Here is a 41,602-nt window from a genome sequence, read left to right as displayed (position 1 = left end):
CCCCACTCCGATCCATCTCGAACTCGGTTGTGAAACGCAGTAGCGGCGAAGATAGTTGGAGGGTAGCTTCCTGCAAAAATAGCTCAATGCCAGGATAAAACTTTTCATTCCTACCAAGTTTTGCTTTCATCGAGCTTGTCATCTGATGATGATGAATCGAGAGAAGCGAAACACTGAAAGCCACCCGAAAGGGTGGCTTTTTTGTTGGTTGCGTGTTGGCTGGAGGATGGATTGCTGGTGGGGCAGATTCAAGACACATGCTGGGCATCACTATGAATCGCTCGTGAAGGAGCAGGGCGCGCGGTTTGTGCGGCAGCTGTGCCCCTCCCGCGGTGGAGGCACTGCCCTGCCTGGTGCAAGAGGCGTACCCCCGCTTGTCCTAGGCACGGAGCCTTTCGTACCCGTTCTGCTCGGCCATCGTCAGCACCGGCTTGGTGCGTTGGTATCTTGAGCGGCTTGACGCCAGCGGCTCACCTGCTCAGGTGAGAGCCCCCGCGGTCGGGTCAGCAGGTACTGGGCTCAGTGGCGCTCAACCCGGCCGTCTCATAACCCACCGTGAAGCTATCTGCAGGGCTCAAACTACTGAGGCTGGTGGATGTTTCGTCGATCCGAGCCGGTTTGCAGGCGGTGGGTGATGCATGGCATCAAGGCCCTGCTGGCGATGGCGCGGCACCAGCCAGCACCCCTGCTTTAACTTTTCGTCAGCCTTGGGGCAATCGGCTGGAGTGTGGGAACGTTCCTGTTGGAGGATGGAATCACCCGGAATAGACGCCGGCGAAAGACTGAACAACGGGAAAAGTGCCTGCCTCGCGGGAGGGATTGCCGGGCCGGTCGCTGAGCAGGGGGTGCATGCCGGCGGTGTTGGCGGCGTCCAACTCCGCGATCGCATCGCTGATGAATAGAATGTGTTCGGGCTCTACCTTCAGTTGTGTGGCGATTCTGGTGTAGCTGGAGGATTCTTGTTTGGCGCCGATGCGGGTGTCGAACCAGGCGGCGAAGAGTGGTTGGAGATTGCCGGCAACGCTGTGTCCGTATAGCAACTGTTGCGCTTTTACCGATCCTGAGGAATACACCCCAAGCTCTATTCCCATCCGCTTCCAGCGTTGCAGCGCTGGTGGAACGTCTTCGAAGAGGGGGGCGCAAAGGTGGCCGGCCGCATAGCCACGTTCCCAGATGAGCCCCTGGAGATCCTTTAGCGGAGTCAGTTTCCTGTCGCACTGAATCAGCCACTTCAGATAGGGCAGCAGGCGTTGCGCCGTTGAGCTGTTGGCGCTCAATCGAGCCTTTGCCAGCAGCTCAAGCGCTTCGTTGTGATCCTCTTGCTCCCAGGCCTGCTCGACGGCCTGAAGCAGGACCTGTACTTGGGGAGTGCTGGCTTCTGCGGCAAGGAAGCCTTCCAGCTGATCTGCGGCATAGGGGAAGAGCGTGTCTTTCACAAAATCGAAAGGACAGGTGGTGCCTTCGATATCAAGAAGGATGTGGCTGATGGCTTTGCGAGCCGGGAGAGTGGACGTCATGGCTATGGCGCCGGTGTTGAGTGGGCAGGTGCTGTCGGGTGCAGGGACTTGACCACCAATTCTCTCCATGTCTGATCAAGGAGGAACTCAAGAATTTCCACGTGCCGTTGGGCTGTGAACAGATTGCTGCCCCAGGCATAGAGCCCATGGCCGCCGACCAGCAGGCCATGGGGGGCGTCGTTGAGCAAAGGGGAGGCAAGGTCACTCAGCCGACGCAGATCCTGGTCGTTCGATACCACCGGCAGCACCACGCGGCTGTGATGGGTGGTGATGCCTTCAAGTCCCTTCATCATCTCCAGCCCTTCAAACACAACCCCCGCAGGGCCATGTTCGTTTTGCTGTTGGCTTTGGAGAGCCAGGCGCGAAAGCAGGGTTGCCGCCGGTGAATGGGTGTGGAGCACAGCCCCGGCACCGCAGGTGTGCACGATCTCCAGGTGCAAGAGCGTCTCTGCGCTGGCCCGTCCGTTGCCCTCCACCACAGCGCCCGCTTCGTTCACCTGCACAAGGTCGGCGCCACGAACAGAACCTTTGTGGATCCCGCTGGGCGCCATGAGTAGCCGCAGAGGATCCCTGCTCAGCACGCAACTGAAATTGCCACCGGTGCCATCACACCAGCCGCGGCGATGAAGGTCCCGGATCATGCTGGCTAGGGCCTCAGCGGTTGTGGGTGGATCGAAAGGCATCGGCAGATCGCAGCCCTTCAATGCTGGCAGGACGGGCACCAGTGGGTTCCTCGCCCAGCCAGCCGCTCCCGTTGGATTGGTGTTCCGCACGTCCGGCAGGGCTGGCCGCCGCGTCGGTACACCCAGGCCATGCCGCCGTAGTTGCCGTTGGTGCCGCTGAGATCTCTGAAATCGCTGAAGGTGGTGCCTCCCGCTCCGATGCTCGTTTGCAGCACCCGCACCACGGCCTGGTGGAGCCGGTGAAGCTGCGCCACCCCAAGCCTGCCGCTGGGGGTGTGCGGATCGATGCCCGCGGTGAACAGAGATTCATCGGCATAGATGTTGCCGATGCCGGCCACCAGCGCCTGATCCAGCAGGGCGTTCTTGATCGGTCGCTGCGACCCCTTCAGGCGTTGCCGCAGGTAGGCGGCGTTGAACGCCGGACTGAACGGTTCAGGACCGAGACGGCTGAGGCCGTGCATCACCTGGCTGGGCTCGCTGCCCGCAGGAATCCACCACATCTGGCCGAAGCTGCGCGTGTCCACGAAGCGCAGTTCGTGACCCTGGAAGTCGTGGAACCGCACGCGCGTGTGGCTGCATGGTTCGCGATCGTGATCAAGCCACTGAAACTGGCCTGTCATGCGCAGGTGCACACCCCACCGGCCGGCGGGCTCGCCATCGCGGCTGAGGCTGGCCAACAGATACTTGCCACGGCGCTGCCACAGACCCACCTGGGTGCCTTCAAGGGCACGACAGAACGCTTCGGGGTCGGCGGGATGGGCCACAGCCCTTGCTCTCAGCACACTGACGCGCTCCACCGTGAAGCCCGCCAACTGTCGCTCGAGGCCGAGACGCACGGTTTCGACTTCAGGCAGCTCCGGCAAGACGGTTTCTGGCGCGTTGCTTCAGGCTCCCATGCCGACCTGCCGAGCCCACAGGTGCGGGGCTGCCTCTGGGGTTGCCCGCGTCGAGGGGGAGTAGGCGGCCAGAGGAACGCGCACGCACAGAACAGCCCAAGGCTGTAGGGGGACTGATGGATCGAGCTGGAGAATCAAGCCCGAGATGGCAGTGACGTCTCTGATCTGCGGTTGTGCAGCTGGAGAATGGTGGCTAGACCACTCAAGCCAGCTGCTGGATAGGGGCGGCCCCAGCGGTGGGGCCCGGCGTGTTGGATTGGCCTGGGAAGCAATCGCCTTTAGATCAGACCGTGTGCGGGGGCAGCCCTGCAGATGCTGGATGTGCCCCCGGGATTGGGACTCAGGCCTTCTCGAGCTCGGCTTCGGAGAAGTTGTTGGTATTGATGCCGCCTTCCGAACCGCTGAATCCGGTGTAGTTCACTTTCTCGAAGCGCACCACCACGGGGTAGCGGATGCCGGAGGTGTCGATCGACGCCACGGTGCCGACGTCGTTGAACCAATAGGACTCGGGTCGCTTGATGCGCACTTTGTCGCCGCGGGAGATGGCCATCGCTGCGCTGGAGAAGGTTGATTGCCAGTCGGAAGATACCCGAGGCCGGCGGGCTCAAAGGTGCCCGTGTCATGAATCGTCGTCGCCGGAGCAGGGCCGCCATGGGGGCGGGCGGAGCGTGGCACGATCGGCTGCTGCCGCCCCGCCGTTGTTGGAGCCCCCCATCCTCGATCTCGAGCTCCCCGATCCCCAGCGCGACGAGATCAGCACGATGGAGTTCCTGGCGCGGCTGGAGGAGGCATGGGGGGTGTGCGACCGCTTCGACCTGCAGACGGAGATCTGGCGGGGACGCATCCTGCGCGCTGTGCGCGACCGCGAGGTTCGCGGCGGTGAGGGTCGGGGTACCGGCTTCCTGCAGTGGCTCAGGGAGCGGGAGATCAGCAAGACCCGGGCCTATGGCCTGATCCAGCTGGCGGAGTCTGCCGAAAGCCTGGTGGGTGATGGGCCGTTGGAGCAAAGCAGCGTCAACAACTTCTCGAAGCGCGCCTTCCTCGAAACGGCCCAGGCCGACCCCGAGGTGCAGCTGATGATCAGCGAAGCGGCCAATGAGGGGCAGCAGATCACCCGCAAGCAGGTGCGGCGCCTCTCTGATGAATTCACAGCGGCCACCAGCCCGCTGCTGCCCGAGGAAATTCGCCAGCGCACCCAGGAGAACCTGCTGCCCCCGCGGGCCGTTGCACCACTGGTGAAGGAGCTGGCCAAGTTGCCCGAGGCCCAGCAGGACGATCTGCGCCAGGCGCTGCGCGATGAGCCCGAGCTCGACAGGGTCAGGGACGTGACCAGCACGGCCCGCTGGCTGAGCAAGGCGGCCGAGGCCGGGGCTGCGGTGCGCGCCTTTCAGCAAGGGGAGCTGCAACTGGAGAAAGCCCTGCAGGAGGCTCAGCGGCTCGACGCTCTTGGTTTGCTGGCCGATGCGGTGGGGCAGGCGCAACAGCTCGAAAGTGCCGTGCTGAAGCTGCACACCAGCTGGCGACGGCTGGGGGGATTGCAGGAGCGCCTCTGGGTGGAAAGCGGCAGCAGCACGCCCCACCTGCGGGCCATGCTGACCGTGCTCCAGAGCCTGAGCGGAAGCACCCTGCGGGTGTCGTTGGGGGAGCTGGCCGGCGGCAAACGGGTGCGGCTGCAGCTGGTGGAGGAGAGCCCCGACCAGCTAGACGCACCGCCGTTGCCATGAGCCTGCCTGGCCACCAGATCTGGGGCCGCTAAGGTCGGGCCGCACCAGGGCTGTGGTCGGTTTGGCGATGGAAGCGCTCGAGGATTCCCTGGAGCGTCATTTCGGCTGGTCGCGCTTCCGGCCCGGTCAGCGCCCGGTGGTGGAGGCCCTCCTGGCGGGGCGCGACTGTCTGGCGGTGCTGCCCACCGGTGGCGGGAAGTCGCTCTGTTTTCAGCTGCCCGCCCTGGTGCGGCAGGGCCTGGTGCTGGTGGTGTCGCCGCTGGTGGCCCTGATGCAGGACCAGGTGGCGCAGCTGCAGCGCCGCGGCATCCCGGCCGCCTGCCTGCACCAGGGGCTCGATGCCGGGTCGCGGCGGCAGCTTCTGCATCGCCTCGCCGACAATCGCCTGCGCCTGCTCTACTTGGCACCGGAGCGGCTGCAGGCGGAAGCCACCCGCGCCCTGCTGGAGGACGTGCTGGAGCAGGGCCGGCTGGTGGCGCTGGCGGTGGACGAGGCCCACTGCATCAGCGCCTGGGGCCATGATTTCCGCCCGGATTACCGCCGCCTCGGGCAGCTGCGCAGCCTCTGTCCCGGTGTGCCCCTGGTGGCGCTGAGCGCCACGGCCGCGCCGCGGGTCCGCGCCGACATCATCCGGCTGCTGCAGCTGCGGCGCCCCCTTGTGCAGGTGCGCTCCGCCCGGCGCGCGAATCTCCTGTACGCCATGCAGCGGCGCCCCCCTGATCCGCTGCCACTGGTGCTCGACACGGTGGCGGCTGCGTCCGGGGCTGTGCTGATCTACGCCCGCACACGGCGGTCGGTGGAGCACTGGGCGGCGCGGCTCTCGGCTGCCGGAGTGGAGGCGATCGCATATCACGCCGGCATGGACCCCGAAAGCCGCCTGCTGGCGCTTGAGCACTTTCAGCACCATCCCCGGCCGGTGCTGGTGGCCACGGTGGCCTTCGGCATGGGTGTGGACCGCCCGGATGTGGGACTGGTGCTGCATCTGGATCTGCCTGCCAGCGCAGAGGGGTACCTGCAGGAGTCGGGGCGGGCGGGGCGTGATGGCCAGCCCGCCCGCTGCCTGGTGCTCTTTGATCCGATGGACCGGCGCTCGCTGGGCTGGGCGATGCGCGCCTCCGGCCGGCAGCTGACCCCGGAGCTGCAGGAGCAGGAGAGGTTGCGGCTGGAACTGGCCCAGCAACAGCTGCGGCGCATGGAGGCGGTGGCGGAGGGGACGGGCTGTCGCGAGCAGGCCTTGCTGGAGGCCGTGGGCGAGCTGGTGCCCCCCTGCGGTCGCTGCGACCGTTGCCACAGCCGTGGGGTGCCGATCGACTGGTCGGCGCAGGCGGCGCAGGTGCTGACCCTGCTGCAGGAGCGCCGGGGCCTGGATCTCCCCCGGCTGGCCGATGACCTGGCCGATCACTCCGGTGCGGAGGACACCGCCGCTGCGGAGGGAGAGCGCTGGGGCTGGCTGGCGCGCCGGCTGGTGCAGGAGGAGCTGATCAGCGAAAGCGACGACGGCAGCCAGCGTCTCTGGATCCGGGAGGCCGGACGCCGCTATCTGCAGGAGCCATGGCCGTTGCGCTGGGCGGCATGAGCGGCAGGCGGGCCGGCACGCGTGGGCTGGACGGGGCTCAGCCGCCGCCGACCCTGCAGAGGTCTCTCACCAATTGCTGTTCAAACTCGCTCTGCGGGGCATCCCAGCTCTTCCAGGCACCAGCTTCGCCGGTGGCATTGAGCTTGCCGGCCGTGCAGTTGACCGCCAGGAAAATCGATTGGCCGGCGCTGTTCAGGGCCGGGGCCACCATGCTGCCGCCCAGAGGCTGCCAGTTGGCGAAGTCAACCTGAATCGGGCCGTAGGTGCGCCATTCCGGCGGTTTGGGGCCGGCCGATCTGGCAGCGGTGGCCGCCGGTTTGGGACGGGGGGCGGGTGCTGCCGCAGCCGCTGGCCTGGGTTGGGGGGCTGCTGCTGCTGGGGCCGGGCGGGTGGCAGCGGGCGCGGGTTGGGTGGCGGCTGCCGGTGCCGGCCTGGGCTGGACTGCTGTAGCCGTGGCAGCAGGTGCGGGGCGCACGGGCGCCGGCTGGGCTGCAGGTGCCGGTTTGGGTTGGGCGGTCGCTGCCGGCGCCGGCCTGGCGGCCACTGGTGCCGGTTTGGGTTGGGGCGTTGCGGGTGCCGGGCGCGCAGGTGCGGGTTTGGCGGCTGCGGGCTTGGGCGGCGCGGGCTTTGCGGCGGCGCGGGCGGCTGCGGGTGTGCTGGCGCGCAGCACCAGGCGGCTGCCGGCCTGGATCTCGTCGGGTTCGGTGAGCTTGTTGAGCGCCATCAGCCGCGACATCGGCACCCCGTAGCGATCGGCGATGCCGGAGAGGGTTTCACCTGGTTGGACGGTGTGTTCGCGGGCGTTCCTGTTCACCGCTGCGGGACGGGCGGCGGCGGGGGCGCCGGGCACCACCAGGCGGGTGCCCTCGGCCACCATGTCCGGGTCGCGGATGCCGTTGAGCTCGATCAGGCGCTGCACCGTGGTGCCCAGCCGGTCGGCGATCTCGGAGAGGGTTTCGCCCGGCTTCACGGTGTAGCTGCCGCGCCCACCAGTGGAAGAGCCGGCGCCGGAGCTGGCTCCACCGGGCACGGTGAGGCGGGTGCCGGCCGTGACCAGATCCGGATCCTTGATGCCGTTCAGCTGCATCAGGCGGTTGAGGGACACGCCATAGCGCTCGGCGATCTCCGAGAGCGTCTCCCCGGGCTTCACCACGTGCTGGGCGGCCAGTCCCGGCAACGGGAGCAGCAGGGCGAGGGCCAGGGCGACGATGGCGCGGCGCATGGGCAACGATCAGCTGGTTGAACCTTAAGGAGAACCCTCTGGCGCGCCAGTCCCCCGGCGCCAAATCGTTGGTCCGGTTCAGCCCATCAGCCGCTTGATCAGGCCGAGACGGTCGCCGTAGGGGGGATAGCGCAGCGGCACATCGAAGCGGAATGGGCGCCGCAGCACGCTGCGCAGGTGCGAAAAGGTGTCGAAGCCCGACTGGCCGTGGTAGCGGCCCATGCCGCTGGGGCCGACGCCACCGAATGGAAGCTCGGGCACCCCCACCTGCATCACCACGTCGTTGAAGCAGACGCCCCCCGAACTGGTGCCTGCCAGCACCTGCTCCTGGGCGGCGGCACTGCTGCTGAACAGATAGAGCGCCAGCGGCTTGGCTCCACGCCGCACCCGGGTGATTGCCTCATCCAGCGAAGCCACAGGCAGCACCGGCAGCAGGGGACCGAACAGCTCCTCCTGCATCAGCGGATCGTCGGCCGCATCGACCGCCAGCAGGGTGGGGGCGATGCGCAGGCGCTCCGGATCGATCTGGCCGCCGGCCAGCAGCTGCCCCCGCTGCCGGGCGCCCTCCAGCAGGCCGCACAGCCGCTCGAACTGCGGGCGGTTGACGATGCGGGCCAGATCCGGCGACGCCAGCGGGTCCTCGCCGTAGCAGCGCGTGATCTCCCGCGTCAGCCGCTCCACCAGCGCCGGCCGCACTGAGTCTTCCACCAGCAGATGGTCGGGGGCGATGCAGGTCTGACCGGCGTTGAGCCCCTTGCCCCAGATCAGGCGACGGGCAGTGGTGTCGAGGTCGGCGTCGGCCAGCACGATGGCCGGGCTCTTGCCGCCCAGCTCCAGGGTGACCGGGGTGAGGTGACGCGCGGCCGCCTCCATCACCAGCCGGCCCACCCGGCCGCCGCCAGTGAAGAAAATGTGATCGAAGCGCAGCTGGAGCAGCGCGCTGGCCACAGCTCCGTCTCCTTCCACCACCTGCACCACATCGGGCTCCAGGTGGCGCGCCACCAGCTGGGCGATCAGGGCCGAGGTTTGCGGGGCCTGCTCCGATGGTTTCAGCACGGCGCTGTTGCCCGCCGCCAGCGCACTCACCAGCGGCTGGATGGTGAGTGAGAAGGGGTAATTCCAGGGGCCGATGATCAGCACGCAGCCGAGCGGCTCCGGCATCAGCCGGGCCTGGCCCGGCTTCTGGCTGAGCGGCACCGGCACCGGTCGGGGCGCCATCCAGCGCCGCAGCTGGCGCTGGCAGAGGCGCAGCTCCTGACGCACGGCCACCACTTCGAAGTAGGCCTCCACCGGAGGCTTGCCCAGGTCGGCGGCGAGTGCCGCAAGGATCGCCTCCTCCGCACCATCGAGCAGTGTCGTGAGCCGCGCGAGCTGCTCGCGACGCCAGGCCAGCGGGCGGGTGAGCCCCTGGCTGACCGGCTCACGCAGGCTGTCCACGGCGGGCATGGCCACGGCGGGCATGTCCGCCATGGGCATGGCGGTGGAGGCGGTCATGGGAACGGGCGAACGAGAATGGCTCCAGCATGGCGGCTGCTACCCGGCCACGGGGCCTGCTGGAGCGGGTGTGGGAGCGGCTGGCGGCCACAGCTCCAGCACGATGGTGAGGGCGAGAAGGATGGAACAGCAACTCGATCTCCTGCAGCCAACGCCGCCGGCCGGCACCCCTCAGACGGTGACGCGGGAAGGACTGGCGTTGCGCTACTGGCCCTTGTGGCTGGCGGATGCGGCGTCCTGGCTGGTTCAGCTGCGGACTGACGTGCCCTGGCGCCAGGAGCACATCACCCTGTTCGGCCGCACCCATCCGATTCCGCGGCTCACCTGCTGGATGGGCGATCCCGGTTGCCACTACGCCTACAGCGGTGTTCACCAGGCGATCGAGCCCTGGACCGCCTCGCTGCAGCAGCTGCGCCGGCAGGTGGAGGCCGCCGCCGGTTGCCGCTTCAACTCCCTGCTGCTCAATCACTACCGCGACGGCAACGACAAGCTGGATTGGCATGCGGACGACGAGCCCGAACTTGATCCCGAGCAACCGATTGCCTCCCTCAGCCTCGGGGCGGCGCGCAGTTTTCGGCTCAAGCCCCGGCAACCCTCCGCAGATGCAGAGTCACCGCTGAGCTTTGAACTGGGCGAAGGCGATCTGCTGGTGATGGATCCACCCACGCAACAGCACTGGTTGCATCAGGTGCCCCAGCGGCGGCGGGTCGAACGTGACCGTATCAATCTCACCTTCCGCGTGATTCGAAGGGGAGCGATTGCACAGCGGTGAACTCGATCGGGGCGTGTGGTTGCAAGGGTGTTGAGCTGAGTCTTTGGCAGGGACTTCGTGAGTGAGTGCGCCTAGACATTCGACAGCATTTCAATCAACGCCATTGCAGATCGATGGTCGCCCTCTGTGACAAGCAGGCAGGCACCACCACGGATACCTGGCGACGTGAGCAGTGGGCCATCCTCCCCAAGCGATCCGGCCCTAACTCCGCCCGTCGCCCCCACTGGGACGATCCTCCTGCTCCTCTGCGGTTGCAGTGCAAGCGTCGCCATCATGTTGGGGCAGTGGCCTGATGCTGTTCCGGGGTGTACTCAACGCGTGCAGAGATGCAGGGTGCGGTGGGCCGGTGTTGCGCAATCGGTTCTGGCTGAACGCAGCGTGCTGCAGTTGGGGGATCCGCGTCTTTGGCCGAGGCGGTCAGCCGCGCCGACGGCTACAGCCCCAGCTTGCGCCGCCCCTGCCACATGCCCACGCCGTAGCCGATCGCAGGTAGCAGCAGTGCAGGGCGCAAGGGCAACAGCAGCAGCAGGGCGATCCCCACCAGCCAGGGCAGCAGCAGCAGGCTGCCGAAGGCCAGCTGGCTCAGCCGCGAACGGCGAGCCAGGCTGCCCGAGCGCTGAACCAGCCGAGGCACGCCCTTGCCCAGGCCAAAGCCCAGCAGTGCGGTGAGAACGGTGAGCAGGATCGCGCCCATGGCGGGGTGGCAGCCGTTGGGAGTCTGCCGCCCGGTCGCTCCCGGCGATGGGGACCGCCTGGCCGCACCTTGCCAAGGGGATCGGCAGCCCGAAGGTCCAAGTGAATGGCCGGAAAGGGTTGGGAGGAAGCCCTTGACGAGACTTGAACTCGTGACCTCTCCCTTACCAAGGGAGTGCTCTACCGCTGAGCTACAAGGGCATGTGGAAGGTGGGCCGGGTTGGATTTGAACCAACGTAGGCAGAGCCAGCGGATTTACAGTCCGCCCCCATTAACCACTCGGGCACCGACCCGCTCCACCCGAGAAACTTACCAGTCGACCTTCCCCATGCAGCTCCTCGTGCTTCACGGCCCCAACCTCAACCTGCTGGGGCGCCGTGAGCCTGGGCTTTACGGGGTCAGCACCCTGGAAGCCATCAACGCGGCGCTGACGGCCCAGGCAGCGGCGCAGGGGGTGGACCTGGCCTGTTTTCATAGCAACCACGAGGGTGCCCTCGTGGACCGCATCCACGAGGCAGCCGGCGTCTGCGACGGCATCGTCATTAACGCCGGTGCCTACACCCACACGTCGATCGCCATCCGTGACGCGCTGCTGGGGGTGGCGTTGCCCTTTGTGGAGGTGCACCTCAGCAACGTCCACGCCCGCGAGCCGTTCCGGCACCACTCCACCCTGGCTGACCGGGCGGTGGGCGTGATCTGTGGCTTCGGGCCCGCCAGCTACAGCCTCGGCCTCGACGGCCTGGTGGCCCACCTGCGCGCCCAGGAGCCGGCATGAGCACCACCGCTTCCCTGCCGCTGGCGGCCGGCGTGGCCGTGGCCGCGCCGGCCCGGGTGAAATGGCTGACGGCGCCCAGCAGCGACGCCTGGTTGGAGCAGGCCCTGGCCCACCCCGAGCTGCTGTTGATCGACCATGCCCACTGCGAACGCAAGGCGGCGGGCGTGGCGCTGCAGCTGATGTTCCGCTACCCCTCCGACGGGGAGCTGGCCGCGGTGCTCAGCCCCCTGGCCCGTGAGGAGCTCGAACACTTCGAGCGAGTGCAGGCCCTGCTGGAGCGGCGAGGCCATGCCCTGCGCGCCCTGGCAGCCCCGCCCTACGGCGCCGCCCTGGCCGGCCAGGTGCGGCGGGGCGAGCCGCAGCGCATGCTCGACAGCTTCCTGGTGGCCGGCCTGATCGAGGCCCGCAGCCACGAACGCATGGCCCTGCTGGCTGCCCACAGCCCTGACCCGGAGCTGGCGGCCCTGTACGGCGATCTGCTGGCCAGTGAGGCGCGCCACTTCGGCGTCTACTGGGTGCTGGCTGAAGCGCGCTTCAGCCGCGAAGCCACGGTGGAGCGGCTGGAGCAGCTGGCGCTGGCGGAGGTTCAGGCCCTCACAGGAGTGTTGGCCGATCCAGGGCTGGTGCGGATGCACTCGGTGGGGGTGGGTTGAGCCTGCTGGGCTGCCGCTTCCGGCTCGCCTCGCCTCAGACCGCGGCCAGCAGTTCGTCGAGCAGGGGGAACCGTTCGGCGATGGCCTCACCGGTGAAGGTGGCCACCCACCCCTCCGGGTTGTCGAAGAAGCGCAGGGCGGCGAAGTGGGGCTCGGGCCCCATGTCAAACCAGTGGGGCGTGCCGGCCGGCACAGAGATCAGGTCGTTGCGCTCACACACCACCTGCAGCACCTCATCACCGAGGTGAAGGCAGAACAGGCCGCGCCCTTCCACGAAGAAGCGCACCTCGTCCTCGCTGTGGGTGTGCTCCGAGAGGAACTTCTGCCGCAGCGCCACCCGATCCGGATGGTCGGCCGTGAGGCGGATCGCATCGACGGTGGGATAGGCGCCGCTGCTCTGCAGTCGGGCGATCTCCTCGGCGTAGAGCGCCAGCAGCGCGTCGGCAGTGGTGGCCTCGCCAGTGGCGGCCCGGGCCGGCCAGCGCTCGAAGCGGATGCCGCGGGCCTCCAGCTCCTGGCGGATCCGGTCGCCGTCGCTGGTGCGCAACGTGGGCGGGCAGGGGGTGGCGGCAGGGGCGGCGCTGCCATCGCTGGGCAGTTGGTGAATGGCCAGCAGAGTCATCGGGGTGGGCACGGGCGATGGCTCCAGCCTATGGAAGCCTTGCGGGCCGGAGGTGCGGGTGTGTTGCGGCGCCGCCGCAAGGCCTGAGCACGCCACTGGCGCGTGGCCCATGGGCTGAGCCGCTGGCGCCACGGCGTGATGGGATGAACCCCACGGATCTGGTGGCAGCACCCAATGAGCGAGGCCCCCTCGGTGCCCCCAGGCTCCCCCGGTTTTCCCGGCCTGTCAGGCCTTCAAGGCCTGCCCGACCCCGCCGGCGCCGCTGCCTTGCCGGGGCTCACGCTGGTGGGTGTGGGTCCGGGCGATCCGGATCTGCTTACCGTGGCGGCGGTGCGGGCGATCGCCGCTGCCGACCTGGTGGCCTACCCGGTGGCCCAGGCGGGTGGGGAGGGAATGGCCGCGGCGATCGCGGCGCCGTGGCTGAAGCCGGAGCAGGCCACCTTGCCGCTGGTGTTTCCGATGGTGGCGGAGCCTGAGCCGCGCCGCCAGGCCTGGCGGGCTGCGGCTGAGGCGCTGGCGGCCGCGGTGGCCGCTGGCCGCCGGGTGGTGCTGCTCTGCGAGGGGGATGTGTCGCTCTATGCCAGCGCCTCGTACGTGCTGCTGGCTCTGCGCGATGCCCACCCCGCCTGCCCGGTGCGGCTCATCCCCGGCATCCCCGCCGTGGCCGCGGCGGCGGCCGCCGGCCACTGGCCTCTGGCCCTGCAGGGGCAGGGGCTGCTGGTGCGCCCCACGCCCGATGCGCCCGGGGTGCTCGATACCCTGCTCGACGCCATCGCCCTGGAGCCCCCGCCGGCGCGCACCGGCCTGGCCCTGCTCAAGCTGGGCCACCGCTGGAGCTGGGTGCGGCCCCTGCTGGAACGGCGCGGGCTCCTTGGGGACGCCCTGTTCGCCCAGCGGGTTGGCTGGCCCGATCAGGTGGTGGTGCCGGCCGATGCGGTGCCCTCCGAGCAGCGGCCCTACTTTTCGCTTCTGCTGATCCGATCCGGCTGGCCGTCGGTACTTCCATAGCGCCGGCGCCCCTCGGCTGTGACAGCCTTTGGCTGGCTTCCCCACCCCCCACCAACTGCTCCATGACCCCGATCGACTGGTTCTCGCTGCTGCATCCGGTGCTGGTCATCCTGTTTGTGTATCCCGTGGTGGGTGCCACGATCCGCCTCGGCCTGCTGGCCCGTGAGCGCCGGCTCAAGATCCACCCACAGCCGCCCACCGTGGGGGTGGAGCACGCCGACCATGGCCGCTGGCTCACAGCCGGCATCGTGGTGGCGGTGCTGATCGCCCTCCTCTATTCCTTCATCAGCAAGTTCGTGGTGCCGGAACCCCCCTTCACTGGCGGGGCCGGACGTCTGGCGCTGCTGCTGCTGGTGAGTGCCGGCACCTTCGCGAGTCTGCTGGGGCTCTGGCGGGCGAAGAAAGCGCCACTGCGGGCAAGCTTCGCCCTGCTCACATGGGTGGGCCTGCTGGGCCTCGGCAGCCAGCCGGAGATCTGGCGCCTCAGCGACAACCCGCTCAGCCCTGCCTTCTGGAGCTCCCACTACTGGGCCGGCGTGCTGCTCACGGGCCTGATGCTGTTCTCGCTGGCCTCCAAGGCGGAGATCTTCCGCTCCCTGCGGATGCGTCGCCTGCACATCACCGCCAACGTGCTCGCCTCCGTGCTCTTTGCCGTGATGGCGATCACCGGCACCCGCGACCTGCTGGAAATCCCACTCAGCTGGCAGAAACCGGCGATCTATTCCTGCAACTTCGAGCTGCGCACCTGCCCAGCACCGGCCCAGTCAAGTGTTGACGCTCCTGCCCCGTCAGCCAACACAGCGACGGTGTCAGCCGCTGCCGCTTCCAGCAGTGCCCTGGCCTCCGCAGGGGTGGGCGCGCGCATCAGCTGATGGCGCAGTTGGGCGGCGCCGGCGAAGCCCTGGCAGGTCCAGCCCATGTGCTTGCGGGCGATCTGCAGGCCTTTCGCCCCTCGGTAGGCCACCAGCGCCTGCAGGTGCTCGGCCGCCAGGGCCAGCCGCTCGGCCGGCGAGGGGTCCGGTGGCACCGGCCGGCCGCTCAGGGCCGCGTCGATGCGGCCCACCAGCCAGGGGGCTCCCAGGGTGGCTCGCCCCACCATGACCCCATCGGCGCCGGTGATGGCCAGGCAGCGCAGGGCTTCTTCGGGGGAGGTCACGTCGCCGTTGGCGATCACGGGAATGCGCAGGGCCTGCTTCACCCGGGCGATGGCGGCCCAGTCGGCGCTGCCGGAGAAGCCCTGCTCCCGTGTGCGGCCGTGCAGGGTGAGCGCCTCGGCACCGGCCTCCTGCAGACCGAGGGCGAAAGCCACCGGATCGGCGCTGCTGCCGCACCAGCCCAGCCGCGTCTTCACCGTGACCGGCACGCGCACCGCAGCCGCCACCGCCGCCACGATCTCCGCCGCCAGCGCGGGCTCGCGCAGCAGGCCGCTGCCGCCGCCTTTGCGCGCCACCTTGCGCACCGGGCAGCCCATGTTGATGTCGATCAGGAAGGCGCCCGCCGCCTCCGCCCGCCGGGCGGCCTCGGCCAGGGCCTGGGGACGGTGGTCGAACAGCTGCACCGCGATCGGCCCGCTCTCGCCGGCCAGAGCCTCGAACTTCTCACTGCCGTGGCCCCGCTCCAGGCAGGTGGCGTGCACCATCTCCGTATAGAGGAGGGCGTCGGGAGCCCAACGGCGCACGAAGCCCCGAAAGATCTGGTCGCTCACCCCCGCCAGGGGCGACTGGAACACCCGGCAGCGCAGCTGGCGCGGCTGGCCGCGGCCCTGAAGCTGAAGTGGAAGCGGTGGCAGGGTCATCAGAGGTTCATCTTCCCGCTGCTCAGCGCCGCGCTGACCCGCCGAACAACTGCCTCGTTGACCCGACCAACCACCGCCTCGCTGAACTGCTGACCCGCCGCTTCGCCATGACCGCCGCCTCCCCCCATCCGCTCAGTCGCCAGTTGCTGCAGCTGATCCTCGACGACCGCACCAGCGACCGCTTCGTCTGCGAACTGGTCTGGCAGCGGCTGGGCTACGCACCCGCTGACGGCCTGGTGGATGGGCCTGCTGCTGAGGCGGAACCCACGGCAGAGGCCACCACCGCTGCCGTGGGCGCCGCCGGCGCCGCACAGGGGCCAGCGCCGTGGCGCGCCACCACCGCCACACCGGACGACTGGGCCTTGGCCTACCCGCTGGCGCCGCCGCTGATCGCTGAGCGTCCGGCCAGCGTGCGGCTCACCCGCTCGATTGCCGCCGCCCACAAGCAACTGCTCAAACACCAGCTGGGCTTCGCCGGCTACCGCATCGGCGAGCTGTTTCCCCGCCGCACCCGCCGCGCCACGGCGGTGAACTGGCTGCTGGCTCACCTGGCCGAGCGGGGCGAACCGCTGCCGGACACAGGGCCGCTGCCACCGCTGCTGCCGGAGCCGGCCGATCCGGTGGCGGGGCACCCTGGAGATCTGCCGGTGCAGTAGCCGGTGGACCGCCCCCGAGCCACGTAGGCCCCCCGTTCAGATCCCCATGGCCACCCCATCGAGCCGGTGATCCACGCCGGCCTCCAGGCTGGTGCAGTGGCCGGAGTCGTCGCGATGGAGGCGCACCATCTGGGCACCCCCCTTGAAACCCACGAAGCCATAGGAATCGCCGAGCTGATGGCCGCGGGTTACCAGCTCGTGGCCCACGTCTGGATTGAACTGCGGATCGATGTGAACCGCACCGCTCTGCATGACCAGCTTGAAGCGCGGGGCATCCACGGCCTGCTGGGGATTCATGCTCAGATCGAGGGCGTTCACCAGGATCTGGGTGAGCCCCTGGGGGTGGGCGTTGCCGCCGATCACCCCCATCACGAATTCAGGCAGCCCATCGCGCAGCACCATCGCCGGCAGGATCGAATGACGCGGCCGGTGGCCGGGTGCCAGGGCATTGGGATGGCCCGGCTGGCTGGAGAACTGGGCCGCCCGGTTGTTGAGCAGCACGCCCGTGTCGCCCGCCACCAGCCCGGAGCCGAACAGTCCGCTGATGCTGGTCATCAACGACACGGCGTTGCCCTCACCGTCCACGGCGCACACGTAGCTGGTGTCGCCCGAATGGCCGCCCTGGGGCCGGGTGGCCGGCCGGGCCAGGGCCGTGATGCGGCTGCGGGCGGCGGCCAGTCCGTCCGGGCTGAGCTGCTGCCGCACCAGTTCGAGCATCGATGGGGTGGGCTCCCCCACCCCATCGATCGCCAGCTCAAAGCCGAGGCGGATCGCTTCGATCTCATGGTGCAGCCGCTCCGCCTCGCCCATTGCGGCGAGGGGCAGGCCGTCGAGGATGCCCAGAGCATGCAGAGCCACCACCCCCTGGGAATTGGGTGGCAGGCCCAGCACCTCCCGGCCGCGGTAGCCCACGCTCAGGGGCTCCACCCATGCGGCGCGGTGCTGCTGGGCGGCCACGTCGGCTGTGGTGGTGGGCACACCGCCCGCGCTGATCGTGGTGGCGATCGCCGCGGCCACGGGCCCTTCGTAGAAGCCCTGGCGGCCCTCCCGGGCCACGCGTTCCAGGGTGTCGGCCAGCTGCGGCAGGCGCATCAGCTGGCCCGGCTGCGGGGCGCTGCCATGGGGCAGAAACACCTCGCGAAGCTCTGATGAGGCGCTCTGCCCCAGCATCGCGGCGCCAACGGCCCAGAACCCCGCGATCGATTCGCCCACCGGGTAGCCCTGGCGCGCATAGGCGATCACCGGTTCCCACAGCTGCTGCAGCGACTGGGTGCCGAACCGCTCCAGCAAGGTGCACCAGCCATCCACGGCGCCGGGAATGGTGACCGAGGCCGCGCCGTGCTCCGGCATCAAGGGGCGTGCTCCGATGCGCTCGAGGCTGGCGCCGCTCGGGGCCATGCCGCTGCCATTGAGACCCAGCACCCGCTGGTCCTGCGCCGACCACACCAGCACCATGGTGTCGCCGCCGAGGCCGCTCATCATCGGCTCGGCCAGCGCCAGCATCCCGGCCATGGCTACCGCGGCATCGGCGGCGTTGCCGCCCTGCTCCAGCACCCGCAGGCCCACGCGGGTCACCAGCGGCGAGCTGGAGGTGACCATCGCACGCCCGGCAAAGACGGGTGAGCGGCGATGAAGAAAGGCAGGGTTGGCCATGGCAGCGCGCGGCTCTGGCGGTCAGGCCGCAGTCTGGTGTGGGTGGCGCCTCCGCCACAGCGGCTCAACGGTGTTGAAAGGTTCGAGCGTGCAAGGTTCCTGCTTCCAGGGCTCGGAGTTGCAGGGTGACGCCGCCAAGACTTCTCCAGGCCGGCCACAGCTGAGCCAGCCTGTAAGGTCGAAAAGAGATCGTTGATCGGGATATTACGTTTTGGCGCTACCAGTCGTCGCCGTCATCGGGCGCCCCAACGTGGGCAAATCCACTCTGGTGAACCGGCTGTGCCGCAGCCGGGAGGCAATCGTCCACGACGAGCCAGGTGTCACGCGTGACCGCACCTACCAGGAAGGGTTCTGGGGCGATCGGACCTTCAAGGTGGTCGACACCGGCGGCCTGGTGTTCGACGACGACAGTGAGTTTCTCCCGGAGATCCGCGAACAGGCCAACCTTGCTTTAGCCGAAGCGGTGGTGGCCGTGGTGATCGTCGATGGCCAGGCGGGGGTCACGGCGGCGGATGAATCGATCGCCGAATGGTTGCGCGGCCAGAACCGGCCGGTGCTGCTGGCGGTGAACAAGTGCGAGTCGCCCGATCAGGGCCTGGCGATGGCCGCCGACTTCTGGGGCCTCGGCCTGGGTGAGCCGTTTCCGATCTCGGCCATCCACGGTGCCGGCACCGGCGATCTGCTCGACAAGGTGATCGAATTCCTGCCTCCCGCCGACGCGGAGGAAACGGAGGAGCCGATCCAGCTGGCGATCATCGGCCGGCCGAATGTGGGCAAATCCAGCCTGCTCAATGCCATCTGCGGTGAGCCCCGGGCGATCGTCAGCCCGATCCGCGGCACCACCCGCGACACGATCGACACCACGATCGAGCGGGAGGGTCGTCTCTGGAAACTGCTCGACACCGCCGGCATCCGCCGCCGCCGCAGTGTCAGCTACGGGCCCGAATACTTCGGCATCACCCGCAGCTTCAAGGCGGTGGAACGCAGCGACGTCTGTGTGCTGGTGATCGACGCACTCGATGGGGTGACCGAACAGGATCAGCGCGTGGCGGGCCGCATCGAGGAAGACGGCCGCGCCTGCGTGATCGTGGTGAACAAGTGGGATGCGATCGAGAAGGATTCGCACACCATGACCGCGATGGAAAAGGATCTGCGGGCCAAGCTCTACTTCCTCGACTGGGCACCGATGCTGTTCACCTCCGCCCTCAGCGGCCAGCGGGTGGAGAGCATCTTCTCGCTGGCGCTCCTGGCGGTTGAGCAGCACCGGCGCCGCGTCACCACCTCGGTGGTGAATGAAGTGCTGCAGGAGGCTGTGAGCTGGCGCTCGCCGCCCACCAGCCGCGGTGGCCGCCAGGGCCGTATCTATTACGGCACCCAGGTGGCGGTGCGGCCGCCGAGTTTCACCCTGTTCGTGAACGATCCCAAGCTGTTCGGCGACACCTACCGCCGCTACGTGGAGCGGCAGATCCGGCAGGGCCTGGGCTTCGATGGCTCGCCGATCAAGCTGTTCTGGCGCGGTAAGCAGCAGCGCGACGCCGAGAAGGAACAGGCGCGTCAGCAGGCTCGTTCCGCCATCCCGTGAAGCGGCTCCACTTCCTGCAGCACTGAATGGACTGGCTGAAGCAGCTCCCGATCGGCCAGTACGTCGATGGTGACAGCGGCTGGCTGCGCCGCGTCGATGCGCGCCTCAAGCTCGCCTGGACCCTGGCGTTCCTGATCACACCGATCCTGGCCGGCCCCGTCTGGCGGCTGGCGCTGGTGGGGGCGTTGCTGCTGATCACGGCGCTCTGCGGGCTGCCGTGGCGGCTGTGGCGCCGCAACCTGCCTCTCCTGCTCGCCCTCAGCCTGCTGGTGGGGCTGCTCTCTGCCTTGCTGCCGGCCGGTGGCGCGGGCACTGCTCAGCTCTCTCGCGATCCGGCTGAGCTGCGCCTGGCGCCGGCGCCGCCGGGGGCACCGCCGGTCGAACGCAGCGGTGAGCCCTGGGAGGTGCTGCGCTGGGGGCCCGTGCAGCTGGGGCCGCTGCCGCTGGGCCCACTGGTGATCAACCGCCGCTCGGCGGAACTCGGCCTGAACAGCGCCACCCTGCTGTTCACCCTCATTCACAGCGCCAACCTGCTGCTGCTCACCACGCCGCCGGAAGAGCTGGTATGGGCACTCAGCTGGGGCCTCACCCCTTTGGGCCGGTTGGGGCTGCCGGTGGAGCGGCTCGGCTTCATCCTGCTGCTGGCGTTGCGCTTCCTGCCCCTGGTGCAAGAGGAACTGCAGAACCTGCTGCGCTCGATCGCCACCCGGGCACTCAACCTGCGGCGACTGGGCTGGAAGGGAGTGCTGGGGCTGGGGTTGGCGGTGGCGGAACGGCTGCTGGCCAACGTGTTGCTGCGTGCCGAGCAGGGGGCCGATGCGCTGGTGGCCAGGGGCGGCCGCTGGGTGCCGCCGCAGCAGCTGCGGCTGGGGGTGCCCGTGGCCCGACGTCTGAATCTCATGGCCTGCCTGCTGCTGCTCCTGCTGCTTGGGCTGCGGTGGCAGTACGGTGCGCTGTGATTGGTAGCCGAACAAACCATCAGTGAGCGCTGAGTCGAGTACCGAGCGATATCTCAACCATCCCACCTTCGGGCTCCTTTACTGGGTGGCACCGGCCGGAGAGGGCCGCGATCTGTTCGCCACCCTTTACGCCCAGCGGATGTTCTTCCTGGTCACGGCGCAGCCGCGCGGCGCCCATTTCGAGGTGATTCCGCTGATGGATGCCCGCCACTACGCCGAGCAGAACCTGGCGCGGGCCCGGCGTGACCGCAGCGAAAAACTCGGCCATTGGCGCCAGCTGTTCGACCAGACCTTCATCTGAAATGGGCGCTGACGCTCCAGCGGCCCTGGCGGTGCGGTGGCAGGCCCTGCAGGAGCAGTTGCCGTCCGGTTCCCGCCTGCTGGCGGTGAGCAAGGGGCAGACGGCCGAGCGCATCCGCGACCTGGCCGCGCTCGGGCAGCGCAGCTTCGGCGAAAGCCGCCTGCAGGAGGCCGAGGCCAAGCAGCTGGAGCTGGCGGATCTTCCCCCCCTGGATTGGCACTTCATCGGTCGCCTGCAGGCCAACAAAGCCCGGGGGGTGCTGCGCCACTTCGGCACCATCCACTCGCTCGACAACCTGCCGCTGGCGCTTCGCCTGCAGCGCATCGCCGCCGAGGAGGGCCTGCAGCCGCGGGTGTTCCTGCAGGTGAAGCTGCTGCCCGATCCAGCCAAGGCCGGGTTCGAGCCCGAGGAGCTCGACCAGCTCTGGCCCCAGCTGCAGGCGTTGGCGCCGTTGCAGGTGGTGGGCCTGATGACGATCGCGCCGCTGGGGCTGGATGCAGCCGGCAGCCGTGCCCTGTTCAGCTCCTGCGCCGCGCTGGCGGCCCGTCTGGGGTTGCCGGAGCTGTCGATGGGCATGAGCGGCGACTGGCGCGAGGCCGTGGCGGCCGGCAGCACCTGGGTGCGGCTCGGCTCGGTGTTGTTCGGCCCCCGCGGGGCCTGACCGGGGCCCCACGGGGACTTCGGGGCCGCCCCGGGCCTGCGCAACGCGCTTGCCCCGGCCAATCACGGCGGGGGCCTGAGGCCGCCTTCGCTAGGGGGTGGTGGGGGCGTTCGCCACCCGGCGGAAGCATGAATCCAGTGATTTCAAGGGTTGCGACCAGTTGCAACTGGGAGCGTGGGACGCTATTCAGGTACTGACCTCACGAAGGAACCAAAGGTGTCGTTGTTCTCCCGCCTCCGTGCCGTCGTCTACGGTGACGACTATCTCGATGGCGAGTACGACGAACTTGACTACGACCCCGGTGACGACCAGGCCCAGACCGCCCAGTCGCGCGCCACGCAGGTCGGCAGCGGCAGTGCCCTGGCCCTGTCCTCCCCCTTCGGCTCCGACGACCTCTTCCCCGGCAGCAATGTGATCGGCATGCCGGGCCTGTCGGCAACGGCCGCGGAGGTGACCCTGATGGAGCCCCGCAGCTTCGATGAGATGCCCCGTGCCATCCAGGCCCTGCGTGACCGCAAGACCGTGATCCTCAACCTCACGATGATGGAGCCGGATCAGGCCCAGCGGGCCGTGGATTTCGTGGCAGGCGGCACTTTCGCCATCGACGGCCACCAGGAGCGGGTGGGCGAAAGCATCTTCCTGTTCGCGCCCAGCTGCGTCACGGTCACCACCGCCTCGATGGAGGAGCCCTCCTCTCCCACCATCGTCTCCACCCGCGACACCGGCTCCGATGCCGATGCGGCCCCCAGTCCGGCCTGGGGCCGCTCCGACTTCGCCGTCGGCGGCTGAGCACGTCTTCTGAGCACGTTTCCCGCCACCGCCACCGGTCCATGACCGAGCACGCCGGGGCCTCTGAGCCCCTCCTGTCGGGCCTCGGGATCATTGGCCTGGGGCAGATGGCCCAGGCCTTGCTGCTGCCGCTGCTGGAGCAGGGGGATGTTCGCCCTGCTGCCGTGCGGGCGGTGGTGGCCAGCCCTGCCTCCGCCGAGCAGCTCCAGCAGCAGTTGCAGGTGGCTGTCTGTGCCGCCGCCGATGGGCAGGCGGCTGCGGCCTGGCAGGCGCCGGTGGTGCTGCTGGCCGTCAAGCCGCAACAGCTCGCGGCGGCGGTCACGGCGGCTGCAGATGCGGCGGCGGCAGTTCGAGCGGCACACAGCCGATCAGGGGCGTCCGCCGCGGCATCGGCCACACCCCCAGCTTCTGGTTCAGCAGCCTCCGCCTTCCCAGGAGCGCCCTCAGAGCACGGCGACGCCTCCCCAGCGGCGTCCTCAGCGCACGGCGACGAGTTCCCTCTGCTGATTTCCGTGCTGGCCGGGGTCAGCCTGGCTCGCCTGCAGGCGTCATTTCCCGGCTGGCGCGTGGTGCGGGCGGTGCCGAACACTCCCTGCCTGGTGCGGGCCGGCATCACTGGACTGGCCTGGGGAGAGCAGCTCAGCGATGGGCAACGTCACTGCGTGCGCCAGCTGTTCGGCCGGGTGGGGCAGGTGCTGGAGCTGCCGGAGCCCCAGCTTGATGGGCTGCTGGCGGTGGCCTCCTCCGGCCCGGCGCTGATGGCGGTGGTGATCGAAGCCCTCGCCGATGGCGGCGTGGCCGCCGGCCTGCCGCGGGCGCTGGCACAGGAGCTGGCGCTCGCCATGACCGGCGGCACCGTGGCGCTGCTGCAGCAGAAGGGCCTGCATCCCGGCCAGCTCAAGGACATGGTGAGCAGCCCGGCCGGCACCACGATCACGGCCCTGCGTCAGCTGGAGCGGGGCGCCGTGCGTTCGGCTCTGATCGAGGCGGTGCTGGCGGCTGCTGAACGCAGCCGGGCGCTGGGCTGAAGCGGCGCCCGGTTCTCGGCTCCAGGCTCTCAGCTCCCGCCTCAGGTCGGGGTGTTGGGTTTGTCTGCGCCGATGCGTGGCTCGGTGCCGTCCATGATCCGGGCCAGGTTGCTGCGATGGCGCCACAGCACCAGCACGGTGGTGAGCAGGGCAAGGGCCAGATAGGCGGGCCGCAGCCCGGTGCCGGCGCTCTGGAAGGAGCCCAGCATCAGCAGCGGCAGGCCCACCGCTGCCACCACGCTGGAGAGCGACACGATGCGGGTGAGGGTGAGGGTGACGAGGAACAGCCCGAAGCTGGCCAGCCCCACCGCGGGCACCAGACCGAGCAGCACGCCCAGCCCGGTGGCCACGGCCTTGCCCCCCCGCCAGCCCAGCCACACCGGCCAGATGTGGCCGGCAAGAGCCGCCAGCCCCGCCGCCACCACCCAGGCATCGCCAGCGGCGGAGCCGCCGAGTGGCTCCACCACCGCCTTGGCCAGCAGCACGGCGGCCGTTCCCTTCAGCACATCCACCAGGAACACCACCAGCGCCGGGCCCTTGCCCACCTGGCGCAGCACGTTGGTGGCGCCGGTGGAGCCGGAGCCCAGCTGGCGCAGATCGACGCCGGCGCACCATCGCCCCGCCAGCCAGCCGCTGGGGATCGAGCCGAGCAGGTAGCCCGCCAGCAGCACGGACAGGATCAGCAGGGGATTCACAGCAGCTCCTCGTCGATGGCCAGTTCCGCTGGAGTGGCGGCGAAGGCGAGCCAGAGCGGGAACTGCAGCACCGGGACGTCGACCACCTGTTCGGCCGCATCGATCACGATGAACGGCAGCTCGCCGCGCTCCTCGAGCCGGTCGGCGCGCTCGATCAGGGCATCAGGCCGCTCGAACAGCACCACGCCGCTGTTAGGCCCGAAATCTTCACGGCTGAGCCCGAGGCAATCCTGCAGGCCGCGGCGCCATTCCCCCAGCCGCTCCGGCTGGCCGGCCAGCACCAGGGTCTGGAAGCGCTCGCCGTAGAGCTCGCCGAGGATCGCCACCGCCGCCGCCACCGTGAGCGCATTGCGGCTGCGGCTGCCGGCGCTGGCGTGGGCGCCACGCCCGCCCTGATAGAGGAACCACTCCTCCAGCAGAGCCGCGGCAGGGGCTTCCAGGCTGCGGCGCAGCTTCCAGGGATCGGCGTAGAAATCGGGCTGGCCCTGGAACCGCTCCAGCTGGCTGCGGATCAGGTCTTCGTCCTCGCTGAACAGACCCGCCGCCGCCGGGGCGGCAGGGGCAGCCGCGGCGGCCACTTCCGCCGGCTGATCCAGTGGCGAGGGCTGCACCACCACCGGCTGCACCACCAGCTCCATCTGCTCGGCCTGGCCGGCCAGATCCTGCAGCGCCACCACCAGGTAGTCCTGGAAGCCCTTCAGGCGCCGGGCGATCGCATCGGCCTGACCATCAAAGCTGCTCACCAGGCTCTTCTGCAGCTGGTTGCGGCGGGTTTCCAGCTCCTGGATCTCCGCCTCCAGTGCCGCGCGCCGCTCCTGCAGCTCCTTGAGGGCGAGCGCCTGCCAGGGCTCGAATGGCTTGGCTACAGGGGCCGGGTCTGCCGCAGGCGAGGGCTCGGCCGCAGGCGGTTCAGGCACGCTCAGGGGCGGCGGGGATTGGTCCGGCGGCACGCTGGGATCGGTCATGGCGAGGTGCTGACGTGCAGCTCCAGTTGTTGGCGCAAGGTGGTGGCATCAAACAACACCGGCAGCAGGTGAATGCTGCGCTGTTCACGGAAATAGAACAGCACCGGCACCGGGTTCCAGAACACGGTCCAGGCGATCCATTCGTCGTAGGGGAAGCGGCGCAGCAGCGTCGACTGACGCCACACCAGCAGGGCATCGCCGCTGAACTGCAGGCGCAGCAGCACGGCCTGCAGCAGCAGGAACAGCCCGAACAGCACCACCACGCCGCTGAGCCACAGCGCCCCCGACCACAGCGGCAGCAGGGCCAGGCCGGCCAGCCCCAGCACCACCACCCCCAGCGGCACCCCGTAGCGGGGTGCGAGCACCGTTCCGGCGGCGGGATCGAGCGTGGCGGCGGGGGAGGTCATGGTGGCGGCGGAGAGAGGCGGAGGTTCCATGCTGGGCAGCTGGCGGCCTAAGCGCCGAACAGCAGCTGGGTCAGCAGCACATCCATCAGGCTGACCGTGACCAGAATCATCACCACGGCGCCGGTGGTGCTGGTGCCCACCTCCTTGGGGCCGCCGCGGGTGGTGAGGCCCCAGCCGCAGGCGATCACGGCGATCTGCAGGCCGAACACCACCGCCTTGACCAGCATCGAGGGCAGGTCACTGGCGGTCATCCAGCTGCGCACGGAATTCCAGAACACGGTGGGCGGGATCGAGAAGAGAAAGGTGCTGCTCACCTGGCCCGACCAGACCCCCACCACGAAGAACACCAGGCACTGCACCGGGGCCATCACCACCATCGCCAGCACCCGGGGCACCACCAGGTACTCCACCGGATCGGTCCGCAGCATGGTGATGGCGTCGATCTGCTCGGTCACCTTCATGGTGCCGATCTGGGCGGCGTAAGAGGTGGCCACCTTCCCGGTAAGCAGGGTGGCGGTGAGCAGCGGTGCGATCTCGCGCGCCAGCCCCACCGAAAGGATGCCTCCCACGGCCACGCTGGCCCCCTGCTTGGTGAGCTCTGCCGCCACCTGGATGTTGAACACGGTGCCTGCCGCCAGCGCCGTGATGAACACGATCAGAAAGCTGCCGGGCCCTGCCTCCAGCAGATGTTCGAACAGGTCGTTGACGTTGATGCGCCCCCTGCCGATCGCCGCCACGGTCTGGCCGCCGATCAGGCAACTGCTGCCGAGGCGGTTGAGCCAGCGCGGTGACTTCATGGCTGGGCCTGAAGCAGGTGGGCGCCACGCTCAGGCCAGCGCCGCATCACGATCAGCCCCAGCACCACCAGCGTGGCGGGGATCAGCCCCATGCACAGGCGGATCGCGATCAGGGCCGTGTCGGGTTGGACGATGCCCCTGGCCGCCACGTAGCCACTCAGGCTCATCAGGTTGCCGAAGAAGAACAACGCCAGGCTGATGCAGATCTTCTGGGTGAACACCATCCAGGCGCTGTAGAGGCCGGCGGGCTTTTCAGGATCGGCGTCGATGGCATCCGGCAGCAGCGCCCAGGGGATCAGGTAGGCCGTCGAGGCGCCCAGACCCACCACCAGGATGGCCACCAGCAGCGCCACCAGCCGCAGCCCGTTCATCCAGGAGCCCACGGGCGAGAGGTCGGGATCGAGGGGGATCAGCAACATGGCGAGCAGGCAGCCGCCGATCCAGAGCGCCGTGCCCCGGTGCAGCGCCTGGATGCGGCCGTAGCGGTGGGAGAAGCGGTTCCAGATCTGCAGCCCCACGAGGGTGCTGATCTGAAAGGGCAGCAGGATCCAGTTGCTCCAGCTCTCCGGCAGCCGCATCACCACCGGCAGGTAGATGAGGGCGGCGGTCTGCATGATCTGCAGCGCGCACCAGAGCATCAGGTAGAGGCCGAGCACCTTGATGAAGCGACCGTTCTCGCGCACCCGGCGCAGCATGCGGCGGGTGGAGCCTTGCTGGCTGTTGGGCCGCTGGCAGTTGCGGGCCGCCGGGGCGATGCCCCAGGCGCAGACCAGGGTGAACACCGCGATGATGCTGCCCGACAGCACGCCCACCTTGAAGTAACTGCCGGGGTCCTGGTGGTTCTGGAGCAGCAGCCCTCCCAGCACGATGCCCACCAGCCCGGCGATGATCGAGCCGGTGAACCGCGCCGTGTTCAGGCGGGTGCGCAGGCCGGTGTCGGTGGTGAGCTCGGCCGCCAGGGCGGAGTAGGGCAGGTTGACGCAGGTGTAAAGGCTGTTGGCCACCACCGAGATGGCCAGGAAGATGCCGAACTTCACCCAGAGGCTTCCGGGCGGAAGCCACCACATCATCGCCATGGCGATCCCGAGCGGAATGGCGCTCCAGAGGATCCAGGGCAGGCGCGGGCCCCAGGGGCTGCGGGTCTTATCGCTGAGCCAGCCCACCACCGGATCGTTGATGGCATCCCAGAGGCGGGCCAGCATCAGCACCAGCCCCGCCATCCAGGCGGGCAGCCCGGCGGCGGCGGTATAGAAGATGAACAGGTAGAAGCCGATCAGCGACGCCGCCATGCCGGTGCCCGCATCGCCAAGGCCATAGGCCACCAACATGCGGCGCTGGAACCCCCTGGGTGCATCGATGGCGTCACTGACGCCGGTGGTGGAGCTCATGGCCGCAGGGTTGGCGGAAGGGACGACCGGATCAGGAACAACGGTCAACGGCCGGTGGCTTCACGCAGGCCATAATGCTTCAGCCGCAAAGGCAGTGGCACCGCGGGCCACACCAGCACGGCAACCGAGTGATACACCTGTATCCCTGCGGGCGTAGTTTAGTGGTAAAACCTCAGCCTTCCAAGCTGATGATGCGGGTTCGATTCCCGCCGCCCGCTTTCTTTTCACCAGGCTTCTTCTCTGTTCAGCAGGCTCCCTGGCTGCTCACCAGAAGGCCGGGCTGTTTTCCCCATCCTCCGCCAGGCCCGGCGATGGGGAAAGGGACGGCGCGGGCGGAGGCAGGGCGGCCAGGGGCGGCGCGGAATTGTTGTCTTTGAAGGTGGCGGCGATGGTGGCGAAGCGATCGGCTACCTGGCGGAAGGCTTCCACGATCACAGGATCGAATTTTCGGCCGACCTGGCTTTCGATGAAGCGGGCGGCTTCCTCATGGGAGAAGGCCTGCTTGTAGAAGCGTTTGGAGATGAGGGCGTCATACACATCGGCCACGGCCATCAGACGGGCGGACAGGGGGATGGCTTCTCCTTGCAGCCCCTCGGGATAGCCGCTGCCGTCCCAGTTCTCGTGGTGGTAGTGGGCGATCTCGCGGGCAAATCGCAGAAAGCTGCTGGGGGCATCCAGCAGACCTTCTGCTTGCGCAATGATGTGGGAACCCAGTTCCGAATGCTTCTTCATCACCATGAACTCTTCAGGGGTGAGCTTGCCTGGCTTCAGCAGGATGTGATCAGGAATGCCCACTTTGCCGATGTCATGAAGCGGCGTGGATTTATAGAGCAGCTCGATTGCCTCTGCGTCGAGCTGGCTGGCGTAAGGGGAGTGCCGGTGTAAGTGCTCAGCCAGAAGCTTCATGTAGTTCTGGGTGCGGCGCAGGTGCATTCCGGTTTCGTTGTCGCGGGTTTCCGCCAGTGATGCCATCGCCAGGATCGTGACGTCCTGAACCTTCTGGACCTCGCGGGTCTGGCGCTCCACTTCCTCGCGCAGGTAACGGTTGTGATCAGAGAGGAGGTCGCTGGCGCGCTTCAGGGCCACATGGGTGGCCACTCTGGCCAGCACGATGTCGGGGGAGAAGGGCTTGGTGATGTAATCCACGCAGCCATCAAGAAAGCCTCGCTTCTGATCAACTTCCTGGTTCAGCGCCGTGAGGAAGATCACAGGAATGTCCTGAGTGGCGGGGTCGGCCTTAAGCCGTATGCACACCTCATGGCCATCAAGATCCGGCATCATGATGTCCAACAGAATCAGATCCGGCTGGGGCGTCTGCAGGGCCAACTCCAAGGCAAGTGCGCCACTGGTGGCCAGGCGCACTTTGTACAGCCCACGCAGCAGGCCGTTCATCACCTGCAGGTTTTCCGGCGTGTCATCCACCACCAGCACGGTGGGCTTGCTTTGCCCAAGGCTGTCGGCGAGATGGGTCATGGATCAGGCATGCAGCAAGGGAGGAACGCGTAGCTGCACGGCCCTGCGCGCCTCTGAGAAATCAAAGCGCATCAGCTCAGCGGCCATGCGCTCAAAGCCCGCCGATCCCAGGGTCGTGATCAGGGCCTCGCGGTGCTGGCTGATGAATTCCAGGGCTTCCCCGTCAAAGGCGGCCAGCAGAGTATCGAGCTTGCCCAGCAGGTGCTGCTGCTCCAGGCTCAGCACTGCTGTTCCCGGCCCTTCCTGTGAGGGGGCGGTGCCCTCCGCCGGCTCCATCGCGAAGGCCGCGCGGATGCACGCCATGGTGAGCTGCAGCTGAACCTCAAAGGTCTGCCTGGTGTGGCTGTGGCAGAGCTGCTGGTTGAGTTCGAGCTCCAGCCGCGTGGCGGCCTCCGCCAGGGAGGTGGCCCCCAGATTGGCGGACACCCCTCTGAGGGCGTGCACGATCAGTGCCGCCTCCTTCAGATTGTTGGTCTTAAGGGCGGCCTCCAGCCGTTGGGCCGCATCCGCCTGGGTGTGCACCAGGCTCTGCAGCAGCTGACAGTAAAGAGCGCGGTTGCCAGCCACCCGCCTGAGCGCTCCGGGCAGATCAAAGCCTTCCAGGGCCAGTCCATTCAGCTCCGAACCTCCCTGCTCCGCACCATTAAGCTCCGAGCGATCCAGTCCCGGATTCTGCGGCGGTGATTCTTCATCGGCTGGCGCGGGCTGGGGGATGGCCGGCTGGGCAGAGGCTGGAGCTGGTTCGTCTGGGCCCTGACAGTGGCGGCCGCTCCAGTGGTGCAGCCGTTCGTAGAGGTGGTCCGGATCGATCGGTTTGGTGATGAGGTCCTGCATGCCGATGCGCATGCAACGGTCGCGCTCCGGCTGCATGGCGTGGGCGGTCATGGCGAGCACGGGCAGCTGCTGCCAGCGGGCATCGGCACGGAGGCGACGGGTGCATTCCCAGCCATCCATTTCGGGCATGTTGAGATCCATCAGCACCAGGTCGCAGGGGGGCAGCGGCTGCTGCTCCAGCCAGGCGAGAGCCTCCACGCCATTGCGGGCCGTGCTCACCTGCACGCCGGCGATGGTGAGCAACTCTGCGGCGATCTGCTGATTGATCGGATTGTCTTCCACCACCAGCATCTTCAGGCCCTGCAGGCCCCACGCCAGCTCCTGGCCCTGTGTGTAGGCGGCCGCCGCCGCCGATCCCGCGCTGTCGCCGCCGCCGAACATGGCAGTGAGATGGTCCATCAGCTCAGAGGAGCGGACCGGCTTGCACAGGATTCCATCCAGCAGCCCCGGAGGGGTGAGCTGGCAGGTGTCTTCGCCGCCGTAAGCCGTGATCAGCAAGATCCTCGGCTGCTGGATCACCGGGTTGGCGCGGATGTCTGCGGCCACCTGCAGGCCATCCAGCTGATCGCCGAGTTGCCAATCCAGCAGGACCAGGCCATAGGGCTGCTGGTGGGCGTTGGCTTGATGCACCATGGCCAGGGCTTCGGCGCCGCTGCCAGTGGCATCACAGCGCAGGGGGAGCTGGTGCAGCAGTTGCGTGATCACCTCGCGGGCTACGGGGTTGTCATCCACCACCAGCACGCGCACCTGGCCCAGGGCCTCCGGCAACGCCCGCGGGGTGGCGCAAGCACCGAGGTGAAAACGGCAGCGGGCAGTGAAACAGGACCCCTCACCAGGCACGCTGCTCACCGTGATGGAGCCGTCCATCAGCTCCAGCAACCGCTGGCAGATGCTCAGGCCCAGGCCGGTGCCGCCGTACCGGCGCGTGGTGGACAGCTCTGCCTGGGTGAAGGCCTGGAACAGGTTGCCCATCTGGGCTTCGGTCATGCCGATGCCGGTGTCCTGCACGCGGAACACCAGCTCCACCTCCACCTGCTGAGGTTGCTGCTCGCCGACGCTCACCTGCAGCTGGATCTGGCCCTGCTCGGTGAACTTGGCGGCATTGGAGAGCAGGTTGAGCAGCACCTGGGTGAGGCGCAGCGGATCGCCGTTGAGGCAGGTGGGCACGTCGTCGTCGACGCGGAAGAGGAGTTCAACGCCCTTGGCGAAGATCCTGTCGGCGATCAGGGTGGCCACATCGGAGAGCACCGCATCGAGCTGGAAATCGACGGCCTCAAGCGTGAGTTTGCCGGCCTCGATCTTGGAGAAATCAAGGATGTCGTTGATGATCCCCAGCAACCCCTGGCCTGCGTTGCTGATTTTCTGCAGGTAGTCGCGCTGGTGCGGGTTGAGCCCCGTTCGCAGCGCCAGATGCGACAAGCCGATGATCGCGTTCATGGGGGTGCGCAACTCATGGCTCATGCGTGAGAGGAACTCGCTCTTGGCCCTGTTCGCCTCCTCCGCCTCCTGGCGCGCCTGCTCCAGCTGGATTTTCTGGGCGCGCAGGCGGGTGATGTCTTCCCCGGAGCCCAGAAGGGCAATCGGTTGGCCGTCGGCGCCATCGAGCAGGCTCAGGTGCCAACGCATGAAGCGGGTGCCGCGTTGGTTGGTGCAGACGCGGTACTCCAACGCTCCCTCGGGGGGCAGCCTGGAGGCGGCCGCCTCGTTGAGCCAGCGGCGCAGCAACGGCCGATCCGCGGGATCCACCACATCGGTGAGCCAGTTGAGGCCGCTCCAGGAATCGGAGGCGATGCCGATCAGCGCACAGCCGCTGCTGTTGAGCAGGGTGACGCGGCCCTCGAAATCAAGCGCCAGCAGGGTGGTTTGCGCCGTCTGGATGTAAGCGTGCAGTTGCTCCTTGGTTTCGCGCAGGTTGCTGGTGCGCTCCTTGATGCGCAGGGCCAACGCATTGATGGTGCTGGCCAGGGAGGCGATCTCATCGTGGCCGCTCACCACCACTGGGGTGAGGCTGGCTTCATCGGCAGGATCGAACCCCTGAATCGCCTGGTGCAGCTTCTGGATCGGGCCCGCCAGGCGCCGGCCGAGCCCCACGCCGGCCATCGTCACCAGGATGGCGGTGGCCGCCAGGACCATCAGCAACTGCTGGGTGAGCAACTGGCTGTCGAGCCGTGGTTCTTCCTCGGGGATGGTGACGAGCACTGCCACATCGCTCTGCGGGATCTGCCGCCAGGCACCGAGCTTCAATGTGCCGCTGCCGGTGCGCAGGTAGCCGGCCCCGCCGTTGCCCAGTTGGCGCTCCGAAAACGTCAGACCACCGCTCAAAGTCGGTCGGTAGTTCAGGGCCTCGGAGTCCTCGGTGGCCAGCCCCATCGGCACGGAGAGGAACTGCCACCCGTCGCCCCGGCGTTGTTCGATCACCAGATGCGCCTCAGCGCCGTGACTCAGTCGCTCATAACGCCTGTTGATCACCTCGCGGAAGGACGCCACCTCCAACCGCCCCACCAGCAACAGATTCTGATTGGCGCGGTCCTTCAGCGGCACGGCCATCCAGGTGGCTGTTCCCTCCGTGCAGGGATCGTGCTTGAAGGGAAGCACCGTCAGGTGGCTCCAGGTGCCCATTGCTTCCACCACCTTGTTGAAGCCGCAGTCGCGCAGGAGCCGGTCCGCTGGGGATTCGCCGATCAGGGCGAGATCCACCGCTGCGCCGATGACCTGGCCTGAGCGGCGATCGATCAGCAACAGTTCATCAAAACCGAGCCGTGCAGACTGCTGTGCCAAATTCCGCTGGAGCGTGGCGGGCTGCCTATGGAGTTCCATGGCCATCTCATCAAGCTTGAGGCCCTTGCTGGTGAGCATGGCCTGCAACTGCTCCACCTTGCCGTTGGCCATCTGCTCGATGGAATCCAGATGGTGGCTGAGGATGCGCTCCCGGTAGGCGTTGAGCGCTACCACCTGGGAGAACACCATCGGGGTGAGACCCACACCAAGCAGCAGCACGGTGAGCCGGCTGGAGAGCGTAAGGGCGCCTAACCGCTCACGCCAGGTCTGGATGGTGGGGTCCGGGCGTGTCATTTCAGGGCGAGATCGAGCGGCTTCGTGCTCACCCTCGGCAGGGGCACGCGGCCACGAATCAAACCCAGCTGCTTCTGCACGGCGAGGACGCCGGCGAGGTTGCGTTCGAGCTTACCGCCAGGCAACAGCATGGGCCGCTGCTCCAACAGTGAGCGATAGAGCAGGCCTTTTTCCGTTTGCCTGAACATCTCCACGCTCACATTATCCCGACTGGCCATGATGTCCTTCGCTTCTGGATCGCGAGCCGCCAGGTCGTGGGCCTGCTGCCACACCCGCACCAGGCGCCCCAGCACATGCTGGTTGTTGCGGTAGTACTGCGGATCCACCACCAGCACATCAAAAATCTCGCCGGGAATCTCCGCACTGGAGAAGGCCGTCACCGCCTCACCACTGGCCAGCACCGCATCGCTGAAGGGAGGAAAGAAGGCCGCCCCATCGATCTGCCCGTTCACCAGACGGCGCCCCATGTCGGCCAGGGGCACGGCCACGATGCGCACATCCGCCAGGCTCATGCCATGACGGGCCAACGCCCTGCTCAGCACAAACGGGCCCAGGGTGCTGGGGGTGACGGCCACGCGTTTGCCCCGCAGGGCAGGGATCGTGCCGAGTGAGCGGCGCACCGCCACCTTGTCAGCGCCGTTGGATTCATCGAGGATCAGCACTACCACCGGGCAGCGTTTCGGCTGGCGGCTGCAGATGTCCACAGCTTCCACTGTGGTGAGCTGCGCGATGGGGAAGCGGCCCTCTTCAAAGGCCTTGACGATGTCCTGGGGATCAGGGAAGCCCAGGGTGTTGATCTCGAGCCCCGCTTTCTGATCCAGCTGCTTCACATGGGCAAGGTGGAAATACTCAAACCCGGGCCAACTGGCGATTGGAATCGTGACCACCTCGGGCTTCTGGCAGCCCATCACAACGAGCGCAAAGGCTGCCAGTGCCGCGAGCGCTCGACGCTGGACCATGAGTGCAGCCAGAGGATGAATTGAACCTATGCGGTCGCGGCCTCAGAGATTGTTCAACCGCTGTGCAAACGGTTCACGGCCGGCGGCCATTCGCCCAGCTCCCATAGGCTCAGTCGCAGTGTGCGCTTCCCCGATGGCTCCCGACTCCTTCCAGTACGAGCCGCTCGAGCGCTTCGGCGAGGGGCTCACCACCCGCCGGCCCTGGAACACGGCGGCCCTGGCCGGGGTGGAACTGCTCAATGGCCGCGTGGCCATGCTCGGCTTCGCGGCGGCCCTGATCGGTGAGGCGATCACCGGCCTAGGGCCCGCCGGCCAGTTGCTGGCGCTGCTGCGCTGGTATCTGCGCTGAGGCGCGTCAGCCGTCCTGGCGCACCCGCTTCACGGCCAGGCCCGCCTCGGTGGCGGTGACCCCAGCCAGCAGCACCAGGCCCAGCAGCCCCACCAGCTGGTTCTGAGCTTCTGCAGCCGCCTCGGCGTCCTGCGCCAGTACGGCCCCGGCCACGAACCAGGCGGTGGCCAGCGCTGAGGTGATCCAGTAGGCCTTCCAGCGGCGCTGGTAGAGGTAGCCGGCGCCCAGCCCCGGCACCACATTCAGCACCACCGCCACCCAGCCGGCGGAGGCGGCCAGGATCTGCTCACGGGTGGGGGCCATGGGAGGGGAAGTGAATGAACCCACTCTGGCGCTTGTGGAGGGGAGTGGGGATGAGGAGGTGATGGGAGTGGTGCAGTCGGGCGGGGTTCGGCGGACAGGGTTGCGACACTTTCAGCCAGAAGGATCTCCTGGTGATGCGCAAGCCCTGCTTTGCGACTTCGCTTTGGATCCTGCTGCTGTGATTGCCAGCTATAGGGAAAAATGTCTGGTGATCCGTTGCTTTGCTTGAATCGGTTGGCTGGATTGGTGATGCTGGCCAGGGCTTTTGAAGAGCAGTGCAGAAAGCGCCTCGCTGGACCTGGGGCTCCTATTCATGGCAAATAGGTACTCGCACGACTAACTCGACGGCTTTCCTTTCTTCGGCTTTGGCTCAGGTATCACCTTCCACCAGACCGATACGCCTACTTTGCGGCGCTCCAGCATGAAGCCAGGGCGAGGGCTATGGCTGGTGCTCCAGCTGGAAACAGTGCTGCGAGATAGGCCGAGCAGGTGAGCCAGTTCATCGCTGGTGATCCAGGCTCCCAGCTTGGCCGCTTCAGCTAAGCCACGGGCGACCGCCAGGGGATTCGACCTGGGCGCCGGCTGTATGGCTGCCACCAAGGCGGCTAGGGCCAGGATGCTTTCGCTGCCAGCTGTTGCTGGCGGCAACGTTAGGGCTTTACGCTGATCCTTGGTGCCGGTTGATGGCCTCACTGACAGGGCCTCAATGCTCACACTGGTGGTAGCTGCTGGCTGCGCTGAGGCCAAGAAATTGGAGAGGGTGCAGCCCTTCCTCTGCAAGTGCTGGTGCAGCTGATCGCCCAGGGGGATGAGATCACCGGGCCAGACCGTACGTGTGCTCGATTCTCTGATCAGATCGACCCCCAAGGCGGAAGCACGGGATTTGACGGCCTTTCGGCTAATCCCCCAGCGGCTGCAGCAGTCGTCGAGAGGGAGATCAACACTGGCTTCGCTTGTCACTGATGGCACCAGCTGACATTATTGATCGCTCCATCATGCCGGTCGGCGGGAGGTTCGCCATCGACCGGGGATCTGTTCGGCGCTTGCTGCAAAGGACGAGCAGCCAGCTGGACGTCACTGCATGGATTCGATCAGCAAGTAGGAGCAATCGTCCAACCAAGCGGCAGTTGCACAGGCAGAAGAGGAAAGCACTCTATGCGGAGCAGGCAACTGCCTGATTGACGAGAACGGGCATGAGGCGCCATCGCACAGGCTTGATCTGGGCAGCCATTGTTTGGGACTGCAGCGATCAAGCTGACCTCGGCTAGCCGAAATGAATTGAACCCGTCAACCGAGATGGGCGTTCGTTCCCGTTCAGCGGGGGACGGGACAGCCCTTGGGACCTAACTCTTCGGCAAGATGCTGCTTGGCTGATTCCATGGCGGCACTGGGGATATCGGATCTTTGCTTGAAAATCTCGGTTAACCAATCAGTGGCGTCGTTGCGGGAGAGCAAGCCGATATCCAACAGCGCACATACCGTGACGCCGCTTCCGACAAGAAAGCCATACCAGTAACTTTGCTTGTCCCGAATGTCGGCGCGAACATGCAGTGGCAGCAACATGCTCGATGTCGCGACTAGGCTGATCGTTACTCGCTTTAGGTTTCTGGTCAGGTTGGCTGAGTCCAAGGCGACCTAAAATCATCTGCTCTTTGGCTGTCAGAGTAGGCGGCTGGATTCTGCAGTTGCCACCTGCCCCGCCAGCGACCAGGCTGTACCACTGAGGTGCCAAGATTTAGAACTTGTCTGTCGGATGTAGCGCCTCACACCACGCCTGCCATCCTTCTGTGGGTTGCAGCACAAAGGCGCAACTGTCCAGCCTTTCACCGATCTGATGGCAGCGCCGGCAGCGGGCGTTCCAGCCGGTTGGGGATGCCCTTCACGCCACCGGGCAGGGTTTTGCGGGAACGGGGGCCGCTCCAGGAGGCGAGGTAGATCCGCGCCTCGTCGCCCAGTTGGCGCAGGTCAGAGAAGTTGGCATTGATCACCTGGGCCCCCGAGCCTTCGCCCGTCTCCAGGTTCAGGGCCCATTGGCCGTCGGTGGGGGTGGCGCTGGCCGGCTGGCCGAAGAAGAAGCGGGTGCCCTCCACCTTTGCGCCGTCAAGATTGGCGCCGCACAGATTGGTGCCGGCCAGATTCGCCTCGCTCAGATCGCAGTTGCTCAGGTTGGTGCCGCGCAGGTCGGCGCCGTTGAAATCAATGCCGCGCAGGTCGGTGTCGGAGAGGTCCACGCCCCGCAGCACCTGGTGCAGGTTGATCACCGGCACTCCCGCGAGCCGGTCTTCCTCGTAGTTGCCTTCGCCATCGAGGATGGCCCGGCCGAGGCGGTGGTCGCGGCGCAGGGGGGTGAGCAGGCGGGCGTGGGAGAGGAAGCGCAGGATGCGGGCCTTGCCCTGGCTTTCGATGCTGCCAAGCACCGCCGCCAGCCGCCCCTCCGCCAGCATCCGCTCCAACGGCCAGTCCTCCAGGAGTCCGTCTTCATCGCTGATCAGCTCGGAGATGCCCTGGATGAAGCTGTCGATCGTCTGCCCCTGGGTGATCCGGTTCTGCTGGGTGGTGAGCCGTTGATCCACCTGGAACTGGCGCCAGGCGATCACCAGGGCCACGAACGCCACCAGGATCTGCCCGAAGGCGCCGATCACCCCCTCCCCGATGGCGCCGATCGCCTCCCAGTCACCGCTGCGGTAGACCCGCACCAAAGGATCCCACCAGCCAAGCAGCACCGACAGCACCACCAGCGCCAGCACCAGCGTCAGCAGCGCCACGGTCTGAACCGTGGCCTCGTCGTCGAGGCGTGTGCGCAGCTGGCTCCATAGAGGAGGCGCCAATCGCACCAGCGCCAACACCAGGCTCAACAGCGCCGCCGCCAGGGCCAGCCAGGAGAAGCCCAGCACCAGGGCCAGCAGGGTGATCCCCGCGGCGATCAGCAGCTGCAACGCCGGCAGATCTCTTACGCCCGCCCAGAAGGCATGGCTGTGGAAGGGCATCGCTGGGCGTTCATCAGCCGGCGGGGTCATCGGATCAGGCCGACTGGAAGTAGAAGCCGGCCGCCAGGATCAGGTAGGCCGCCAGCAGCAGCACGCCTTCCAGCCAGTCGGAGCGGCCATCGATGGTTACCAGGTTGCTCACCACCACCGCCGTGATCACCGCCACCAACTCGTAGACATCAAAGCTCAGGGGCAGGGGGTGGCCCAGCAGGGGACCGATCAGCACCAGCGCCGGCACCACCAGCAGCGCCACCAGCAACGTGGAGCCCAGCGCCACCGACACCGACAGGTCCATCTTGTTCTTGCGGGCCATCGAAACGGCCGTGAGGTATTCGGCCGTGCCCCCCAGCAGCGGCAGCAGCACCACCCCCGTGAACAGGGCCGAGAGGCCGAAGCCTTCGGTCACGGTCTCGATCACGCCCACGAACAACTCCGACTCGTAGGCCAGGGCGAGGGTGGCCGCCACCAGCACCGTGAGCCACAGCCAGGGGTTCGGGGCGTGGGCCTGGTCTTCGCCCAGATCCGCCTCCGCCACCTCATACAGGTGCCGGTGGGTTCGCAGCGAGAACAGCAGGGTGAGGGCGTACACGCCCAGCAGCACCCAGGCCACGAAGGCCCCGAAGGATTCGGTGCTCTCCGCCTCCTGGCCGCCCGAGAGCACCGCCAGGCTTGGAATCAGGATTGCCAGCACCGCCAGGGTCATGGCGGAGCCGTTCACCCGGGCCACCACCGGCTTGAACTCCTGCTCCTGGCGGCCGATGCCCCCCACCAGCATCGAGAGGCCCAGCGCCAGCAGCAGGTTGGCCATCACCGTGCCGGTGATGCTGGCCTTGACGATGTCCACCAGGCCGGCCTTGAGCGCCACCAGGGCAATGATCAGCTCGGTGGCGTTGCCGAAGACGGCATTGAGCAGGGCCCCGATCGAGGGGCCGAACACCAGCGAGAGCTCTTCGGTGGCGGTGCTCAGCCAGATAGCCAGGGGCAGAATCGCCACCGCCGAGGTGACGAACACCGCCAGGTCACCCCAGTGCAGCGCTTCCGCCGCGATCGAGACCGGCACCATCGCCAGCAACCCGATCGAGGCAACCCGGCGGATGGTCATGGGGACAGCGCTCAAGCGGGCAGACAGAAGTTAGGTGGAGGTTGGTGCTGCCGCACTCCAGGCCTGGGTGCGCTCACCCAGGCACTGCGCAGCGATGCGCTTCCCGCCTGCGCCGGTTCAGGCCATGGCCACCAGGGGGCGAGCCTCCTGGTGGCGCTCCCCTGAGGCGGCAGCCGCCTTGCGCAGTTGCTCGCAGAGCCGATCCGGATCGGCGATGGCCTGGATGCCCCGGCCGGCGGTGGCCAGCAGCTGGGGGTTGGCGCAGAGGTTTTCGAGCATCTCGGCCAGGAAGATGTCCGGGTTCTGCACCAGCCCCGCCGCGATGCGCCCGCAGTGGCCGCCGATGCTCCAGCGGATCACACCTGCCGGATCGGTGACCAGCACCGCCGGGCGGTGCGCCAGCCGCTCCTTGATGCGCTCGGGATCACGGCTGAAGAAGAAGGCCTCCGCCTCCTGCGACGTGCAGCGGATCAAGGCGGCGGCCTCCGCCAGCGGCTGGAAGCGCCGCAGCACCTCCGCCGTGGGCCCCGCTTCAGGGGGCAGACCCCAGTGCTCCGCCTGCCAGTTCACATCCAGCGCCACCAGCACGCTGCTGGGTGCCGTGCGGTTGAGCACCATCTGCAGCACCTGGTGCTGGCTGGCGCCGAGCAGGGCGTCGCTGGTGATCAGCAGCCAGAACGATTCGTTGATCTCCGGCAGCATCGCTTCGGTGAGGCCAGCCGGCGTGTGGCCGCCCAGGCCGGGAGCGTCCTGGTCGCGGGTGTCTGCGTTGCCAGCGTCTTCGTCTTCGTTGCGGGCCTGTGGGGTGTGGGCCGCTGCGGCTTTGGCGTCTGCGGTGGGGGTCTCCTCTGCGTCATGGAGCGCCTGGGAGAAGGCCACCACTTCGGTGTGGGCGTGAGGACGTCGGGGTGTGGTGAGGGTCATGGCTGGGTGTGGGTGAAGTGAGGGGACTGTGTTCGTGTTGTTGGCTGTTGGCTGTGCGCCGGGGTCAGTCGTTCTTGCTGGCGAAGCGATGGAAGCGATCAGCCAGGTCGTGAAAGAAGGCATCGCTTTGCTGCAGCAGCGCGTCCCAGTTCTCCTGGCTGCTCTGCTGCAGTTGCTCCAGCTGGGCCGTGGCCTGGTTGCGGGCGTTGCTGAGATCGTCGAGGCGTTGCCGGGTGGTGCTGCGCATGGAGTCGGCCAGGCCGCTCAGGCCCTCCTGCAGCTGCTCGATCTGCGCCGACCAGGCCTCGATCTGCACGCGTTTCTTGTTCAGAACCGCTTCTTTGAGTTGAGCATTGGCACGGTCCTGGTCGTTGCGGCTGTCGTTGCTGATCGGTGCCTTGTTCAACTGTGCGTTGTTCATCGGTGCGTTGGTGGTCGTCATGGTGCATGTCTCCGTGATGGCAACATCGAACGCGCTGCTCCGCTGGCTGCACCCGAAGTGCTGCGGCTTGGCGGAATCGGAGGGGAGATCCTTTCCGCCGTTCAGTGACACCGGCCCCTGTGGGGCTCGGCGCATGAGGGGCGCAACAGGGCGGGGCCGTTGGTTCAGATGCTCAGGCGATGGTTGTCAGACCATTCGGCGAGCACGGAACTGATGAAAGGGAACGAAGCCTTTGAAACGGCGGAAGCGCTTGGCGCGCTCGTTACCTTCAACCTATTCGTTGTGGCTGAGACGTCAACATCTCGCTGCTGCGCTGCCGCGCGCGTTTGCCATCGTGGTGCTGTTCAGCTGCACCCCACGCCTGCGCGCCCCGCCGATGCCCCTTCCCCGCCAACCGATCCTGCTGCTCGGCGGCTTTCTGATCAGCGCCGAGGCCTATGCGCCGATGGTGGCCCGGTTGCAGCAGCTGAGCGGTCAGCCCGTGCAGCTGGTGGCGGTGGGCAAGCCCGAATGGCTGCTGACCGTGTTCGCCTTCGCCTGGGCGCGCATCCTCGATCGGGTCGCCGCCGCCGCTGCGGAGCTGGCGCAGCAATCCCCCACCGGCAGGGTCACCCTGATCGGCCACAGCTCCGGCGGCATCATGCTGCGGCTCTTCCTCGATCACGCCCCCTTCCAGGGCCGCTCCTACGACGGCAAGGCCCTTGCTGACACGCTCGTGATGCTGGGCAGTCCCCACACCGCCCTCAAGGCCACGGTGCTGCGTGAGCTGGTGCAGCAGCGCCTGCCCGGTTCGCCCTTCGCCGATCGGGTGCAGTACGTGTCGGTTGCGGGGGATCTGGATCTGGCCACCGCCAGCCCGCTGGCCCAGCGCCTGGCCCCCACCGCTTACCGCAACAGCACCGGTGATGCCGCCGATCGCGGCGACGGTCTGGTGCCGGTGGCCTCCGCCCTGCTGGCCGGCTCCACCCCGCTGGTGCTGGCGGGCGTGGCCCATGGCGGTGCCTTCGGGCCGTGCTGGTACGGCAGCCCGGAGGTGGTGGAGCGCTGGTGGGAGCTGGCTCAGCCCGCCGCCTCCAGCAGCTCCGCCAGCGGCACGAAGCTGTAGCCGCGCCGGCGCAGCGCCGGAACGATCCAGCGCAGGCTGGCCTGGGTGCGCGGGCTCAGCTCCGGTGTGTCGTGCAGCACCAGGATGCCGCCGGGGTGGACGTTGAGCCGTACGAAGGCCTGCACGAACCACAGCGGTGGCTGGTAGGTGTCCCAGGGAAAGATCGAGCCCAGCACCAGCCGGTAGCCGCGTTCCGCCAGCCAGCCCAGCATCGCCGCGTGGAACCAACCCCGCCCCGGGCGGCACCAGCGCCAGCGCAGCGTCTGCGGCGCCGCAGCCCGCTCCACCGCCGCTTCGGTGTCACCCAGCTGGCCCAGGAACGTCGCCTGATCAAGACCGGCGGAGCGCACATCGCGCCAGAGGTGGTTGCCGATGGCATGCCCCTGCTCCAGGGCCCGACGGGGAAAGTGCGGGTCGTTGGGCAGATGGGAGCCGATCAGGAAAAAGGTGGCCGGCACCTCCAGCTCCCGCAGCAGCTCCAGCAGCGCCTGTGAGCCGGCGCCACTGGGCCCGTCATCGATCGTGAGCGCCAGCCGCCGCTGCCGGCCCCCGCCACAGAACACCACCGCCGGATTGAGCGGCGCCAGCAGCGTGCGGATCACCAGCGACGGCAGCAGCACGATCACGGCCAGCGCGATCAGGGCCAGCGCAATGAGAGCCAGGATCAACGGCCGCTCAACCAAACCCGGTTCCGCCCGAGCGCCGCTGACGTGGTCTGCCGGGCAGGGTCACCGGCCACAG

The 41,602-nt window shown here is 67.8% G+C and carries 43 protein-coding genes, 3 tRNA genes and 1 pseudogene (1 of these 47 running past the window's edge); 17 read left to right on the top strand and 30 right to left on the bottom strand.

The genetic code is table 11. The features are described from left to right. The 5 genes from KBZ19_RS04955 to KBZ19_RS04935 all read right to left on the bottom strand — a co-directional run. Positions 1–259: hypothetical protein (locus KBZ19_RS04955; protein ID WP_255100005.1), on the bottom strand; the 259-nt coding region annotated here is incomplete at its 3' end. 496 nt (positions 260–755) lie between these two features. After that, on the bottom strand, positions 756–1,517 hold the full coding sequence (mtnC, locus tag KBZ19_RS04950; RefSeq protein ID WP_255100004.1) for an acireductone synthase: 762 nt from the start codon (positions 1,515–1,517) through the stop codon (positions 756–758). Positions 1,518–1,519: 2 nt separating this feature from the next. Beyond that, positions 1,520–2,158, bottom strand: a complete 639-nt coding sequence (gene mtnB / locus KBZ19_RS04945) for a methylthioribulose 1-phosphate dehydratase (RefSeq protein ID WP_255100003.1) — start codon at positions 2,156–2,158, stop codon at positions 1,520–1,522. Between the two features lie 59 nt (positions 2,159–2,217). After that, complete coding sequence (locus KBZ19_RS04940; protein ID WP_255100002.1) at positions 2,218–3,063, bottom strand: DNA-formamidopyrimidine glycosylase; 846 nt, start codon at positions 3,061–3,063, stop codon at positions 2,218–2,220. Positions 3,064–3,436: 373 nt separating this feature from the next. Next, positions 3,437–3,646, bottom strand: coding sequence for a photosystem I reaction center subunit IV (locus KBZ19_RS04935; RefSeq protein ID WP_094510007.1), 210 nt, complete (start codon positions 3,644–3,646; stop codon positions 3,437–3,439). Positions 3,647–3,857: 211 nt separating this feature from the next. Between KBZ19_RS04935 and KBZ19_RS04930 the strand changes: the two genes are divergently transcribed. Next, positions 3,858–4,820, top strand: coding sequence for a hypothetical protein (locus KBZ19_RS04930; RefSeq protein WP_233132729.1), 963 nt, complete (start codon positions 3,858–3,860; stop codon positions 4,818–4,820). Between the two features lie 67 nt (positions 4,821–4,887). Further along, positions 4,888–6,396: an ATP-dependent DNA helicase RecQ gene (locus tag KBZ19_RS04925; RefSeq protein ID WP_255100000.1), complete on the top strand. Its 1,509-nt coding sequence runs from the start codon at positions 4,888–4,890 to the stop codon at positions 6,394–6,396. A 37-nt stretch (positions 6,397–6,433) separates the two neighbouring features. Here KBZ19_RS04925 and KBZ19_RS04920 read toward each other — a convergent pair whose 3' ends face one another. Further along, positions 6,434–7,618 carry a LysM peptidoglycan-binding domain-containing protein gene (locus KBZ19_RS04920; RefSeq protein ID WP_255099999.1) on the bottom strand — a complete coding sequence of 395 codons (1,185 nt, stop codon included), beginning with the start codon at positions 7,616–7,618 and terminating at the stop codon, positions 6,434–6,436. Positions 7,619–7,696: 78 nt separating this feature from the next. Beyond that, complete coding sequence (locus tag KBZ19_RS04915) at positions 7,697–9,112, bottom strand: aldehyde dehydrogenase family protein (protein ID WP_399220091.1); 1,416 nt, start codon at positions 9,110–9,112, stop codon at positions 7,697–7,699. A 121-nt stretch (positions 9,113–9,233) separates the two neighbouring features. Here KBZ19_RS04915 and KBZ19_RS04910 point away from each other — a divergent pair, with 121 nt between their 5' ends. Further along, a complete protein-coding gene (locus KBZ19_RS04910) occupies positions 9,234–9,884 on the top strand; it encodes an alpha-ketoglutarate-dependent dioxygenase AlkB (RefSeq protein ID WP_255099998.1) in 651 nt (216 codons plus the stop codon). A gap of 433 nt (positions 9,885–10,317) precedes the next feature. Here the strand turns inward: KBZ19_RS04910 and KBZ19_RS04905 are convergent, their stop codons facing one another. From KBZ19_RS04905 to KBZ19_RS04895, 3 genes are all read right to left on the bottom strand, one after another. Next, positions 10,318–10,578, bottom strand: coding sequence for a hypothetical protein (locus tag KBZ19_RS04905; RefSeq protein WP_094510017.1), 261 nt, complete (start codon positions 10,576–10,578; stop codon positions 10,318–10,320). A gap of 128 nt (positions 10,579–10,706) precedes the next feature. After that, positions 10,707–10,778 (bottom strand) — tRNA-Thr (locus KBZ19_RS04900). Positions 10,779–10,788: 10 nt separating this feature from the next. After that, positions 10,789–10,870: transfer RNA gene (locus KBZ19_RS04895), tRNA-Tyr, on the bottom strand. Positions 10,871–10,905: 35 nt separating this feature from the next. On the opposite strand from KBZ19_RS04895, the gene aroQ reads away from it, so the two are divergent. After that, positions 10,906–11,352: a type II 3-dehydroquinate dehydratase gene (gene aroQ, locus KBZ19_RS04890; RefSeq protein ID WP_255099997.1), complete on the top strand. Its 447-nt coding sequence runs from the start codon at positions 10,906–10,908 to the stop codon at positions 11,350–11,352. Beyond that, positions 11,349–12,005, top strand: coding sequence for a tRNA-(ms[2]io[6]A)-hydroxylase (locus KBZ19_RS04885; RefSeq protein ID WP_255099996.1), 657 nt, complete (start codon positions 11,349–11,351; stop codon positions 12,003–12,005). Before aroQ ends, KBZ19_RS04885 begins: the two co-directional genes overlap by 4 nt. 34 nt (positions 12,006–12,039) lie before the next feature. Here KBZ19_RS04885 and KBZ19_RS04880 read toward each other — a convergent pair whose 3' ends face one another. Beyond that, positions 12,040–12,627 carry an acireductone dioxygenase gene (locus KBZ19_RS04880; protein WP_255099995.1) on the bottom strand — a complete coding sequence of 196 codons (588 nt, stop codon included), beginning with the start codon at positions 12,625–12,627 and terminating at the stop codon, positions 12,040–12,042. 285 nt (positions 12,628–12,912) lie between these two features. Between KBZ19_RS04880 and KBZ19_RS04875 the strand changes: the two genes are divergently transcribed. Both KBZ19_RS04875 and KBZ19_RS04870 read left to right on the top strand, forming a co-directional pair. Continuing rightward, positions 12,913–13,635: a precorrin-2 C(20)-methyltransferase gene (locus KBZ19_RS04875; protein ID WP_255100060.1), complete on the top strand. Its 723-nt coding sequence runs from the start codon at positions 12,913–12,915 to the stop codon at positions 13,633–13,635. Positions 13,636–13,697: 62 nt separating this feature from the next. Continuing rightward, positions 13,698–14,315: pseudogene (locus KBZ19_RS04870) on the top strand (DUF4079 domain-containing protein); the annotation flags it as partial. 38 nt (positions 14,316–14,353) lie between these two features. Here KBZ19_RS04870 and dusB read toward each other — a convergent pair. Beyond that, positions 14,354–15,430 (bottom strand): tRNA dihydrouridine synthase DusB, encoded by a 1,077-nt coding sequence (dusB, locus tag KBZ19_RS04865; protein ID WP_255099994.1) that lies wholly within the window; start codon positions 15,428–15,430, stop codon positions 14,354–14,356. Between the two features lie 107 nt (positions 15,431–15,537). On the opposite strand from dusB, the gene KBZ19_RS04860 reads away from it, so the two are divergent. Next, on the top strand, positions 15,538–16,086 hold the full coding sequence (locus tag KBZ19_RS04860) for a DUF1823 family protein (protein WP_255099993.1): 549 nt from the start codon (positions 15,538–15,540) through the stop codon (positions 16,084–16,086). Positions 16,087–16,122: 36 nt separating this feature from the next. On the opposite strand, the gene KBZ19_RS04855 is transcribed toward KBZ19_RS04860, so the two are convergent. Next, positions 16,123–17,739: a gamma-glutamyltransferase family protein gene (locus KBZ19_RS04855; protein WP_255099992.1), complete on the bottom strand. Its 1,617-nt coding sequence runs from the start codon at positions 17,737–17,739 to the stop codon at positions 16,123–16,125. Positions 17,740–17,950: 211 nt separating this feature from the next. Here KBZ19_RS04855 and der point away from each other — a divergent pair, with 211 nt between their 5' ends. The 6 genes from der (at position 17,951) to KBZ19_RS04825 (ending at position 23,059) form a co-directional block, all read left to right on the top strand. After that, positions 17,951–19,321, top strand: a complete 1,371-nt coding sequence (gene der, locus KBZ19_RS04850) for a ribosome biogenesis GTPase Der (RefSeq protein WP_255099991.1) — start codon at positions 17,951–17,953, stop codon at positions 19,319–19,321. 26 nt (positions 19,322–19,347) lie between these two features. Beyond that, positions 19,348–20,280: an energy-coupling factor transporter transmembrane protein EcfT gene (locus KBZ19_RS04845; RefSeq protein WP_255099990.1), complete on the top strand. Its 933-nt coding sequence runs from the start codon at positions 19,348–19,350 to the stop codon at positions 20,278–20,280. A gap of 22 nt (positions 20,281–20,302) precedes the next feature. Further along, positions 20,303–20,581: a PipX family protein gene (locus KBZ19_RS04840; RefSeq protein ID WP_094510037.1), complete on the top strand. Its 279-nt coding sequence runs from the start codon at positions 20,303–20,305 to the stop codon at positions 20,579–20,581. Position 20,582: 1 nt separating this feature from the next. Then, complete coding sequence (locus KBZ19_RS04835; RefSeq protein ID WP_255099989.1) at positions 20,583–21,242, top strand: YggS family pyridoxal phosphate-dependent enzyme; 660 nt, start codon at positions 20,583–20,585, stop codon at positions 21,240–21,242. 216 nt (positions 21,243–21,458) lie between these two features. Beyond that, complete coding sequence (locus KBZ19_RS04830) at positions 21,459–22,031, top strand: cell division protein SepF (RefSeq protein ID WP_255099988.1); 573 nt, start codon at positions 21,459–21,461, stop codon at positions 22,029–22,031. 41 nt (positions 22,032–22,072) lie between these two features. Then, positions 22,073–23,059, top strand: coding sequence for a pyrroline-5-carboxylate reductase (locus tag KBZ19_RS04825; RefSeq protein WP_255099987.1), 987 nt, complete (start codon positions 22,073–22,075; stop codon positions 23,057–23,059). Between the two features lie 41 nt (positions 23,060–23,100). On the opposite strand, the gene plsY is transcribed toward KBZ19_RS04825, so the two are convergent. Genes plsY through KBZ19_RS04800 form a run of 5 tightly spaced genes read right to left on the bottom strand, consistent with a single transcriptional unit; the run spans position 23,101 to position 27,311 of the window. After that, complete coding sequence (gene plsY, locus KBZ19_RS04820) at positions 23,101–23,754, bottom strand: glycerol-3-phosphate 1-O-acyltransferase PlsY (RefSeq protein WP_255099986.1); 654 nt, start codon at positions 23,752–23,754, stop codon at positions 23,101–23,103. Continuing rightward, complete coding sequence (locus KBZ19_RS04815) at positions 23,751–24,719, bottom strand: DUF3086 domain-containing protein (protein ID WP_094510047.1); 969 nt, start codon at positions 24,717–24,719, stop codon at positions 23,751–23,753. Before KBZ19_RS04815 ends, plsY begins: the two co-directional genes overlap by 4 nt. Beyond that, a complete protein-coding gene (locus KBZ19_RS04810; RefSeq protein ID WP_255099984.1) occupies positions 24,716–25,156 on the bottom strand; it encodes a DUF3119 family protein in 441 nt (146 codons plus the stop codon). Before KBZ19_RS04810 ends, KBZ19_RS04815 begins: the two co-directional genes overlap by 4 nt. A 17-nt stretch (positions 25,157–25,173) precedes the next feature. Further along, positions 25,174–25,923 carry an ABC transporter permease gene (locus KBZ19_RS04805; protein ID WP_094510051.1) on the bottom strand — a complete coding sequence of 250 codons (750 nt, stop codon included), beginning with the start codon at positions 25,921–25,923 and terminating at the stop codon, positions 25,174–25,176. Then, positions 25,920–27,311, bottom strand: coding sequence for an MFS transporter (locus tag KBZ19_RS04800; RefSeq protein WP_094510053.1), 1,392 nt, complete (start codon positions 27,309–27,311; stop codon positions 25,920–25,922). The genes KBZ19_RS04805 and KBZ19_RS04800 overlap by 4 nt, the downstream gene beginning before the upstream one ends. A 147-nt stretch (positions 27,312–27,458) precedes the next feature. On the opposite strand from KBZ19_RS04800, the gene KBZ19_RS04795 reads away from it, so the two are divergent. Then, positions 27,459–27,529: transfer RNA gene (locus KBZ19_RS04795), tRNA-Gly, on the top strand. A gap of 46 nt (positions 27,530–27,575) precedes the next feature. On the opposite strand, the gene KBZ19_RS04790 is transcribed toward KBZ19_RS04795, so the two are convergent. Genes KBZ19_RS04790 through KBZ19_RS04780 form a run of 3 tightly spaced genes read right to left on the bottom strand, consistent with a single transcriptional unit; the run spans position 27,576 to position 33,649 of the window. Continuing rightward, positions 27,576–28,784 carry an HD-GYP domain-containing protein gene (locus KBZ19_RS04790; protein WP_255099982.1) on the bottom strand — a complete coding sequence of 403 codons (1,209 nt, stop codon included), beginning with the start codon at positions 28,782–28,784 and terminating at the stop codon, positions 27,576–27,578. Between the two features lie 3 nt (positions 28,785–28,787). Next, on the bottom strand, positions 28,788–32,690 hold the full coding sequence (locus KBZ19_RS04785) for a response regulator (protein WP_255099981.1): 3,903 nt from the start codon (positions 32,688–32,690) through the stop codon (positions 28,788–28,790). Then, positions 32,687–33,649 (bottom strand): ABC transporter substrate-binding protein, encoded by a 963-nt coding sequence (locus tag KBZ19_RS04780; RefSeq protein ID WP_255099980.1) that lies wholly within the window; start codon positions 33,647–33,649, stop codon positions 32,687–32,689. Before KBZ19_RS04780 ends, KBZ19_RS04785 begins: the two co-directional genes overlap by 4 nt. Before the next feature lie 133 nt (positions 33,650–33,782). Between KBZ19_RS04780 and KBZ19_RS04775 the strand changes: the two genes are divergently transcribed. Next, positions 33,783–33,998: a chlorophyll a/b-binding protein gene (locus KBZ19_RS04775; protein ID WP_094510060.1), complete on the top strand. Its 216-nt coding sequence runs from the start codon at positions 33,783–33,785 to the stop codon at positions 33,996–33,998. Between the two features lie 6 nt (positions 33,999–34,004). Here the strand turns inward: KBZ19_RS04775 and KBZ19_RS04770 are convergent, their stop codons facing one another. From KBZ19_RS04770 to KBZ19_RS04740, 7 genes are all read right to left on the bottom strand, one after another. After that, positions 34,005–34,301 carry a hypothetical protein gene (locus tag KBZ19_RS04770; RefSeq protein ID WP_255099979.1) on the bottom strand — a complete coding sequence of 99 codons (297 nt, stop codon included), beginning with the start codon at positions 34,299–34,301 and terminating at the stop codon, positions 34,005–34,007. A 336-nt stretch (positions 34,302–34,637) separates the two neighbouring features. Then, positions 34,638–35,168: a hypothetical protein gene (locus KBZ19_RS04765; protein ID WP_255099978.1), complete on the bottom strand. Its 531-nt coding sequence runs from the start codon at positions 35,166–35,168 to the stop codon at positions 34,638–34,640. Positions 35,169–35,615: 447 nt separating this feature from the next. Then, positions 35,616–35,864 (bottom strand): hypothetical protein, encoded by a 249-nt coding sequence (locus KBZ19_RS04760; protein WP_255099977.1) that lies wholly within the window; start codon positions 35,862–35,864, stop codon positions 35,616–35,618. A 260-nt stretch (positions 35,865–36,124) separates the two neighbouring features. Next, positions 36,125–37,318: a pentapeptide repeat-containing protein gene (locus tag KBZ19_RS04755; RefSeq protein ID WP_255099976.1), complete on the bottom strand. Its 1,194-nt coding sequence runs from the start codon at positions 37,316–37,318 to the stop codon at positions 36,125–36,127. Between the two features lie 4 nt (positions 37,319–37,322). Further along, complete coding sequence (gene cax / locus KBZ19_RS04750; protein ID WP_255099975.1) at positions 37,323–38,390, bottom strand: calcium/proton exchanger; 1,068 nt, start codon at positions 38,388–38,390, stop codon at positions 37,323–37,325. Positions 38,391–38,507: 117 nt separating this feature from the next. After that, entirely contained in the window at positions 38,508–39,314 is an 807-nt protein-coding gene (locus KBZ19_RS04745) for a fructokinase (protein ID WP_255099974.1), read from the bottom strand. A gap of 64 nt (positions 39,315–39,378) precedes the next feature. Then, positions 39,379–39,756, bottom strand: coding sequence for a hypothetical protein (locus KBZ19_RS04740; protein WP_255099973.1), 378 nt, complete (start codon positions 39,754–39,756; stop codon positions 39,379–39,381). A gap of 376 nt (positions 39,757–40,132) precedes the next feature. On the opposite strand from KBZ19_RS04740, the gene KBZ19_RS04735 reads away from it, so the two are divergent. Continuing rightward, positions 40,133–40,861, top strand: a complete 729-nt coding sequence (locus KBZ19_RS04735; RefSeq protein WP_255100059.1) for a triacylglycerol lipase — start codon at positions 40,133–40,135, stop codon at positions 40,859–40,861. Here the strand turns inward: KBZ19_RS04735 and KBZ19_RS04730 are convergent. Beyond that, positions 40,816–41,529, bottom strand: coding sequence for a polysaccharide deacetylase family protein (locus tag KBZ19_RS04730; RefSeq protein WP_255099971.1), 714 nt, complete (start codon positions 41,527–41,529; stop codon positions 40,816–40,818). The genes KBZ19_RS04735 and KBZ19_RS04730 overlap by 46 nt on opposite strands. Positions 41,530–41,536: 7 nt before the next feature. Next, positions 41,537–41,602, bottom strand: the 3' portion of a protein-coding gene (locus tag KBZ19_RS04725) for a WD40 repeat domain-containing protein (protein ID WP_255099970.1). The gene runs 1,035 nt beyond the window's last position; the window shows 66 of its 1,101 coding nt (coding positions 1,036–1,101); the start codon falls outside the window, past its right edge; the stop codon is at positions 41,537–41,539.

The sequence above is a fragment of the Synechococcus sp. L2F genome, assembly GCF_024345695.1.
Lineage (GTDB): Bacteria > Cyanobacteriota > Cyanobacteriia > PCC-6307 > Cyanobiaceae > MW101C3.
The sequence above is the reverse complement of the archived record's forward strand: the minus strand, read 5'-3'. Positions and strand labels throughout refer to the sequence as shown.

Coding starts and splice junctions, on each gene's coding strand:
- KBZ19_RS04925 (WP_255100000.1), top strand. CDS start 4,888: ATGGAAGCGCTCGAGGATTCCCTGGAGCGTCATTTCGGCTGGTCGCGC.
- dusB (WP_255099994.1), bottom strand. CDS start 15,430: ATGACCCTGCCACCGCTTCCACTTCAGCTTCAGGGCCGCGGCCAGCCG.
- KBZ19_RS04785 (WP_255099981.1), bottom strand. CDS start 32,690: ATGACACGCCCGGACCCCACCATCCAGACCTGGCGTGAGCGGTTAGGC.
- KBZ19_RS04935 (WP_094510007.1), bottom strand. CDS start 3,646: ATGGCCATCTCCCGCGGCGACAAAGTGCGCATCAAGCGACCCGAGTCC.
- mtnB (WP_255100003.1), bottom strand. CDS start 2,158: ATGATCCGGGACCTTCATCGCCGCGGCTGGTGTGATGGCACCGGTGGC.
- KBZ19_RS04815 (WP_094510047.1), bottom strand. CDS start 24,719: ATGACCGATCCCAGCGTGCCGCCGGACCAATCCCCGCCGCCCCTGAGC.
- KBZ19_RS04930 (WP_233132729.1), top strand. CDS start 3,858: ATGGAGTTCCTGGCGCGGCTGGAGGAGGCATGGGGGGTGTGCGACCGC.
- KBZ19_RS04885 (WP_255099996.1), top strand. CDS start 11,349: ATGAGCACCACCGCTTCCCTGCCGCTGGCGGCCGGCGTGGCCGTGGCC.
- KBZ19_RS04740 (WP_255099973.1), bottom strand. CDS start 39,756: ATGACGACCACCAACGCACCGATGAACAACGCACAGTTGAACAAGGCA.
- KBZ19_RS04810 (WP_255099984.1), bottom strand. CDS start 25,156: ATGGAACCTCCGCCTCTCTCCGCCGCCACCATGACCTCCCCCGCCGCC.
- KBZ19_RS04845 (WP_255099990.1), top strand. CDS start 19,348: ATGGACTGGCTGAAGCAGCTCCCGATCGGCCAGTACGTCGATGGTGAC.
- cax (WP_255099975.1), bottom strand. CDS start 38,390: ATGACCATCCGCCGGGTTGCCTCGATCGGGTTGCTGGCGATGGTGCCG.
- KBZ19_RS04790 (WP_255099982.1), bottom strand. CDS start 28,784: ATGACCCATCTCGCCGACAGCCTTGGGCAAAGCAAGCCCACCGTGCTG.
- KBZ19_RS04835 (WP_255099989.1), top strand. CDS start 20,583: ATGGGCGCTGACGCTCCAGCGGCCCTGGCGGTGCGGTGGCAGGCCCTG.
- KBZ19_RS04910 (WP_255099998.1), top strand. CDS start 9,234: ATGGAACAGCAACTCGATCTCCTGCAGCCAACGCCGCCGGCCGGCACC.
- KBZ19_RS04755 (WP_255099976.1), bottom strand. CDS start 37,318: ATGACCCCGCCGGCTGATGAACGCCCAGCGATGCCCTTCCACAGCCAT.
- KBZ19_RS04915 (WP_399220091.1), bottom strand. CDS start 9,112: ATGACCGCCTCCACCGCCATGCCCATGGCGGACATGCCCGCCGTGGCC.
- KBZ19_RS04825 (WP_255099987.1), top strand. CDS start 22,073: ATGACCGAGCACGCCGGGGCCTCTGAGCCCCTCCTGTCGGGCCTCGGG.
- KBZ19_RS04860 (WP_255099993.1), top strand. CDS start 15,538: ATGACCGCCGCCTCCCCCCATCCGCTCAGTCGCCAGTTGCTGCAGCTG.
- KBZ19_RS04780 (WP_255099980.1), bottom strand. CDS start 33,649: ATGGTCCAGCGTCGAGCGCTCGCGGCACTGGCAGCCTTTGCGCTCGTT.
- KBZ19_RS04880 (WP_255099995.1), bottom strand. CDS start 12,627: ATGACTCTGCTGGCCATTCACCAACTGCCCAGCGATGGCAGCGCCGCC.
- aroQ (WP_255099997.1), top strand. CDS start 10,906: ATGCAGCTCCTCGTGCTTCACGGCCCCAACCTCAACCTGCTGGGGCGC.
- KBZ19_RS04805 (WP_094510051.1), bottom strand. CDS start 25,923: ATGAAGTCACCGCGCTGGCTCAACCGCCTCGGCAGCAGTTGCCTGATC.
- KBZ19_RS04735 (WP_255100059.1), top strand. CDS start 40,133: ATGCCCCTTCCCCGCCAACCGATCCTGCTGCTCGGCGGCTTTCTGATC.
- KBZ19_RS04770 (WP_255099979.1), bottom strand. CDS start 34,301: ATGGCCCCCACCCGTGAGCAGATCCTGGCCGCCTCCGCCGGCTGGGTG.
- KBZ19_RS04800 (WP_094510053.1), bottom strand. CDS start 27,311: ATGAGCTCCACCACCGGCGTCAGTGACGCCATCGATGCACCCAGGGGG.
- mtnC (WP_255100004.1), bottom strand. CDS start 1,517: ATGACGTCCACTCTCCCGGCTCGCAAAGCCATCAGCCACATCCTTCTT.
- KBZ19_RS04920 (WP_255099999.1), bottom strand. CDS start 7,618: ATGCGCCGCGCCATCGTCGCCCTGGCCCTCGCCCTGCTGCTCCCGTTG.
- KBZ19_RS04760 (WP_255099977.1), bottom strand. CDS start 35,864: ATGTTGCTGCCACTGCATGTTCGCGCCGACATTCGGGACAAGCAAAGT.
- KBZ19_RS04775 (WP_094510060.1), top strand. CDS start 33,783: ATGGCTCCCGACTCCTTCCAGTACGAGCCGCTCGAGCGCTTCGGCGAG.
- KBZ19_RS04745 (WP_255099974.1), bottom strand. CDS start 39,314: ATGACCCTCACCACACCCCGACGTCCTCACGCCCACACCGAAGTGGTG.
- KBZ19_RS04855 (WP_255099992.1), bottom strand. CDS start 17,739: ATGGCCAACCCTGCCTTTCTTCATCGCCGCTCACCCGTCTTTGCCGGG.
- KBZ19_RS04905 (WP_094510017.1), bottom strand. CDS start 10,578: ATGGGCGCGATCCTGCTCACCGTTCTCACCGCACTGCTGGGCTTTGGC.